53 protein-coding genes (2 of these 53 cut by a window edge) are annotated in these 57,671 nt (G+C 60.5%); 13 read left to right on the forward strand and 40 right to left on the reverse strand.

The genetic code is table 11. The features are described from left to right. The 4 genes from L4923_RS13545 to L4923_RS13560 all read right to left on the reverse strand — a co-directional run. A protein-coding gene (locus tag L4923_RS13545) for a cation-translocating P-type ATPase (RefSeq protein WP_239365847.1) crosses the window boundary here: on the reverse strand, positions 1-1,170 show its start. Its footprint begins 1,419 nt before the window's first position; the window shows 1,170 of its 2,589 coding nt (coding positions 1-1,170); the start codon lies at positions 1,168-1,170; the stop codon falls past the left edge of the window. 36 nt (positions 1,171-1,206) lie between these two features. Beyond that, positions 1,207-2,043, reverse strand: coding sequence for a universal stress protein (locus L4923_RS13550; RefSeq protein ID WP_239365849.1), 837 nt, complete (start codon positions 2,041-2,043; stop codon positions 1,207-1,209). A gap of 304 nt (positions 2,044-2,347) precedes the next feature. After that, positions 2,348-2,752 (reverse strand): host attachment family protein, encoded by a 405-nt coding sequence (locus L4923_RS13555; RefSeq protein ID WP_239365852.1) that lies wholly within the window; start codon positions 2,750-2,752, stop codon positions 2,348-2,350. Between the two features lie 145 nt (positions 2,753-2,897). Continuing rightward, a complete protein-coding gene (locus L4923_RS13560; protein WP_239365855.1) occupies positions 2,898-3,734 on the reverse strand; it encodes a universal stress protein in 837 nt (278 codons plus the stop codon). A 277-nt stretch (positions 3,735-4,011) separates the two neighbouring features. On the opposite strand from L4923_RS13560, the gene L4923_RS13565 reads away from it, so the two are divergent. Beyond that, a complete protein-coding gene (locus tag L4923_RS13565; protein ID WP_239365858.1) occupies positions 4,012-5,553 on the forward strand; it encodes a bifunctional aminoglycoside phosphotransferase/ATP-binding protein in 1,542 nt (513 codons plus the stop codon). On the opposite strand, the gene L4923_RS13570 is transcribed toward L4923_RS13565, so the two are convergent. Then, positions 5,528-8,254 (reverse strand): bifunctional acetate--CoA ligase family protein/GNAT family N-acetyltransferase, encoded by a 2,727-nt coding sequence (locus L4923_RS13570; protein WP_239365861.1) that lies wholly within the window; start codon positions 8,252-8,254, stop codon positions 5,528-5,530. The two genes, L4923_RS13565 and L4923_RS13570, sit on opposite strands and share 26 nt — an antisense overlap. A gap of 144 nt (positions 8,255-8,398) precedes the next feature. Between L4923_RS13570 and L4923_RS13575 the strand changes: the two genes are divergently transcribed. Then, complete coding sequence (locus tag L4923_RS13575) at positions 8,399-8,785, forward strand: DUF302 domain-containing protein (RefSeq protein ID WP_239365863.1); 387 nt, start codon at positions 8,399-8,401, stop codon at positions 8,783-8,785. Positions 8,786-8,797: 12 nt separating this feature from the next. After that, positions 8,798-10,693 (forward strand): heavy metal translocating P-type ATPase, encoded by a 1,896-nt coding sequence (locus L4923_RS13580; RefSeq protein ID WP_239365866.1) that lies wholly within the window; start codon positions 8,798-8,800, stop codon positions 10,691-10,693. On the opposite strand, the gene L4923_RS13585 is transcribed toward L4923_RS13580, so the two are convergent. Both L4923_RS13585 and L4923_RS13590 read right to left on the reverse strand, forming a co-directional pair. Continuing rightward, on the reverse strand, positions 10,665-11,645 hold the full coding sequence (locus L4923_RS13585) for a zinc-dependent alcohol dehydrogenase family protein (protein ID WP_239365869.1): 981 nt from the start codon (positions 11,643-11,645) through the stop codon (positions 10,665-10,667). The genes L4923_RS13580 and L4923_RS13585 overlap by 29 nt on opposite strands. 4 nt (positions 11,646-11,649) lie before the next feature. Further along, a complete protein-coding gene (locus tag L4923_RS13590) occupies positions 11,650-11,811 on the reverse strand; it encodes a hypothetical protein (protein ID WP_239365871.1) in 162 nt (53 codons plus the stop codon). A gap of 210 nt (positions 11,812-12,021) precedes the next feature. Here L4923_RS13590 and L4923_RS13595 point away from each other — a divergent pair, with 210 nt between their 5' ends. Next, positions 12,022-12,669, forward strand: a complete 648-nt coding sequence (locus L4923_RS13595; protein ID WP_239365872.1) for a helix-turn-helix domain-containing protein — start codon at positions 12,022-12,024, stop codon at positions 12,667-12,669. Between the two features lie 43 nt (positions 12,670-12,712). Further along, positions 12,713-13,231, forward strand: coding sequence for a GNAT family N-acetyltransferase (locus tag L4923_RS13600; RefSeq protein WP_239365873.1), 519 nt, complete (start codon positions 12,713-12,715; stop codon positions 13,229-13,231). A 215-nt stretch (positions 13,232-13,446) separates the two neighbouring features. On the opposite strand, the gene L4923_RS13605 is transcribed toward L4923_RS13600, so the two are convergent. From L4923_RS13605 to L4923_RS13615, 3 genes are all read right to left on the reverse strand, one after another. Then, a complete protein-coding gene (locus L4923_RS13605) occupies positions 13,447-14,547 on the reverse strand; it encodes an Acg family FMN-binding oxidoreductase (protein WP_239365874.1) in 1,101 nt (366 codons plus the stop codon). 157 nt (positions 14,548-14,704) lie between these two features. Beyond that, positions 14,705-17,335: a magnesium-translocating P-type ATPase gene (gene mgtA / locus L4923_RS13610; protein WP_239365875.1), complete on the reverse strand. Its 2,631-nt coding sequence runs from the start codon at positions 17,333-17,335 to the stop codon at positions 14,705-14,707. 44 nt (positions 17,336-17,379) lie between these two features. Then, positions 17,380-18,192 carry a universal stress protein gene (locus tag L4923_RS13615; protein ID WP_239365876.1) on the reverse strand — a complete coding sequence of 271 codons (813 nt, stop codon included), beginning with the start codon at positions 18,190-18,192 and terminating at the stop codon, positions 17,380-17,382. A 269-nt stretch (positions 18,193-18,461) separates the two neighbouring features. Here L4923_RS13615 and fixJ point away from each other — a divergent pair, with 269 nt between their 5' ends. After that, the gene (gene fixJ / locus L4923_RS13620) at positions 18,462-19,073 is read left to right on the forward strand and encodes a response regulator FixJ (protein ID WP_239365877.1); all 612 of its coding nucleotides are present in this window, start codon (positions 18,462-18,464) and stop codon (positions 19,071-19,073) included. 692 nt (positions 19,074-19,765) lie between these two features. Here fixJ and L4923_RS13630 read toward each other — a convergent pair. The 3 genes from L4923_RS13630 to L4923_RS13640 form a co-directional block, all read right to left on the reverse strand. Beyond that, entirely contained in the window at positions 19,766-20,152 is a 387-nt protein-coding gene (locus L4923_RS13630) for a hypothetical protein (RefSeq protein WP_239365881.1), read from the reverse strand. Between the two features lie 61 nt (positions 20,153-20,213). After that, positions 20,214-21,476 (reverse strand): MgtC/SapB family protein, encoded by a 1,263-nt coding sequence (locus tag L4923_RS13635; RefSeq protein WP_239365884.1) that lies wholly within the window; start codon positions 21,474-21,476, stop codon positions 20,214-20,216. 88 nt (positions 21,477-21,564) lie between these two features. After that, the gene (locus L4923_RS13640; protein ID WP_239365887.1) at positions 21,565-22,017 is read right to left on the reverse strand and encodes a pyridoxamine 5'-phosphate oxidase family protein; all 453 of its coding nucleotides are present in this window, start codon (positions 22,015-22,017) and stop codon (positions 21,565-21,567) included. Between the two features lie 303 nt (positions 22,018-22,320). On the opposite strand from L4923_RS13640, the gene L4923_RS13645 reads away from it, so the two are divergent. Beyond that, positions 22,321-22,971 (forward strand): BON domain-containing protein, encoded by a 651-nt coding sequence (locus L4923_RS13645; RefSeq protein WP_239365889.1) that lies wholly within the window; start codon positions 22,321-22,323, stop codon positions 22,969-22,971. 84 nt (positions 22,972-23,055) lie between these two features. Here the strand turns inward: L4923_RS13645 and L4923_RS13650 are convergent, their stop codons facing one another. From L4923_RS13650 to L4923_RS13660, 3 genes are all read right to left on the reverse strand, one after another. After that, positions 23,056-23,649, reverse strand: a complete 594-nt coding sequence (locus tag L4923_RS13650; protein ID WP_239365892.1) for an NAD(P)H-dependent oxidoreductase — start codon at positions 23,647-23,649, stop codon at positions 23,056-23,058. Between the two features lie 41 nt (positions 23,650-23,690). After that, positions 23,691-24,512 (reverse strand): universal stress protein, encoded by an 822-nt coding sequence (locus L4923_RS13655; RefSeq protein ID WP_239365895.1) that lies wholly within the window; start codon positions 24,510-24,512, stop codon positions 23,691-23,693. A 192-nt stretch (positions 24,513-24,704) separates the two neighbouring features. Further along, positions 24,705-27,092, reverse strand: a complete 2,388-nt coding sequence (locus L4923_RS13660) for a phosphoketolase family protein (RefSeq protein WP_239365897.1) — start codon at positions 27,090-27,092, stop codon at positions 24,705-24,707. A gap of 156 nt (positions 27,093-27,248) precedes the next feature. On the opposite strand from L4923_RS13660, the gene L4923_RS13665 reads away from it, so the two are divergent. Beyond that, the gene (locus L4923_RS13665) at positions 27,249-28,448 is read left to right on the forward strand and encodes an acetate/propionate family kinase (protein ID WP_239365899.1); all 1,200 of its coding nucleotides are present in this window, start codon (positions 27,249-27,251) and stop codon (positions 28,446-28,448) included. A gap of 1 nt (position 28,449) precedes the next feature. Here L4923_RS13665 and L4923_RS13670 read toward each other — a convergent pair whose 3' ends face one another. Next, positions 28,450-28,881, reverse strand: coding sequence for a potassium channel family protein (locus tag L4923_RS13670; RefSeq protein WP_239365901.1), 432 nt, complete (start codon positions 28,879-28,881; stop codon positions 28,450-28,452). Positions 28,882-29,581: 700 nt separating this feature from the next. Between L4923_RS13670 and L4923_RS13675 the strand changes: the two genes are divergently transcribed. After that, a complete protein-coding gene (locus tag L4923_RS13675; protein ID WP_239366011.1) occupies positions 29,582-30,325 on the forward strand; it encodes an alpha/beta fold hydrolase in 744 nt (247 codons plus the stop codon). Between the two features lie 72 nt (positions 30,326-30,397). Here L4923_RS13675 and L4923_RS13680 read toward each other — a convergent pair whose 3' ends face one another. The 10 genes from L4923_RS13680 to L4923_RS13725 form a co-directional block, all read right to left on the reverse strand. Beyond that, the gene (locus L4923_RS13680) at positions 30,398-31,540 is read right to left on the reverse strand and encodes a M24 family metallopeptidase (RefSeq protein ID WP_239365903.1); all 1,143 of its coding nucleotides are present in this window, start codon (positions 31,538-31,540) and stop codon (positions 30,398-30,400) included. 76 nt (positions 31,541-31,616) lie between these two features. Then, positions 31,617-32,648 carry a trans-3-hydroxy-L-proline dehydratase gene (locus tag L4923_RS13685; RefSeq protein ID WP_239365905.1) on the reverse strand — a complete coding sequence of 344 codons (1,032 nt, stop codon included), beginning with the start codon at positions 32,646-32,648 and terminating at the stop codon, positions 31,617-31,619. A 10-nt stretch (positions 32,649-32,658) separates the two neighbouring features. Then, positions 32,659-34,350: a cis-3-hydroxy-L-proline dehydratase gene (lhpI, locus tag L4923_RS13690; RefSeq protein ID WP_239365908.1), complete on the reverse strand. Its 1,692-nt coding sequence runs from the start codon at positions 34,348-34,350 to the stop codon at positions 32,659-32,661. Continuing rightward, the gene (locus L4923_RS13695; protein WP_239365910.1) at positions 34,347-35,348 is read right to left on the reverse strand and encodes a 4-hydroxyproline epimerase; all 1,002 of its coding nucleotides are present in this window, start codon (positions 35,346-35,348) and stop codon (positions 34,347-34,349) included. The genes lhpI and L4923_RS13695 overlap by 4 nt, the downstream gene beginning before the upstream one ends. A 14-nt stretch (positions 35,349-35,362) precedes the next feature. Beyond that, on the reverse strand, positions 35,363-36,610 hold the full coding sequence (locus tag L4923_RS13700; protein WP_425530943.1) for an NAD(P)/FAD-dependent oxidoreductase: 1,248 nt from the start codon (positions 36,608-36,610) through the stop codon (positions 35,363-35,365). Positions 36,611-36,614: 4 nt separating this feature from the next. Further along, the gene (locus L4923_RS13705) at positions 36,615-37,337 is read right to left on the reverse strand and encodes an amino acid ABC transporter ATP-binding protein (RefSeq protein ID WP_239365912.1); all 723 of its coding nucleotides are present in this window, start codon (positions 37,335-37,337) and stop codon (positions 36,615-36,617) included. Then, on the reverse strand, positions 37,330-37,983 hold the full coding sequence (locus L4923_RS13710; protein WP_239365913.1) for an amino acid ABC transporter permease: 654 nt from the start codon (positions 37,981-37,983) through the stop codon (positions 37,330-37,332). Before L4923_RS13710 ends, L4923_RS13705 begins: the two co-directional genes overlap by 8 nt. Positions 37,984-37,993: 10 nt before the next feature. Then, positions 37,994-38,659: an amino acid ABC transporter permease gene (locus L4923_RS13715; RefSeq protein ID WP_239365914.1), complete on the reverse strand. Its 666-nt coding sequence runs from the start codon at positions 38,657-38,659 to the stop codon at positions 37,994-37,996. A 68-nt stretch (positions 38,660-38,727) separates the two neighbouring features. Next, positions 38,728-39,534, reverse strand: a complete 807-nt coding sequence (locus L4923_RS13720) for an ABC transporter substrate-binding protein (protein ID WP_239365915.1) — start codon at positions 39,532-39,534, stop codon at positions 38,728-38,730. A 147-nt stretch (positions 39,535-39,681) separates the two neighbouring features. Further along, a complete protein-coding gene (locus tag L4923_RS13725; RefSeq protein ID WP_239365916.1) occupies positions 39,682-41,199 on the reverse strand; it encodes an aldehyde dehydrogenase (NADP(+)) in 1,518 nt (505 codons plus the stop codon). A 121-nt stretch (positions 41,200-41,320) separates the two neighbouring features. On the opposite strand from L4923_RS13725, the gene L4923_RS13730 reads away from it, so the two are divergent. Continuing rightward, on the forward strand, positions 41,321-42,358 hold the full coding sequence (locus L4923_RS13730; RefSeq protein WP_239365917.1) for an Ldh family oxidoreductase: 1,038 nt from the start codon (positions 41,321-41,323) through the stop codon (positions 42,356-42,358). A gap of 84 nt (positions 42,359-42,442) precedes the next feature. Here the strand turns inward: L4923_RS13730 and L4923_RS13735 are convergent, their stop codons facing one another. From L4923_RS13735 to uxaC, 11 genes are all read right to left on the reverse strand, one after another. Further along, positions 42,443-43,405, reverse strand: coding sequence for a dihydrodipicolinate synthase family protein (locus L4923_RS13735; protein WP_239365920.1), 963 nt, complete (start codon positions 43,403-43,405; stop codon positions 42,443-42,445). A 127-nt stretch (positions 43,406-43,532) separates the two neighbouring features. Next, positions 43,533-44,237 (reverse strand): GntR family transcriptional regulator, encoded by a 705-nt coding sequence (locus L4923_RS13740; protein ID WP_239366014.1) that lies wholly within the window; start codon positions 44,235-44,237, stop codon positions 43,533-43,535. A 147-nt stretch (positions 44,238-44,384) separates the two neighbouring features. Then, entirely contained in the window at positions 44,385-45,347 is a 963-nt protein-coding gene (locus L4923_RS13745; RefSeq protein WP_239365921.1) for a DUF808 domain-containing protein, read from the reverse strand. Between the two features lie 144 nt (positions 45,348-45,491). After that, positions 45,492-45,827 carry a cupin domain-containing protein gene (locus L4923_RS13750; RefSeq protein ID WP_239365922.1) on the reverse strand — a complete coding sequence of 112 codons (336 nt, stop codon included), beginning with the start codon at positions 45,825-45,827 and terminating at the stop codon, positions 45,492-45,494. Between the two features lie 19 nt (positions 45,828-45,846). Further along, the gene (gene kduD, locus L4923_RS13755; protein WP_239365923.1) at positions 45,847-46,611 is read right to left on the reverse strand and encodes a 2-dehydro-3-deoxy-D-gluconate 5-dehydrogenase KduD; all 765 of its coding nucleotides are present in this window, start codon (positions 46,609-46,611) and stop codon (positions 45,847-45,849) included. Then, complete coding sequence (kduI, locus tag L4923_RS13760; protein WP_239365924.1) at positions 46,608-47,453, reverse strand: 5-dehydro-4-deoxy-D-glucuronate isomerase; 846 nt, start codon at positions 47,451-47,453, stop codon at positions 46,608-46,610. The genes kduD and kduI overlap by 4 nt, the downstream gene beginning before the upstream one ends. 26 nt (positions 47,454-47,479) lie before the next feature. Continuing rightward, positions 47,480-48,253, reverse strand: a complete 774-nt coding sequence (locus L4923_RS13765) for a FadR/GntR family transcriptional regulator (protein ID WP_239365925.1) — start codon at positions 48,251-48,253, stop codon at positions 47,480-47,482. Between the two features lie 9 nt (positions 48,254-48,262). After that, on the reverse strand, positions 48,263-49,543 hold the full coding sequence (locus L4923_RS13770) for a TRAP transporter large permease (protein ID WP_239365926.1): 1,281 nt from the start codon (positions 49,541-49,543) through the stop codon (positions 48,263-48,265). A 4-nt stretch (positions 49,544-49,547) separates the two neighbouring features. Continuing rightward, entirely contained in the window at positions 49,548-50,108 is a 561-nt protein-coding gene (locus tag L4923_RS13775; RefSeq protein ID WP_239365927.1) for a TRAP transporter small permease, read from the reverse strand. Positions 50,109-50,221: 113 nt separating this feature from the next. After that, on the reverse strand, positions 50,222-51,199 hold the full coding sequence (locus L4923_RS13780; protein WP_239365928.1) for a TRAP transporter substrate-binding protein: 978 nt from the start codon (positions 51,197-51,199) through the stop codon (positions 50,222-50,224). Positions 51,200-51,263: 64 nt separating this feature from the next. Then, complete coding sequence (gene uxaC / locus L4923_RS13785; protein ID WP_239365930.1) at positions 51,264-52,673, reverse strand: glucuronate isomerase; 1,410 nt, start codon at positions 52,671-52,673, stop codon at positions 51,264-51,266. Between the two features lie 212 nt (positions 52,674-52,885). Between uxaC and L4923_RS13790 the strand changes: the two genes are divergently transcribed. From L4923_RS13790 to L4923_RS13800, 3 genes are read left to right on the forward strand one after another with little or no spacing between them, the layout of a single operon-like run. Continuing rightward, positions 52,886-54,355 (forward strand): mannitol dehydrogenase family protein, encoded by a 1,470-nt coding sequence (locus L4923_RS13790; RefSeq protein ID WP_239365933.1) that lies wholly within the window; start codon positions 52,886-52,888, stop codon positions 54,353-54,355. Next, complete coding sequence (gene uxuA, locus L4923_RS13795) at positions 54,356-55,552, forward strand: mannonate dehydratase (RefSeq protein WP_239365936.1); 1,197 nt, start codon at positions 54,356-54,358, stop codon at positions 55,550-55,552. Next, the gene (locus L4923_RS13800; protein ID WP_239365940.1) at positions 55,549-56,580 is read left to right on the forward strand and encodes a Gfo/Idh/MocA family protein; all 1,032 of its coding nucleotides are present in this window, start codon (positions 55,549-55,551) and stop codon (positions 56,578-56,580) included. Before uxuA ends, L4923_RS13800 begins: the two co-directional genes overlap by 4 nt. Here L4923_RS13800 and L4923_RS13805 read toward each other — a convergent pair. Together L4923_RS13805 and L4923_RS13810 are read right to left on the reverse strand one after the other, a co-directional pair. Continuing rightward, a complete protein-coding gene (locus tag L4923_RS13805) occupies positions 56,577-57,185 on the reverse strand; it encodes a dual specificity protein phosphatase family protein (protein ID WP_239365943.1) in 609 nt (202 codons plus the stop codon). The genes L4923_RS13800 and L4923_RS13805 overlap by 4 nt on opposite strands. Before the next feature lie 10 nt (positions 57,186-57,195). Then, a protein-coding gene (locus L4923_RS13810) for an MBL fold metallo-hydrolase (RefSeq protein ID WP_239365946.1) crosses the window boundary here: on the reverse strand, positions 57,196-57,671 show its end. The gene runs 640 nt beyond the window's last position; only the last 476 of its 1,116 coding nucleotides appear in the window; the start codon falls outside the window, past its right edge; it ends in the stop codon at positions 57,196-57,198.

Consider the following 57,671-nt stretch of genomic DNA (forward strand, 5'->3'; position numbering starts at 1 on the left):
CGCCTTCTCCATGGGATCGAAAGGCACTTCGGCACAAGCGAGAGCACCCAGTTCGACAAGGTTGCAAAAGGCCGGCGGAACCTCGCCGATGGTATCGATCGGCCGAAAGACATCGCCGCCTGGCGTCCTCAATTCCGCGACCGTCATCTGGTTTCGCGTCAGCGTCCCCGTCTTGTCGGTGCAAAGGACGGTCGCTGATCCAAGCGTCTCGATGGCCGTGGTCTTGCGGGTGAGCACTCGCACCTGCGACAGGCGCCAGGCGCCCATGGCCATGAAGATGGTCAGCACCATGGGAAATTCCTCGGGCAGCATCGACATGCCCAACGCAATCCCCGCCAAAGTGGCGTCGAGCCATTGTCCGCGGAACCAGCCGTGCAGCAGAACCGCGAAAAGACTGACAACGACGCCAATCACTGCAAACAGCCTGACGATCTTTCGTGTCTGTTTTTGCAGTCGAGGCGCCTCGCTTTCCAAGGCGCTCAGAGACTGCCCGATCGCTCCGATTTCGGTGTGGATTCCAGTTGCCAGGGCTTCACCTAGACCGGAACCGCGAACGACAAGGGTCCCGGAAAAGACGACGGGCAGGTCATCCCCGCCCGGTCGTGGTTTTGCAGCGCGGTCGATGAGCGCTGCCGCATTCTTGCGCACCGGTACGAATTCGCCTGTAAGAAGCGACTCGTCCGCCTGAAGATCATCAGCTTCGAGCAGCACCATATCCGCCGGCGCCCGGTCGCCCTCCGCAAGCACCACGATATCGCCACGGACGACTTCGCGCCCGGCAATCCGCCGACGCTGGCCTTCGCGCACGACCAGTGCGCGGGGGCTGGCAAGATCGCGAAGCGCCTCCAGGATACGCTCCGTGCGTGCCTCCTGCACGATGGTGATGACGATCGACAAGCTCGCGAAGCACAGCAGAATCAGCGCCTCCTGCAGATCGCCAAGCAGCAGGTAGACGCCGCCTGCCCCCAACAGCAGCGCGAGCATCGGTTCGCGGATGACCTCGGCGGCAATTTTCAGCGGTGTCCGTCGTCCTGATTTGGGCAGTTCATTGGGTCCCTCGGCGACAAGCCTGGACCTGGCTTCCGCTTCACTGAGGCCGGAGAGCTTCCGGCCGCTTTTCGGGACGACACGACAGCCGTTCGACTGCTGCTTGAACGCAACCTCGGACATAGGCTTGGGTCCTGAGACAGAGCGATTTCGCGTCGTCTAGTGAGACATCAAGACCGGCATGCGCAGGTCCGAGAAGACCCCCTCGGTCGCTCCGCCAAGAACGATATCCCGCAGACGGGAGTGGCCATAGGCGCCCATGACGAGGAGTTGGCCGCCTATCTTCTTGGCATGTCGCTGAAGCACAACACCGATCGGATCCTGACCGGCAAGGATGGACTCCGCCTTCGCGTGGAACCCTCGTGCCTTCAGGCCAAGTGCCAGGCGCTCGGCACTGTCCTGACGCGGCAGAACCTTCTCGTCGACGACGCTAACGATCGATATCTGCTTGGCCCGTTCCAGGAAAGGAGTGGCATCGGCCACTGCTCTTGCAGCCACCCGGCTTCCATCCCAGGCCACCACAACGTGTTCAAGATCGCCGACCTTTTCTGAATCCGGAAGAAGCAATGTGGGGCGCCCCGAGCTGAAGACGACCTCTTCGGCAACCGACTGCAAAGCCTCGCTGTCGCGTGCCCATCCGGCCATGCAGAGATCGAAATAGCGTCCCTCCGTGGCGGCCAATTCTCCCATCAATCCGGGCGCCGCCTTCAGCTCCTGTGTGGTCAAAGTGACCTTGTGCTGCACGGCTTCCGTCGCGACCGCGTCGAGCAAGGCCTTGCCACGGCTCCTGCTGGCAGTCTCGGCCTCGCGGATCTTGGCTGGAAGGTCGAGCAGCAGGGTGGATAGCGCGTTCGAGACATCCGGGATGTTGACATCGATAACTGCCGCATCGAGCACGGCGCCCAACTGGCTGGCCACTGCCACCGCATTGGCCGCGATCTTGGGGTCCGGCGTGTCCGGATAAGTCGGCAAGAACAGGCAGGTCAAGGTCTGCATTGGTTTCATCTCCTTTGCGTCACATCAACATGGGCGGCAGTCTTTCGCCTTGACGCACATCAAGTTCGATCAACCGGCAAGCCGGTTTAAGGGTTGGAATTCATCTTGAATGATTGCCAAAGAGAGCCGGCGCGAAGCCCGCAGGCATTTTGTCTCTCGAAGCAGTCGCCGCCTGAGAACGACGCCAACGCCAACGTTTTGGCGCGGCGCGTTTGCGCGACAACTTGCATATGACGGCAAAGAATTGGCGCCAAAGGTTGAGCCTGCGACGGCTTAGAGCCGAGCAACCAGCGCGATGAGCGGGCTAGGCCATCGCAATCGTGTTCTTGATCGATTCCACCGAGTGTTTGACAAGATCCTTGTCGACTTCACCCACCAGCTTCGCCTCGAGCGCGGGCTTATAGTGCTTGCGCATTTCTCCCAGGGTGCGCGGATCGGCCACGACGAATAGATGCTGGTAGCTCGTTTCTAGCGCCTGATCGTTTAGATAGGCAGCCACCGATCCGGCGAAATCATCTTCATGCAACCGCGCCTCGTCCGGATTGGCAGTCGAACTGCGATGCCGGCCGCCTGACCCGGTATGGGTTCTCTCCAAGGCAGGATCATCGATTTCGATCAGGTCAAGGTGAGGTTCATGGCCTTTGCTGTGAAACAGTCGCAACCGCTCACCGTCCGTGACCGCGACAAGGGTATCATTGTTCAGGATCATCTATCTCTCCATGGCAACCGACCGGAGCAATCGGCTGAAGACAGAGAATTGCCTTTCGTCCGGCAACGCCTTGATTTTGATCAAAAGGAAGCAGGTTGTGTGTGGGCCGGCACGTTTCCATGATGCCGGCTTCAAATCAGGGCCGTCAGCGCGCCAAGAATATCGGCAACGGCGGATTGTCGATTGCTGAACGGGTCGCACCGCCGAAGATGCGTTCGCGCAGCCGGGAATGACCATAAGCACCCATGACCATGAGGTCGGCTGCGGTGTCGATCGCGTGCCGGAACAGAACAGCAGCCGTAGACTGGTTTGAACTTGGCAGACGGTCCACCGTGACCTTCACGTCATGGCGCACCAGATACGCCGCGATATCGGCTCCAGGTTCCTGGCCGTGGTGGCGCTCATCTTCGATCGGATCAACCATGACAATGCGTACCTCGTCAGCGCCGACAAGCATGCCGAGCGCCTCACGCACTGCCCGCGATGCCTCCAGGCTGGCGTCCCAGGCGACAAGGATGCGCTTTGGCTTCAGGGTCGCTCGCGCGCCCTCCGGGACCAGCAGGAGCGGTTTGCCCGACCAGAACAGTGCGCCTTCGATGACCCGCTTCTTCAAGGTGTGGGTCGCCAGCAACTCCGGCCCGATCACCGTCAAGTCGGTGTAGCGTGCCCGCCGCCCGATGATGTCATCGGCCCAGGCTTCCTCCGGATAGTCGCTGCTCAAGTCAGCCGACACAGCCGTTTGCGACAGCATTTTGGAGACGACCGAAGTTCGCCTTTCCAGTTGTTGCATCTCGGCCTCACGCTCTTTCAACCAGGCTGTGGACACAACCGCGGCGTATTCGCCTCCGGCGGGTGGAGAGGCGAGCACCACAACAAGAACCGAAAGATGCGCGTTGATCTCCTCACACAGTTTCGCGGCAAGCTTCAGATCGTCTTCGCCCTGACGGGCTCCTGTAACCGTCAGCACTGATTTGAACGGCATGGCAAAATTCCTTTTCCGCTAAGTTTCACGAAGAAGCCTAGCCGTAGCTGATCGACCGAAATCTTCATTGCGCTGCGTCAAAAATAAAAAGCGGCGCGGCTTGATGTTGATCAACGTGGGCTCGCGGCTGCGACGCTAACTTTTTCAACGTTTCGGAGAACTGTCGCGAGAGAACGTCCATGAACAGGGCCGTCAGCAATCCAGCGCAAATGCCGTCTTCAGCAGGAATGCAATCGGGTGCATCGGATCCTAACAATGCAAGACACGGAGACCCTGGATGATCACCGAAAACCAGCAGCCGGTGATTGAGATGATGTCAAATCCGGCCAGCTACGGTAAGCTGGGTCCCGTTGAGAAGATTGAAACCCACATTTCCCAGATATTCCTGGTCGGGCAACGAGCCTTCAAACTGAAGCGGGCGGTCAAACTGCCCTATGTCGATTTTTCGACGCCTGCCCTCCGGCTTGCGGCATGTGAGAAAGAGGTAGAACTCAATTCCGAGACCGCACCTGGTCTCTATGTGGGCGTGCGGCGCATCACGCGCGATGGCGACCGGATTGCCCTGAATGGAACCGGCGAATTGATCGATGCCGTCATCGAGATGGTTCGCTTCGACCAGTCCGGACTTCTCGATCGCATGGCCATTGCCGGCAAGCTGACGCCTGGCTTGATGACACAGGTCGCGCGGATGGTGGTGCGTTATCACCGCGGTGTTCCAGCCGTCCATTCCGGCAGCGGAACATCGAACATCGGTGGCGTGCTGGATATCAACGCGGCTGGTTTTGCAAGCAGCCATGTCTTCGATACGGTGGAAATCAGGACACTCACGGAAGCTTTTCGAACCGCACTCGCGCGTCATTCCCGCCTGCTTGATGAACGCGAGGCCGCTGGGCGTGTCCGGCGTTGCCATGGCGACCTGCACCTGCGCAACGTCTGCCTTTTGAACGGCGAACCCCATCTGTTCGACTGTATCGAGTTCAACGATCAGATCGCCACGATCGACATCCTATACGACCTTGCGTTCCTGCTGATGGATCTCTGGCATCGCGGTTTCCCCCAGTTCGCCAACCTGGTGATGAACCGCTATCTCGATGAGGCCGACGAAGAAGACGGCTTTATCCTGCTGCCGTTCTTCATGGCCGTGCGCGCAGCGGTTCGCGCGCATGTGACGGCAACTCAGGTGGAGGAAGGCAGCGCGGACGGCGCAAGACTGGCCGCCGAGGCAAGATCTTATTTCGAGCTTGCCCGCTCATTGCTCGCTGAAAAGCCGCCGCGCCTGATTGCAATCGGCGGATTGAGCGGCTCCGGCAAGACGACAGTGGCCGAGGCAATTGCCCATGCGATCGGCGCACCACCCGGTGCGCGGATCATCGAGAGCGATCGCATCCGCAAGGCCCTGCATGGCGTGCCGGCTGAGACAAAACTCCCCGACAAGGCTTATCGCCCGGAGGTTTCCGAACGGGTCTACCGCCAGATTGCATGGCGCAGCGACCTGATCCTCGCCCAGGGTGGTTGCGTCCTGGCCGATGCCGTCTTCGACAAGCCAGGCAACCGTGACAGCATCGAGCGGGTCGCTCGCGACAGGTCCGTGCCCTTTACAGGCTTTTGGCTGACGGCTGACCCAGCGATACTTTGGTCCCGCATCCGCGAGCGCAAGAACAATCCTTCCGATGCCACGGTCGACATCCTGTCCAGGCAATTGCAGCGGGATGTCGGGCAGGTCAGTTGGCGTGCAATCAAAACCGATCGGCGTATAGAAGAGATCGGATTGGAAATACTAAAATCCCCAACCTCTAAACACCGACCTCAACCTCATTGAGATTGCTGGCGAAAGCTGGCGTATTGACCTCCAACGTGGCCACGGACAGCCCGGGCTCGCTGGGATGGTGCGACAGCGAGAAGCCGAACTCCCGGCACATGGCCAACATCTTGTGGTTCTCGTTGAGAACGATACCCTCGATCCTGTCGAGATGCTCGGCCTTGGCATAGGCGATGATTTGCTTCAGCAATTCCCATCCGAGCCCGTGACCTTGCAGGTCGGTCCGCACGAGAAGGGCATATTCGCCTGTCGTATGATCGGGGTCGCAGCAGAGCCGGCCGATTCCGGCCAGCTTGCCAGTGCCTTCTTCCAGCGCGGCGAAAGCGATATCGCGGTCATAGTCGAGTTGTGTGAGCCGCTTCAGCATCTGGTCGGGGAAATTCTTGCGTGGCGCGAGAAAGCGTAGCCGAAGATCCCCTGGCGAGACTTTAGCCAGAAACTCAGGATAAAGCGTCACGTCTGCCGGCATGACAGGCCGCATTTGGAAGGACATGCCTGCCGTTACGAAGTCGCGGCTCCATCCCGCTGGATAGGGCCTTATGGCAAGGGCCGGGTTCGGTCCGACTTCATCCACACGCTCTGGGTTAATTTCGATACGGGCGTCCAGTGCAATCGCGCCGTTGGCATCAACAAGCAGCGGATTGACGTCGAGAGAAACCAGGCAGGGAAAATCGACGACCATTTGTGACAGGCCGGTCAACGCGGCCATGATCGCCGCCCGGTTGGCCGGAGCGCGGTCGCGATAGCCGGCAAGCAAGCGGCCTATGCGGGTCGCATCGATCAAATCGGCGGCCAGCACGTCATCAAGCGGCGGCAATGCGATGGCCGTATCGTTCACCACCTCGACCGCGACGCCGCCAGCGCCAAACAGCATGACGGGGCCGAACATCGGATCCAGATGCATGCCCAGGATGAGTTCCTGGCCATCCTTCCGCACGATCATTTCTTGAACGGCGAAGCCATCCACCTGTATTTGCGGTGACCGTCCAGCGAGGCGTTTCTCGATCGCTTTCGCCGTCCGTTCGGCTTCGTCGGCACTGGCGATATCGAGAGCCACGCCGCCAAGGTCGGATTTGTGGGAGACCATTTTCGAAAGCAGTTTGACGGCTACGCGTTCCGTGCCCTTGAGCAGGTCATCGGCCGCTTGCGCCACCTCTGCAGTCGAATTGGCAACGATGGTTTTCGGGATTTCGATGCCGTAGAACGCGATCACCGCTTTCGCTTCCGGCTCTGTCAGCATGCTGCGTCCTTCAGCTGCGGCCTGCCGCAAGATCGGATAGACCGCTGCCCTGCGTTCGAGGGGGCTCTCGCTCTGGCTCGCGGGAACACGCAGCAAAGCTCGCTGGGCGCGTGACCATTCACTGAGATAGGTCGCCGCGGTCACCGCATCCTCCGGCGTTTCGAAATTCGCGATGCCGGCTTCGGTCAGGATACGCCTGCCTTCGCGTGCGCTATGCTCGCCGAGCCAGCAGGCAAGCAGCGGCTTGCCAGCGATCCTGCCGCCTGTTCCAAGGTCCGCCACCGCCTTGGCCGCATCAGCCGAAGAACCAAGGCCGGTTGGGCAGTTCATGACCAGGATTACGTCCGTTTCCGGATCAGCCGACAAGGCCTCAAGCGCTGCCTCGTAGCGTGTTGGTGCTGCGTCACCGACGATGTCGATCGGGTTTGCGTGCGACCAGGTCGATGGCAGGACGCGGTTGAGCTCATCGATCGTGGAAGGTGCCAATGCAGTCAGTTCACCGCCACGATCAATGAGCTTATCGACGGCGAGCACGCCGGCGCCGCCGCCATTGGTGACTATGGAGAGCCGGGCCTGTTCAAGCGGCGAGTGGTGGGCGAGCATTTCGGCTGCGTCGAACAACTCTGCAAGATCCTGTACGCGCAGAACCCCGGCTCGTCGCAACGCGGCATCGACCACCTTGTCGGCCGCCGACAAAGCCCCGGTGTGGGTCGCCGCGGCCTTGGCCGCCTGTTCGTGCCGACCAGGCTTGATGGCAATGACGGGCTTGAGGCGAGCAGCAGCGCGTGCCGCCGACAGGAACTTGCGCGGACTGGTGATCGTTTCGAGATACATCACTATCGCGCGTGTGTGGATGTCCCCTGCCAGCATGTCGAGGCAGTCACCAACATCGACGTCGGCCATGTCGCCAAGTGACAGGATTCGCGAAAAGCCGATATTGTTGTCGGCCGCCCAGTCGACCAGCGACGTCGCGATCGCACCGGACTGCGAGAGCAAGGCGATGTTGCCGGCCCCGGCCGGCGTGTGGGCAAAACTCGCATTGAGCTTTGCAGGAGGAACCATCAGGCCGACCGTGTTCGGACCGATGATGCGCAGGAGCGAGGGTTTGGCCGCATCGAGCATCGCTTGGCGCAGGCCGTTCTCGCGCGTGAGCCCCGCTGTGATGACGACGGCTGCCCGTGTGCCTTTCTCTCCCAACTCGCGAATGAGGCCAGGAACGGTATCGGGTGGGGTCACGATAACAGCCAGGTCCGGGATATCCGGTAGATCGGCTACTCTTGCGTAGCAGCGACGATCGCCGATCTGCTTATATTTCGGATTGAGCGGCCATATCTTCCCCTCAAAACCACCACCGACAATATTGTCGAACACCACGCGCCCGACCGACCCCACGCGGATGGACGCTCCGATCACAGCGACCGATCTCGGCGAGATGGCGCAGTCGAGATTTCGAATTGTCATCGGGCGGTCTCCTTGTCGCCAGTTTCACCGGGCGCGACGAACATTCCTTGAGTTGGATCAAAGCATCGTCGGCTTCTTCCGGTTAGCTGGCGATGCGACACTCACCCGTCGGTCCGTCGCAGGCGATCGTCGAAGGAGCATTCGATGAGCTACTATTTCAGCAAAAATCTCGCCATGCCGTTCGCAGAGGCGGTCGACCTCGTCACCCGGAAGCTGGCAGGCAAAGGCTTTGCCGTGCTGACCAGAATCGACGTCCAGGAGACCATGAGGGCCAAACTCGGCGAGGAATTCCGGCCCTATGTGGTCCTCGGCGCTTGCAATGCGCATTTCGCATGGCGCGCGCTGCAAGCGGAAGACAAGATCGGTGCGCTGCTGCCCTGCAACGTGATTGTGACCGAGCTGGCAGCGGGCCAGGTTGAGATAGCAGTGGCGGATCCCGTAATCGCAATGGGCGTCATAGCCAATCCAAAGCTTGCTGCCGTCGCGCAAGGTGTTCGGGAGTTGCTGCAGGAAGCAATCCGTGAGCTCTGAGGGCTGCTTCCAATGAACGAGTCGACAGTGCGGCTCGCACTTTTGATCATGGCGGTTCTTGGGCTCGTGGTCGGACTTGCCATCTGGTCGGCCGGGCAAGGCCCGGTTCAGCCAACGACAATCTGGGCAATAGCTACCCTGCCCGTCGTTATCATGCTGGTTGTATCGATCCTGCGTGATTTCTTGATTGGGCGCATGGGCGTCGATGCGATAGCGCTCGTGTCGATGTCGGCGGGACTGCTTCTTGGGCAGCCGCTGGCAGCCATAGTCGTTGCCATCATGTATGCCGGTGGTACCGTACTGGAGGATTTTGCGCGCGGCCGCGCAGAACGAAGCCTGCAGGCCTTGGTCGACCGCGCTCCACGCATAGCGCATAAAAAATCGACCACCGGCACAGAAACGATTTCCGCCGATCAAGTCGCCATCGGTGACGAGCTGTTGGTACGCGCCGGCGAATTGCTTCCGGTCGACGGAATACTGATCGACCCCTCAGCCTTACTCGATGAATCCGCTGTCACCGGAGAACCGCTGCCGGTACGGCGCATTGCCTCGGATCCTCTGCACAGCGGCACCGTCAATGCCGGAGAGACCTTTTCGATGCGCGCCTCGGCGACGGTCGGGGAAAGCACCTATGCGGCGATCATGCGTATGGTGACGGCTGCGCAGACCGCCAAGGCTCCCTTCATTCGCATCGCGGACCGACTCGCCCTGCTGCTGCTTCCACTCACTTTGCTGGTGGCCGCGCTTGCCTGGTATCTTTCCAATGATCCGATCCGGGCCTTGGCGGTCCTGGTGGTGGCAACGCCCTGCCCGCTGATCCTGGCAGCCCCAGTTGCATTTATCGGTGGCGTGTCCCGTGCCGCACATGTTGGTATTTTGATGAAGGGCAGCACCGCTCTGGAGGCGCTTGCCAGGATAAGGACCGCCATCTTCGACAAGACAGGCACATTGACGACTGGTGGCGCAGAGCTCATCGAGATCGACCTTGCCCCTCATCAGCGAGCTGACGAGCTTCTGCGGCTGTTGGCTTCACTTGAGCAAGCCTCGCATCATGTGCTGGCGAGCTCTATCGTCCAGCTCGCCCGCAGGAAAGGCCTTGTGCTTTGCCAACCGCATCAGGTTCGCGAACATCGTGGGGAAGGTCTTGAAGGGCAAGTCGACGGCACGACAGTGTCCGCGGGTTCACGGCCGCTTGTCTTGGCAGACAAACCGCTGCCGTATTGGGCCCAGGACGGCGAAGAGCGGCATCGGGACGCGGCGGTACTCAGGGTCTTCTTGGCCTTGAATGGCGAACTTGTCGGTATCTTCACGTTCGCAGACACGCTCCGGGCTGATGTTCCCGACACGCTCGTTGCGTTGCGGACCTGTGGTGTGAACAGGATCATGCTGCTTACTGGAGATGACGACACAGCCGCCAACAAGGTCGCAGCCTCGCTCGGTCTCGATGCCACAATCTCCAAGGCCACGCCTGCAGACAAGGTCAGAACGGTTGAGGTAGAAAAGCGCGCGGCGCCGACAATGATGATCGGCGACGGCATTAACGATGCCCCCGCCCTCGCCGCTGCCGATGTCGGCATCGCCCTGGCGTCTCGGGGTGGAACCATTTCATCCGAGGCGGCCGATGTCGTCATTCTCACCGACAGGGTGCAGCCAGTGGCAGAAGCACTGCTGATTGCCAAGCATACGCGGACGATCGCGCTTCAGAGCATCACCGTGGGGCTGGCCCTATCCGGCGCAGCAATGATCTTTGCTGCCTTGGGCATGATCACACCAGTCGCCGGCGCATTGCTCCAGGAGGGTATTGATGTTGCTGTGATACTCAATGCATTGCGCACGCTGGGTGGGACAGATGTAAGTGCATCTCGGCAAAAGCGTGCAATCAAGGCTGCAGAACCGCAGCCCCGTTGAGCCTGCCCATGCGCAGGTCATCAAGTGCCTGGTTCGCGTCTTCAAGTCGATAGGTTGTGGTGTAGGTGTTTACTCCCGCCTGTTGCGCAATTGGGAAGAACTCCCTCGCATCGCTACGCGTCAGATTCGCCACCGAAAGCACCTCTCTTTCCTGCCAAAGCAGTTCGTAAGGCATTGATGGGATATCGCTCATATGAATGCCACCGCAAACCACGCGCCCGCCTTTGCGCACTGCCCGCAACGCCGCAGGTACCAATTCGCCGACAGGGGCGAAGATAATCGCGGTATCGAGCTCAACTGGCGGCAACTCCTCGGATGTGCCTGCCCATTCCGCGCCCAATGAACGTGCAAATTCTTGCGCTTGGTGGTCGCCAGCACGTGTAAAGGCGAAAATCCTGCGCCGCTGCCAAAGCGCCACCTGCGTGATGATGTGCGCAGCCGCCCCGAAGCCGTAGAGCCCGAGGCGCTGCCCGTCGCCTGCCTTCTTCAGGCAGCGCCAACCGATCAGACCTGCGCATAGCAGCGGCGCCAGCGCCACAGGATCTGGGGCATCGAGATCGAAGGCGAAGGCTGCGTCGGCTACGACGTGACTGGCAAAACCGCCATCGCGCGTGTAGCCGGTGAACAGCGGTTGGTCACAAAGATTCTCCGCCTCGTGTGTGCAGTAGCTGCAACGCCCGCATGTGTGCCCAAGCCAAGGGATGCCGACACGCCGACCGAGACGGCCCGTGCTTACCCCCTGGCCGACGAGGTCTACAATTCCGACGATTTCGTGCCCAGGAACCAAGGGCACCGTCGGATTGGGAAGGTCGCCGTCGACGACATGCAGATCGGTCCGGCAGATCGCGCATGCTTCAACCCTCACCCTGATTTCGCCTGGCCCTGGGACCGGATCAGGGCGATTGACGAGAACCAGCGGCGTACGAGGCCTGTCCAATACCATCGCCTTCATGGATCTAGCGCCGGCGCTGGGCTTTCACGCGTTGAGGCACAGCTCGACGTCCAGATGCCGGACGATGTCGCCTATCCCCATCTTTCGTTTCGAAATAGATCGCCGCGCCGGCGAGATAGGCAAGACCCAGCAGTGCAGCGTAGACGGAGATGAGGCCAGCGGACATGATCAGGCTCCTTTGTCAGACCTGGCTCATGATTGCAGCGCCGGGTGGCACACGCCTTGATCATCGTCAATCCCTGGATTCGGCACAGTTTGCCGCCGCAGGCGCGCTGAGGTGCTCCCTCTACGTAGTTTCCCCTACGGATAGAACCGAATTTCGCCGAACCGCGATTCGCGCGATTGCTGTTGTCACGAACTCTCTGGGACGACAGCCATGTACGCACAAACTTCCATTCAGATTGAACTGCCGTCAGTGTTTCCCCGGCAAGCGCCAACGGCATCCCCCGAGGGATCAGTGGCTCACCCGGTGAGTTTCTTTTCCCCAGGCTCGGAAATCTATGCCCAGGGCGAAAAAGCCAAGGCTGTTTATCAAGTCGAGTTCGGTGCTGTCCGTATTTACAGGCTCCTCGCTGATGGACGCAGGCAAATCAGCGCTTTTCATTTTGCAGGCGAAACCTTCGGCTTTGAAGGCGACATTACACATCATTTCTTCGCCGAGGCGATCAACTCGACCGGGGTGCGCGTTTTCCGTGTCGGTTCGGGGACAGACCTGTCCCACCACCTACTGCCTCTCGCGCTCAAGGGACTGACTAGGGCGCAAGAACATCTGCTCGTGCTGGGTCGTCAAAATGCAATCGAACGCGTTGCGGCCTTCCTGCTCGACATGGCGGAACGCCAGGGAGATTTGCGCCAGATAGACTTGCCGATGTCCCGCATCGACATCGGGGACTATCTTGGCCTTACCATCGAAACCGTTTCGCGCGTCTTCAGCCGCCTGAAGGAAAAGGGCGTCATCCGCCTCCATAGCCTCCGCCGCATCGAGGTGCTCAAGCGGGATGCATTGCGCGCCATGGGCGAATGAAATCGCCCGTAAAACGCATCCGATTCAACCGTGGAGAAAGACAATGAAGACCACGCTGACCACTCACACCGGATTTCGCTTTGAGGTCCGCCGCGCACGTCCGGCTGATGAACCGATCGTGGCCGAGTTCTTCAAGCATGTTACCCCCGAGGATCTCCGTTTCCGCTTCCTGGGCACGATGAAGGAAGTATCTCATGAGCGGTTGGTGGCGATGACCCGCTCCGATGATCCGAGTATTCACAACTTCCTCGCATTCTCCGCCGACGGCATGCTGATCGCAGTGGCCACGCTCGCCAGCGATGAGACAGGGAAGCGTGGTGAGGTCGCGATCTGCATTCGCCAGGACCGCAAGCATCTCGGCGTCGGCTGGGAGTTCCTGCGCCATATCGCACGCTTTGCCCAGGAGCACGGCCTCGAAGCGCTACAGTCGATTGAAGACCGTGAGAACCACGCCGCAATCGAACTTGAGCGTGACATGGGCTTTACCGTTTCGACCGCTCCCGACGATCCGACGCTCGTCGTGGTCGAACGCAAATTGGGCACGACTGCCTTGCCAACTTAAGATCATCCTTCCGGGACGACTGTCAGCAAGCCGTGCCAGCTTGGCGCGGCTTGTTTCTTTTTCTGCCGAGAGATTGATGAAACGTCGATGAATTGCTGCGCATGAAGTATTATCGACCTAAGCGTTCTGCAGCCAAGTGGAATCACTTTGCCACAAAAATGCTGCGAAAACAGTAATTTAGATCGTTTCGCGTTTTGGTAAAAAACGGAAACGCTCTAGGCATCGGTTGGGATCAGAACCGCTTCCACTTGCCTGCGCGGTGAATAGGGAAGCACTGGGCCGTAGCCGAAACGCATCACGATATCTGGGCGGCGGCCGGACATTCCGACTAGGCTTGCTAGCTGCGCTCTGAGGGCCGGGACTTCGATCGGTTGGTTGACAAAGGCGTGTTTCAGGCCGAGGGCGGTCGCCTGCAGGGCGAAGCGCTGGCAGGCGCGACCGGCACGCACCCAATGCTCCTTGTCGTCGTGCTCTGACACGAAGATCGCGATCCCAGCGGACGAGCGAAGCTGCCGAGCGTATTTGTCGTTTTCCTTCGCGGCATCGAAGAAGAAATCAAACAGGAGGCCGCCGAGCCAAGGCGGCGCGGAGGGGTTGCCGCTCGCCGCGCTGAACAGACCATCACCAGTTTCAAGCGCCTGGCGCGGATTGAAGCGCAGCCAATGTTTCAGCTCGCGCTCGAACGCCGGATCCGCCATCTGCATTGTGTTTCCCGAAACGACAAAATCAAGGACTCGTTCGATCTCCTGACCATCGGTTATAAGGTGCAGGTCGACGCCAGGAATGCAGCTTGCGGCGGCTAGAAGTACCAGATCGGCGGCAGTGACGGATCGTCCGTCATATTCGGCGCGGGTTGACTGACGCTCGGGGATCGCCGCGAACAGAACCGAGCGTTCGGCTGGCCCGGCGCCGAACTCGAGAACCACAGAGCCGTCACCACTTGCATCGAACCGCGGTTCGCCGCGCCAGCCCTGCTCTGCCGCAGCAATGGCCAGGTTCTCGGCAGCGCAGCCTAAGCTGGCGAACAGGTGGTGATCATCGGGATCGACCACAGGCGTACGGCGGGTGAAATCCGGAAGGATTGTGATGCGGCCTTGCCCGGTACGGAAGCGCCAAGGCTGGGTATTGTGGCCATTTGCCGCCAGCGTTGCGTAGCGAATGAGGTCTATGAGGGCCGGAGGTTGAGCGAGCTTTGCCCGCGTGGCCGCCACAGCAGTTGCGTAGCCCTCCATCGAGCCTATACGCGAGAAGCTAAAGGCTGCGGCGCTCGCCAGCGCCAGCGCACTCCCGCCAACAATCACCCGCCGCCTGTTCACAGCCCGCGCCCTCACTTGATAAGCAACAAGGTACCGCATCGCTAAGTGGAGACCTTGATTTCGCGCAAGGCGCCTGGATACGGTCGGCAGGGCGGCATCGGTCGACCTTGTTTCTGTGGTCTTCGTCCCTTTCGTCCCATTCTGGCTGAGCGGAGCTCTAGCGCGCGGCGCCCGTCCATCTGCGTTTTAAAATACGCGGATCAAGCAGGCTTTTCGCTTTGTGCCTGTTGTCGACCTCGTGGTCGAAAAGCCAATGTTTGGTCCATTCCGAAACCAAGACGTAGAATCCGGCTATTCCCAGCAAGCCCAGCAACACGTGCAAAGGCAAAGGGACCAGACCAAACCAGGTCGACACGGGCGAATAGGGAATGAAAACAGCAACAGCAGCCACCGCCGTAACCAGTATGGCGAGCAGTCGACTGGGACGGCTCGCCCAGAATGCCTTGCGCGTGCGTATGACAAGCAAGATCACAAGTTCGGTCATAACCGACTCGATGAACCAGCCAGTCTGAAACATGGAGGCGCTTGCTTTCACGTAATAGAGCAGGAAAGCAAAGGTCGCGAAATCGAATACCGAACTGACGAGCCCGAAGCTCACCATGAAGCGCCTGACGAAATGAATGTTCCAGTGGCGCGGCTGCCGCAACTGATCGGCGTCGACATTGTCGCTTGCAATGGCCAGCGAAGGGATGTCGGACAGAAAGTTATTGAGCAGGATCTGCTTGGCCAGCAGCGGCAGAAACGGCAGGTAGAGCGACGCGGCGGCCATACTGATCATATTGCCGAAATTGGCGCTCGTCGTGATGGAAATATACTTCATCGTGTTGGCAAACGTCTTGCGCCCATCGTCCACGCCCCGCACAAGCACGCCGAGATCGCGCTTGAGCAGGATGACATCAGCGGCCTCTCGAGCGACATCGACAGCGCTATCGACAGAGATGCCTATGTCCGCCTCGTGAAGCGCCGGCGCATCGTTGATGCCGTCACCGAGATAGCCGACGACATGGCCGCGTCTGCGTAGCGCTTCCACGATGCGCTCTTTTTGGTTGGGATCGATCTCCACGAAGAGCTCGGTGTCTCGGACCTTGGCGAAAAGGGCATTTTTCGTCAGCTTCCCAAGATCTTCGCCCGTCAGGATTCGATCCGAACGCAGGCCGATCGCCTGGGCCAGGTGCGCCGCCACATAGCGGTTGTCCCCGGAGATCATTTTCACGCAAATACCGCGATCGGCTAAAGCCTGCAGCGTTTCCCGCACACCTTGCTTTGGCGGGTCGAGAAAAAGCAGGAATCCGGCGAAAGTCAGCGAGCTTTCATCGTCGCGACTGAATTTCTCCTGCCCACGAAAACGCCGGATCGCCACCCCCAGAACGCGATAGCCCTGGCTGCTCCATATCCGAAACTTTTCCTCGATCGCTTGACGTTGAGCCAAATCAAGAGGTCTTCTATCGCGGCAATCGCGCACGAACGCGCACACCTCAAGCACGTTTTGGACGGCGCCCTTGGTAACCAGCAATTGTCCGCCAGACCTCTGCTGCACAACAACGGACAGTCGCTTGCGAACAAAGTCATATGGGATCTCGTCGACCTTGGACCACGCTGACACCCCTGGAGCAGGTTGCGTATTGGCGATCGCTTCATCGAGCGGATTTTTCAGCCCGGTCTGCAATGTCGCATTGAGCTGGGCCCAAAGCAGGATCTCATCTGAAGGGTTTCCCTCCCGGTCGAACCAACCATCGAGATGGATGACACCTTCTGTCAGTGTCCCTGTTTTGTCCGTGCAAAGCAGGTCCATGCTGCCCAGGTTCTCGATTGCATCCAGACGGCGTACGATGACACCACTGGCAGCCATCACGCGTGCCCCTTTCGCGAGGGTGACACTGATGATGGCCGGGAGAAGTTCCGGTGTCAGGCCGACGGCCAGGGCAAGCGAGAAAAGAAGGGATTCAATCAATGGCCGGTGGAGCATCAGATTGGCCATGAAAACTATTAAGACGATGACCAGCATGATCTCGGTCATCAGATGGCCGAACTGCCTGATCCCACGCGCAAATTCAGTCTCGGGCTCGGCTCGCTCAAGTGCTTCGGCGATCGATGCGAATTCCGACTGAGAACCCGTCGCCACGACGAGCGCCTTGGCAGTTCCGCTTCGCACCGACGTACCTGCGAACACCACATTTGTACGCTGAGCCAAGCGCGCATCGGGGGAGCTAGGGCCGACTGACTTGATCACCGGAAAGGTTTCGCCGGTCAAGGCCGCTTCGCTGACGTTGAAATCCCGCGCTTCAAGTATGACGCCGTCCGCCGGAATAAGGTCTCCAGCCGACAGGCTGATCACGTCACCGGGAACGAGGTCTTCAACTTTGACCGTGGCCTCCATCCCATCCCGTAACGCCAGCGCTTGGCGCGACATGCGCTGCCGAAGTGCCTCCATCACTTGCGAGGCACCGTATTCTTGCGTGAAACTCAGAATGCAGCTGGCCAGGACGATCGCACCGATAATTATGGCTTCATGTCCCTCGCCGACAAATGCCGACACAAGCGCGGCAAAGACGAGAATGAGGACGAGCGGACTACGGAATTGGCGAGCGAGCGTCGCAAGGGCCGTGGTGCCGGGACGAACGCTCAGCAGATTGCGACCATATGTTGCGAGCCGTGCCTTCGCATCGGCGCACGAGAGACCAGCCGGTGAACTTCCCAGATCGTTCAACAACACGTCTTGACCCAGCGCCCAGTAAGCGCTGCCGTCGAAGATCGCCGGATGGCTGACGGTTCGTTTCTCGCTTGTCATTGTTGTCCGCCGTCTTGCCTCAGTAATGGACTGCGGCCGGACCCTCAGTTCGACAAGAGGCGATTGATGCCACGTTCGGCCATCAACGTGCGGGTGATCCCCCCAAAGGCCCATTCCCTCAGCCGACTGTGGCCGTAAGCTCCAGAGACGATCAAATCGGCGCCGATCATGTGCGCGAATTCCACCAACTGATGGCCGCCAGGCTCGCCGAACAGCACCTCCGTTCGAGCCGGAACCCCTTGGCTCTTAAGCCACAGCAATATTTCGGCAAGGCTGCTGCGCACATCGGGGCCGGCCTCGCCTGCCATGGTCGCAACGACAACCTCCTTGGCCCTGATTAGAAATGGCAGCGCGTCGCTCACAGCACGTCTGGCTTCGCGGCTGTCTTTCCAGGCGACAAGGACAGTCTTGCCGACGAGGTGTTCGGCATTGTTTGCTGCCAACAGGACCGGCCGACCGGCTCCCAGCACCAAGCTGCCAATATCAAGTGCCCGAAAGGCATCATCCCCTCGATCGTGACCTGTCACAAGAAGGTCCGCCGCCCGGGCTACGGTAATGAGGGCGCTTGTCGGGGTGTGGATATGTTGCATCCATCGACCTCCGATCGAGGCGGGAACAAGCTCTTCGAAGGCATCGCGCAACTCGGCCAAGTGCTTCTCAAGCTCCCTGCGCCGAGTCTCCATGATATCGCCTTCGTAGACGAGGCCCTTTTCGGTTACCACCAAGGGAGGGACATCTGCGGCGGCAAAGCCGATCAGTTGCGCCCCGAAATGCACTGCCAGTGCTGACGCGAGCTTCACGATCGGTATGGGATCCACGTCAACGGCCAAATTGACGATGACTGTTTTGTAGGACACACCGACACCTCGCTGGGGATGATGGAATGCTTCCAATCACACGCTTCAAGCATGCTGCGCATTGACGTCCGTCAAAATCCATGACGGCATTTCGTACCGGGACAGCGGGTGCTACATCAGTTACATCCCAGCCGAAAACGGCCTTCGACGGGCGACGGCCTGAGTAAAAAGCTTGCCTGGACATGGCATCCCCGCTCGGTGTCCGAGCAATCATCGAGGAACCGCTTTGTGGCTCACCTTGCGTATTGTTGAGAAGGACGAAACTTCCAGTGCCGGATAAAGTCGTTCATGTGGTCGATGATGACGTTGATGTTCGAAAATCCTTGGGGTTCCTCCTCGCGACGGCCGACTTTGCCGTGCGCCTGCATGACTCCGCCACGGCATTCCTCGCCGCGGCTTCGAGCGAGATCCATGGCTGCATTGTTTCCGATGTGCGCATGCCCGGCATCGACGGCATCGAATTCCTGCGTCTGCTGAGAGAGCGCGGATACATGGTGCCCGTCATCATCATTACAGGGCATGCCGACGTTGCGCTTGCGGTTCAGGCAATGAAGCAGGGGGCGGTCGATTTCATCGAGAAGCCGTTCGAGGACCAAGTGCTGATCGATGCCATCCATTCAGCGCTCGAAAATCGCGATCCGTCAGCCACTGCGCGCGCGCAAGCCACTGACGTCCGCAACCACCTGTCCATGCTTTCGCAGCGCGAGCGGCAGGTTCTGGACGGTCTTGTCGCAGGCCAGCCAAACAAGAGCATCGCTTATGATTTGGGCATCAGCCCGCGCACCGTCGAAATTCACCGCGCAAACGTCATGAACAAGATGGGGGCTGGCAGTCTCTCGCACCTGGTACGCATGGCCCTGGCCGTCGACTTAAAAGGCTAGCGTGGCGCGGGAAGAACCACATTCTCGGTGATTTCGGAATCCCACAGCCGCCAGTGCGTTGGGCGAATATCGACGGGAGCACCGGTGACGACGTTGCGCCAACCGCCTCGCTCTCTTTGGCAGGGAAATATGAGGGCGTGTACGCCATCCTGATCTATGACGGCAAGTTGGAGATCTTGGCCAAGGGGCGCATTTGCGACGGGATTCCACATTGCGCCAGTCTGCTGAAAGCTTGAGCCTCGCGCTTTGATTTTGATCATTTTTGCGCATGGCCACCGACAGATTTTATCCTCTCGCAGAGAGTAAGCACGTCCGGCCCTGCCGGTTACAAAAGCCAAACTGCCTCACGCGGGTCCATAATCCCGTTTGGTTCGGATCAAAAGATACTGATGGGCTCGATGCTTGAATGCAGATCGACAAGAAGAGGCAAATTCGTTCATGCGCCTGCGACATTGGGCATCGTTGCACGAACCTTGCTGGTTAGCTCCAATCGCCCCCTAAGCTCTTGCGCATCCGAGGGCTGGGCGCGAAAGCCGGAGGGGACGGTCTTGAGCGGGCACAAGACAATCTTCGCTGACGAGTGGGCAAGACGCCTCGTGCGGCGAGCCGCGCTGTCACGTTGAGCGCAGTATAGCCGCAAACCCGCGCATATATCCCCGGTAATCCGCCAGCCTTCCGGCTGCGCTCGCCGCCTAGGGCTTTTCCACGCGCGCCACCTGGTAGGTGTGCAGCGCATTCTTGCGGCCGATCGAGACATACTCGCCGGTGACGAACCGTTCCTCACCCAGCCGAAACCCAATTTCGTCGTCCTGGTCGCCTGCTTCATAGTCGAAGTACCACTGACCGCCTGGCTTGCGGCGAAGGTGTCCGACGCGCGTTTCACCATCGCCGTTGAAACGCCGGACCCGGCACAGAGCCTGATGCGTCTTCCATTCATGAGGATCAAGCTGACCTTCCTCATCCAACGGCACCAAAAGATCGTAACCTGCATTTTGATCGCCGCCGGGGTGCCCCTTTTCGCGGGCGAGCAAAAGCCGCACATGACGGAATCTCGGTGTCAGGTCGGTCACTAGGGTCATGGTCGTTTCCTTTCTTCTCACCAAGGATGCGCAGCCGGCAGGAAACGCGCTTTGATCCGTGTCAAAAGGCTGGCTCGGAAATCGTCATCAAGAAAGGCGTGGCCGCCAGTCCTGCGGCCAGCAACGTTGCCATTGACAAAGGAAACCAGAAACGCAGCGGAGCCGTGATCATCGCCAGCACCAGCCTCAGCAGCGCGTTAAGAGCCATTGCCAACAAAACCGCCTTGCCGGCAGCTTCCGGCGTTATTGCAGTCCCGACGAGGCGAAGCGCGCTCAACACTGCAACGTCGACATCAACTGCGCCCGACAGCGCCGACGTCAGGAGCAATCCTGGCGTGCCGACATGAGCCGCAATCGCGCTGCTCGCAACCGCCACCGCTGCCAGCATAAGCGCAAAGGCCAGCAGCGGACCTAGATCGAAGGGGCTGCGTTGAGGCGGTTCCAGTGTGGTCGTATCGGCGCGCTTGAGGAGAAAAATCGCTCCAGCGAATGCGAATGTCGCTGCCGCTGCCAAGGCGGGCAAGGCGATTGCCGCAAGGACCGCCGGCCCGATGACAGCCACAAGCAAACACACGCGCATGATCGAAACCATAGCCGCCAGCGATGCCGCGCCAGCCAACGGTATCGGCGCGTCACCGGCCTTGGCGCTACGCCCAAGGGCGAGCGTAACCGCCGTCGAGGATACCAGCGCGCCGCTGACTGCGCTGACAATGAGGCCTCGCGTCGAGCCGAAAACCCGCACGGCGATATAGCCAAGATAGGAGATGGCGGCGGTCAAGACGGTGAAAAGCCAGATTTGTCGCGGGTTCACCGCGGCCCATGGATCGATAGTCCGATCAGGAAGTAGCGGCAGGATGACAGCGGTCATGACCGTAAGGATCAATGCTGATCGCAGCTCGACCCAAGTCAGACGCTTGAGCATGCCATGCAGGTACTCCCGGCTGGCAAGCACAGCTGCGAGCGCAGCCCCCACACCTGCTGCCACTTGCATGTCCCCGACGACTGCCAGGGCGCCAAGTGCAAAAACGCCAAGCCCGGCGATCACCCCCGTCGCACTGAAATCGTCATCCTTGGTAGATTCTCGCATCTTGTAGAGCGTAAAGATCGCCGCAAAACTGACGAAACCAGTAACGAATATCGCGACCGATCCCATCGTCTGGGCAAGTGCCGCAAAGATGCCTCCCAAGAGCCCCACGATTCCGAAAGTGCGTATGCCAGCGACGCGGCTGTGATCGGGTTCGTCGCGCTCGCGCCACCCGCGTTCAAAGCCAACAAGCAAACCGATTGCGAGGGCAAGCCCCAGTCGGAAGGGCAACGTTTCCATCTTCTCGATCCAATTGGTCGCCGTCGGACGCCATCTCCGACCTTCGGCCGAAAATGTCACAGTCGGCTGCATGTGACCTGATCAATCCTCAGACCGTTTCCTTGGCCTCACGCCCAGACAGCTGATCGACAAGAATGCGAAAGAAAACATGGTCGGAGTGATCCGAAAGAGGCGGCGTGGTTAGCTTGAGCGCGCCGGGCTCCCACCAGTCCAAATGCTTGCTCAGCAAAGACCAGGCGTGATCGCGTTGTTGCTTGTGGCCAATGCGATCCTGAAGCTCTTCATAGGAGCCGTCTGCAACCACACTTTTCCACTCCCGGCCACTGCCGCGCTCTTCAATAGCGACCGAGACTCTTGGATTGGCGCGCATGAAGTCGATCTTCTTGCCTGGCATAGAAAAGGCGTAGAGGTAATTGTGCTCATAGGCGAAATAGAGGGGAACCACATAAGGCGTGCTCTCCTTCGCGCAGGCCAAGTGGCCAAATCGGGAAGAACCCAACAGATGGGTGCACTCCAAAGTGCTCAGTGAACGTATCAGCATCTGGATCTCCCGGCCGCCTCCCACGAGTTGCACACAACGACAACGCCATAGGTTGGTCACGAACAAGCTAGAGTCAGGATGGGACGACCATCAGACGTCGCCTCCGTTTTCACCTTACGTCCCCAGTTTCGCCCGGCATTGAGCGAGATCAAAATTCGCACTTATCGAACGCCTCACTTGCCGGACGGCGATTGTCCCTCCGTGAGGAACCAACTTGACTGCGATCAAGGCCGTCCTTCGCCATCAAGAACAATATCGACAGCCGTGAGGCGGATGGTCCGCCAAATCTTGAAGGTGAGCGAGATGAGCGACATCGCATTGAGACAAGACATCATTGACGAACTCGAATTCGAGCCGAGTATCGATGCAGCCGACATCGGGGTGGCGGTCGAAAACGGCATTGTGACGCTGAGCGGCCACGTTGCGACCTATGCCGAAAAAATCACCGCCGAAGGCGTCGTACGTCGGGTCAAGGGTGTCAGGGGCATTGCAGAAGAGATCGAAGTCAGGCCGACCGGCGCACACCGAACCGCGGACGATGAGATCGCCAAGCGAGCCATCGAGTCGATCAAATGGTCGACCTCGGTGCCGGAAGGAGCGGTCCAGGTCATGGTGCAGAAAGGGTGGATAACGCTCAGCGGCGAGGTCGGCTGGTGGTATCAGAAGACGGCAGCTGCCGATGCGGTAAAAGGTCTAGCCGGCGTGACTGGGGTTTCGAACCACATCGAACTCAAGCCGCGGGCCTCCGCCGGCGACGTCAGAAAACGCATTGAAGATGCTTTCAGACGCAACGCAGAGGTTGAAGCGCAGGCGATCAAGGTTGATGTGCTTGCAGACGGCAAAGTGCGACTTGAAGGCAAGGTCCAGCTCTGGTCGGAACGCAGTGCTGCGGAACGTGCCGCCTGGTCGGCACCTGGTGTCAAGTCCGTTGAAGATCGCATCACGGTGGGATAAGCCCCTGCTACGATCAGCGATGAAAAAGGTGCGATCTGACGGTCGCACCTTTTTTCTGGCCGCCCCTTCCCCAACGCGTCGGGTCTAGTGCGCACGCGCACCAAATGAGCGCATCCGATCGATCCATTTGTGCCGACGACTGTCGGTGACGGTTTCCACCGAGCCGAGAAATGTTTGGCGGACCGGACGAATGCCGACGAAATTGAGGATGCTGTGGCGCATGCCGGCGATCCCGTGCCCAAGAAACCAGAACCGATACAAGACAGCGGGCATCCCCATGGTAACGACAACATGCGCCGAGCATTTGGTGAACAGGCTCTTGGTGAAACCTGCCTTTCCGGGCTTCGGATATGCGAAAGCGATACCTGGACGCATGACCTGCTCCAGGAACGCCTTCAGCAAGGCCGGCATTGTTCCCAACCAGAGCGGGAAGACAAACACCAAATGATCGGCATGTTTTATGGCTTCGATCGCCGCCTTCAAGTCAGGGGCGATCATACCGTTCCGGAATTCCTCCATGGTTCGCAGGAGCGGGAAATCCAGTCTGGCGATGTCGATCTCACGCACATCATGGCCGGCTGCACGGGCGCCTTCGGCATAGTTCGAAGCCAGCGCACGGCAAAGCCGCTTTGGATCAGGATCGGGATGACCGACAATAACGACGATGCGACGTTGCATAACGATCTCCAGGTCTCCAGAACGACAAAGCCGGATATTCTCTAATTGGAGAAGAACCGGTTGAGGTCGGTCTGGTCGATGAGGGAACGTGTCACGCCGCCGAAAACCCATTCCCGTAGGCGACTGTGACCATAGGCTCCGGAAACGACGAGATCGGTTCTGTGCTCCTTCAAGAAGGAGATGAGATCGTTGCTGTCTCGAGTGCCCTCGATGGCGTGAGTCCGCGCCTTGATGCCATGCCCGGCGAGAAATGACGCGACATCCGAAAGGCTTTCGCGCAGCCAGATGTCTATTTCGCCGGCAATCGCGACAATGTCGACTTCCTCCGCGGCCGCAAGCAAGGGAACCGCATCGGCAACCGCGCGGCGCGCTTCGCGCGTATCCTTCCAAGCAACTGTCACCCTCTTCGTCAGCATTCGGTCGGCGTCCTTCGCAGCGATCAGGATCGGTCGTCCCGCTTGCAGGACGACGCTGCCCGGATTGCACGTGCGGAAAGCGTCTCCGGTGGCGGCACCTTCCGAAGCACTCACGACGATGAGGTCGGCAAATCTGGCCGCCCGTGCCAATCCCTGACTTGGGCCTTCGAGGCTATCGCGCCAGTGCGCCTCGATCTTGCCGCCGACAATTTTCTCGAATTCACCACGCACCCTTTCGAAGTCGCGGGCTATGTCCTTGCGGATCATCTGCCAGGCTTCGGTAGCCAACTCGCCCCCTTCGACACCAGTCACCAACAAAGGAGCATCAGCGGCACAGAAACCAATCAGTTTGGCTTGGAAGCGCTCTGCAAGATCAGCCGCTGCGGTGATGATCGGAACGACAGGACCGTCAATATCCAGATTGACGAGGATGGTTTTGTAGTCCATGGCCGAATACTCTCCTTGCTGCGACCTGCGTCGATGCGATCAAGGATAGTCCGCCCAGAAAGCCATGCGCCTTGACCACAATCAAAGCGCATGACGGAACTTGGTTCCGGTACTTCGCGTCTGTTGCAACCTGATCTGGCCGGGCCGCTTGAAACTCCTGCAACAGTGGCAAGGCGACGCTCATGCGTGGCCTTATTTAGCGCTCGACCAACGCCAATTGCGCACCTCCGGCATGTCGATGCCGTGCTGGCGGATATAGAGCCGGTGCTCGATCAACCTGTCACGGATGCTCTGTTTGACATGCGCCGCTGATACACTCAGTCGAGGGACGCGATCGAAGACATCGGCCGCCAGGTGAAACCGGTCGAGATCGTTGCGCACCACCATATCGAAAGGCGTGGTCGTCGAGCCCTCCTCCTTGAAGCCGCGCACATGCATGTTGTCATGGTTGGTGCGCTTGTACGCGAGGCGATGAATAAGCCACGGATAGCCGTGATAGGCGAAGATAACGGGCTTGTCCTTCGTGAACAGTTCATCGAACTCAATATCCGAAAGGCCGTGAGGATGTTCGGTCTTCGGCTGCAAAGTCATCAAGTCGACAATGTTGATCACGCGGACTTTCAAATCAGGGGCATACTCCCGCAAGAGGTCCACAGCCGCCAGGGTCTCCAGTGTCGGGATGTCTCCGCAGCAGGCCATCACGACGTCCGGCTCGCCGTCCTGATCGCTGCTTGCCCACTCCCATATCCCGATACCTTTCGAACAGTGTTTGATCGCCTGATCCATCGTCAGCCATTGCGGCTGCGGCTGCTTGCCGGCAACGATGACGTTGACGCGGTTCCAACTGCGCAGACAGTGGTCGGTGACGTGAAGCAAAGTGTTGGCGTCCGGCGGAAAATACACCCGCACGATGTCCGCTTTCTTGTTGACGACATGATCAACGAAACCCGGATCTTGGTGGCTGAAGCCATTGTGATCCTGCCGCCACACATGGGATGTCAGCAGATAGTTCATCGACGCAATCGGTCGCCGCCAGGCGACCTCTTTCGAAGTCTTCAGCCACTTGGCGTGCTGGTTGAACATGGAATCCACGATGTGGATGAAGGCCTCATAGCAAGAGAAGAAGCCGTGCCGACCCGTCAGGAGATAGCCTTCAAGCCAGCCCTGACAGGTGTGTTCCGACAATATCTCCATGACGCGACCGTCTGGCGACAGATGGTCGTCGTAAGCGAAGGTCTCGGCATTCCAGGTGCGACCGGTCACCTCAAAAACATCCTGCAGACGGTTCGAGGCGGTTTCGTCGGGGCCGAACAAGCGAAAGTTCCGTGGTTCGGCATTGGCACTGAGCACGTCGCGCAGAAAGCGGCCGACGAGACGCGTGGATTCCGCGTCCGCCTTTCCTGGCCCTTCAACCGCAACTGCGTAGTCCTTGAAATCCGGCAGTCTGAGAGGGCGCATCAATGCCCCGCCATTGGCGTGTGGATTGGCACTCATCCGTCGGTCGCCCTTGGGCGACATTGCCGCGATTTCGGGCTTCAATTGGCCAGCCTCGTTGAACAGCTCGTCCGGTCTGTAGCTTCGCAGCCATTCCTCGAGCAGCCCGAGATGCTCCGGCTTTTCCATCGTGAAAGGCACTTGGTGCGAGCGCCAGTAGCCTTCCGCCTTGAGCCCATCGACAGTCTTGGGGCCAGTCCAGCCCTTGGGCGTTTTCAGAATGATCATCGGCCATACAGGCCGCTTCGTCACCCGCTCGCCTCGAGCCTTGTCCTGAACGTTGCGGATGGTCGAGAAGGCATCATCGAGCGCACGAGCCATTGCCTGGTGCATAGCCCCCGGCTCCTCGCCTTCGACGAGAATCGGCGCATAGCCGTAACCTTCAAACAACGCCTTCAATTCTTCCGTCGGAATGCGGGCGAGCACGGTTGGGTTGGCAATCTTGTAACCGTTGAGATGCAGGATGGGTAAGACAGCGCCATCACAGACTGGATTGAGAAACTTGTTGCCGTGCCAGGACGTCGCGAGCGGTCCTGTCTCCGCCTCACCGTCTCCGACGACGCAGGCTGCGATGAGATCGGGATTGTCGAACACGGCCCCAAAAGCGTGGCTCAACGAATAACCGAGTTCGCCGCCCTCATGGATCGAGCCCGGTGTTTCGGGTGCGGCATGGCTCGGTATTCCCCCAGGAAAGGAGAACTGGCGGAACAAGCGGCGCATGCCGTCCGCATCCTGCGACACCTCCGGGTAAAGCTCGCTGTAGGTACCCTCCAGCCAGGTCGAGGCAACCACGCCAGGAGCGCCATGCCCAGGCCCCGCGATAAACAGCACCTGTTCGTCTGTGTGCCGGATGACACGATTGAGGTGCGCATAGATGAAATTCAAACCTGGTGTTGTCCCCCAATGGCCTAGCAGCCGCGGCTTGACGTGTTCCTTGGCCAAAGCTTCACGCAGGAGCGGATTATCGAGCAGATAAATCTGCCCGACAGACAGGTAGTTGGCGGCACGCCACCATTTGTCGATGAGATCAAGCTCATCTTGGGACAATATCGCTGTGCTCGGAACGGGACTCTTCTGATTAGCCATTGCGGATTCTCCGGCTTGTACGGCGAGCGCTGAGGTTGCGGCGCCCTATCGAAACGGACAAAGATAGCCTCAACGTGACAAGTCGCCCGATTTTGTCCTTGATATCCATCAAGGCAATTGTTCACCCAAGCGCCAAGAAGAGTTCTGGAGGCCAGTTTGACGGATACCATCCTGGCGCTGAACGTCGGCTCTTCCAGCCTTAAGTTCGCGCTGTTCTCGACCGACAGCGGTGAATGGCCTGAGCTCCTGTTGCGGGGAGCTATCGAGGAACTGGCCACAGCACCCCGTCTGAAGATGCAGGCAGCCGACGGTACGCTGCTGCAAGAGGTGGTTTGGAAAGACAGCGGCGATATCGACGCCGTTCTTCCTTCATTGCTTGATCTGATTTCAGCCAAACGAGAACGGGAAAAATTGGTGGCTGTTGGTCACCGCGTGGTTCACGGCGGGCGCGATCTCTCGGCACCTCAACTGGTGACAACCGATCTTCTTACCGCGCTCGATGACCTGGTGCCTCTTGCGCCGCTGCACGAAGCGCAGAATATCGCACCAATCCGAACGCTGATCCGGTTGCGGCCTGAACTGGCTCAAGTCGCTTGTTTCGACACCGCATTCCACCGCACGATGCCGGACGTTGCCGCACGCATTGCACTGCCGCGCGACTATGAGGCCGCAGGCATTCGACGCTATGGCTTTCATGGATTGTCCTATGAATATGTCTCCAGGCGCTTGAGGGAGATTGCGCCGCACCTTTCGAAAGGACGCGTCATCGCCGCGCACTTGGGTAACGGTGCGAGCCTTTGCGCACTGCAGGACGGCCGCAGCATCGATACGACCATGGGGTTTAGCGCGCTGGACGGGCTGATGATGGGAACACGCCCCGGAGCTCTGGACCCGGGGGTCCTGCTTCATCTTCTTCAGCAGAGAGGCATGAGCGTCGCGCAGGTCGAAGATCTGCTCTATCGGCGCTCAGGCCTCCTCGGTGTGTCTGGCAACATAGCAAGCGATATGCGGGTACTGATCGCCAGCTCGGAGCCTTCCGCGCGCGAGGCGATTGACCTCTTCATTTATCGGTGCGCCGGCCAGATCGGCGCCCTCGCATCTGCCTTGAACGGCCTGGATGGGTTCGTATTCACGGCAGGAATTGGCGAACACTCGCCCATCATCCGGAAGGCGATCTGCGATCGTCTGCAGTGGCTGGGCGTTGAGATCGATGAGGATGCCAACAGCAACAACGCGCCCGTCATCAGCACCGAAGCCAGCACGGTGGAAGTGCGCATCGTCCCGACGAACGAGGAAGCCATGATCGCCCACCATACGCTGTCGAGAGTGAGCGGATTGCGGACACCCGACGCCTAAACTAGAAATGTTCACCCGCCCGGAAAGGACCAATTCTGGTTCCTGCCGCGATCAGATAGGCGGTTGACCAGCCGATGAGCAAGAACCCGTTGATTCCTTCCAGCGCAGCAAACATGCGCCAGCCGGGATCAGGAACAATGTCGCCATAGCCGATGGTCGAGAACGTGACCGTCGAAAAATAGAGCGCGGTCGCGAAATCTGGCAGAAGACCCAACAGCCAATAGCATCCTGCCCACACCCAGATTTCGACGGTCAGCACGCCAAAGAGCCCGATTACGACGCTGATCATGGCCACCACGCGACTGTGCTGGCCATGCATGCGAAAAGCCGCCACAAGTCTTGCCATCACATGAGTAACGGTGATCAGTCCAAACGTATGGATCAGTACCGTGAGCCCGATTATCACGGTGCCACCAGCAAGTGAGCCAGCCATGGTCGCCTCAGCACATTATAGAAGCTTGCTGTTATCCCAATCTTGGATAAGCGGCTTTGCGCTTGCGCAAATGGACGACATTAATCTGGCCTTGAACGTCCCGACTTAGGTACCAAGTCCTGAACAGGCTAACAGCGGTTGCGATCAACCGCCATCAGCGCCAGACAGGCCATAACCAGAGTTGAAAGACACTCTCTCCGGAATGCTGTAGGTCGCACCGACCCATTACACCGATCCATTGCATAGTGTGAACCCGCTCGAATTGGAGAACAAACACGGGCTCTTCCGGTCGGGGATGTCAATGGCAACGAACCTCCGCGACCACTTCCCCCTTGTACAGATTCCGATAGCGTTGAGGGGCGACTGCATTCGAGATGGCGAAAGGTGCCGCGCAATTCGCGAAAGCGGGCACACCAGCGGCCCAATTTTTCGACAGGCACGCATCACGCCCCGAGATGAGCCGGTGTACCTCGCCGTTGCAGCATCGACTGGGGCGGCATGTATTTGCGATGCCGTCGGCCAAAGCGACGGGCGTGTATCGCATTGTGTCGGCTGCCAATCATATACGTTATCTTACAAATTCGGAGAGCGTCGAAATTTTTGAGACACAAAGCCCCGGCTTTCCTGGCGCGTGTTCGTCAACAAAGAAAGCACCGTGTCTATCCAACATTACCTGATTGCAGCCCTGGCCACCGGAGTGATGATGCTCTCCGGTCCGGCCTCGGCGGACCAAAAACCAACCATCGTTCTCGTGCACGGCGCCTTCGCGGATTCGTCAAGCTGGAATGGGGTTATCAAGGACCTCCAGGCCGATGGCTATTCTGTGGTAGCGGCTGCCAACCCGTTGCGGAGCGTTCAGGCTGATGCGCGGTCTGTCGCATCCGTCATCGCCAGCATTAAGGGGCCTGTGGTGTTGGTCGGCCACTCCTATGGGGGAAGTGTCATTTCCGCTGCCGCGACTGGCCACGTCAACGTGAAGGCGCTTGTCTATGTTTCCGGTTTCGCACCCGACAAAGGTGAGAGCGCGATCCAACTGACGGGGAAATTTCCTGGAAGCACACTTGGCGCCGCGCTTGCCGCGCCTGTCGCTCTCCCGGACGGCGGAACCGATCTCTACATCGACCAGGGCAAATTTCACGATCAGTTCGCGGCGGACGTGCCAGAGGCCGAAGCCAGGCTGATGGCGGCCGGCCAACGCCCAGTGGCGGAGGCGGCCTTGAAAGAGCCGGCTGGCGTCCCCGCTTGGAAAGAGAAGCCATCATGGTTTGTCTATGGCGACGCCGACAAGAACATTCCACCTGAAGGAATGAAGTGGATGGCAAAGCGCGCAGGCTCGAAGGAAACGGTCGTCGTCACGGGCGCTTCGCATGTCGTGATGGTTTCCCACGCCGAGACCGTTGCCGACGTCATCGAAAAAGCCGCGAAAGGAACGACCGACAAGTGACGAGAAGGAGGCGCCTTCACAGGCGCCTCCTAATCGCCCTGTCGGCGGCCGGTCGCGGTCGAGTAGGCTTTCTCAGCCGAACGGTTCCGTCGGGCTGTTGCCGGGCTTGGTGAACCATTGCGCCCCTTCGTCGGTCATGTGGATATGGTCTTCCAACCGAATGCCGAATTGCCCGGGCACCACGATCATCGGTTCATTAGAAAAACACATGCCTGGACGAAGCGGTGTTTTGTTGCCGCGGACGATGTAAGGCTCCTCGTGAATTTCCAATCCCAGCCCATGCCCTGCTCTGTGCGGGAGTCCCGGCAGCCGATAGTCAGGACCTAGGCGATGGCGTGAAAGCACGGATCGCGCGGCATCATCGAGGCTTTGGCACTCTGCGCCGATCTGCGCTGCATCGAATACCGCCTGTTGGGCTTCGCGTTCAGCCCGCCAGATACGCGCGTACTCCGCATTCGGTTCTTCCATCACATAGCTGCGCGTCAGATCGGAATGGTAGCCGTCGATGCGTGTGCCGGTGTCGACCAGGATGGCCTGGCCCTTTTCCAGGATCTGGTCACCGTCGGCGCCATGCGGGAGTGATGTGGCGACGCCGAAGGACACGATGCAGAAGGTTGAGCCTCGCACCGCGCCCAATGCACGGTGTTGTTCATCGATGTAGCGCACCACTTCCGAGGCTCGGATCCCCGGCTTCATAATAGCATGTGCGCGTTTGTGCACCTCGAGCGTCAGTTCCATCGCGTAGCGGATCAGCGCGATTTCCGAAGGCGACTTGCAGAGCCGAAGGTCACGGATCAGCCGAGTGCCGTCGACCAGCCGTTCAGCACCCAGGTGCCGGACAAGCGCATGGTATATGAAGAGCGGCAAGGCGTCGTCGAGCGCGATGCTGCCCCTGAGGCCTGCGAGCGTTGCGACAAGCGCCGCCGGGCTTTCCTCCTCCTCCCAGGTCGCGATATCGGCGGCCAGGTGCGGCAGTGTCTCCACCCGGCTGCGCTCAAAGGCTGGAACGATGTAGGTAAGCGCAGTCGGCGTCACCAGCGCGCCAAGCATGCGCTCGCTCTGATGCCAGACCAGACCGGTGAAATAGCGAAGGCTCTCGGTGGAGCCGAGCAGGACCGCAGCGATGCCATCTGCCTCCATTTTTTCCCGCAGCCTTTGAAGTCGGTCACGTCTTTCGGCATCGGTGATCGCCGCTGGACGGTCTGAAAGAGACATGTTTGCTCCGGTATTTGGTAACGGCAGGAGCAGCAACTTACCTCGCGATCCCAGCCGCAGTCGTAGTGGCAGCGCGTTAGGCTTTCTTCGGCCAGGTATCCGCAAGCCGGTACCCTTCCGGCCAGGGATCGTCGGGATCGAGCATGTGCTGGTGCGTGCCGGTGATCCAGGCACGGCCCGAGATTTCCGGCAGCACTGCCGGGCGGCCGCCCACGGTCGTGGTGCCAACGATACGGCCCGTGAAAGTCGAGCCGATCACCGAAACCGCCGTCAAACGATCTTCCAGCCCCATTTGACCGCGCGCATGCAGGACAGCCATGCGCGCCGACGAGGCAGTTCCCGTCGGCGAGCGGTCGACCTTGCCGGGCTGGATCGCCACGGCGGCACCGGCCCGCAAGCCCTCAGGAGTACGCTCGACAGGGCCCGCGAACAGGCAGAACGAGAAATGTCTCCAGTCCGGGTTTTCCGGATGGTTGAACCCGAGAGCGGCATTGGCCGCATTGGTGATGCGCACGCCGAGCCGCGCAATATCGAGCGTTTCATCGGGCTTGAGGGCAAAGCCCATCGCCGCCGCATCGACGATGACGAACGAGTCGCCGCCATAGGCAGTGTCGACGGTGAGTGTGCCGAGCCCTTCAACCTCGAGCTTGGCATCGAGACGGTCGGCAAAGCTTGGCAGGTTGCGCACGAAGATGCGCTCGGCCTTGCCGTTGCGGCATTCCGCCCGCACGCGTACCAGCCCGCCCGGCGCTTCCAGCGTGATCTCCGTCACCGGCTCCTGCATCGGCAGGATGCCGCTGTCCAACAGCACGGTCGAAACGCAGATCGAGTTCGAACCGGACATGGGCGGCGTGTCTTCCGGCTCCATGATGATGAAGGCTGCATCCGCCTCCGGATGCTTCGGCGGTACCAGCAGATTGACGTGCCGGAACACGCCACCGCGCGGCTCGTTGAGCACGAAATTGCGCAAGGTGTTGTCACGGGCGATCCAGCGGCTCTGTTCCCAGATGGTGTCGCCCGGCGGCGGCGTGACCCCACCGACGATGACATCGCCCACCTCGCCTTCGGCATGTGCCGAAATCACATGGATGGTTTTCGAACTGCGCATCGCAAACTCCTCAGGAAAGCCAGGCAGGCAGGCGCACCGGCACACGCCCGGTGAGTGCAGCGGTCACGCAATCGGCAAGGCTGCCGAGGCGCACGGCACGGCCGGACAGACCTGGCCCGTAATGTGCGTATTTGCCGGAATTGGTCATCACGGCGCGTGTACGCGTCGGGAACACCGGCTCCGAGATCGAGCACCAGCACAGGTCCGGCACCACCTGCACGCCGCTTTGTTCCAACCGCGCTAGCGTGCCGTCGGCGCGAGCATCAGCGATGACTGCGTTGCCGGCGGTGACGATTATCGCCGCGTTAGGATGACGCTTGCGTCCGTCCAGCACAGCCGCCAGCGCGCGGCATTCCTGCAGCGAGGCATGTGGGCTGCCTATGGCTATGAGTTCGACCTCTTCCGGTCCCGAATTGAGGTTTTTCCACCCAGCGGCAAGGTCATCGTGCGTGATGACGGCATGGTCGGCATCGGCCGCATCCGCACCATCGGCTTCGGGCGTCACCCCTTCGACATGAAGCATCGGCGCGGCTGAGGTGGTTCCAAACGCTGCGCACAGTGCCTTGAGATCGTCGCGCGACGGCTGGGCTTCAGCAAGGCCGCGCAGCAGCGGAATGCGGTCCGGCGCCGCATGGCCGGCGAGATAGCCGAGCAGCGGCCAGAACGCATCGTCGACGCCAGCCGGAACCTCTACCTCGATGATGCGCCGGGCCTTGCGGTGTTCGTCGAGATAGACTCCTGAAAACGGGGCACGCCCCGTCAGGGCAATGCACAAATCGAGGAAATCGGGGTGCTTTGCTGTGCGGGCACCAAGCACGGAATTGGCGAAGATCACCGCATTGGACTCCGCCCAGGCGATGGGCTCGCCGCTTTTCGGCGCACTGTCGAGCAGATAGGGAGAGCAAGTGAAAGTCGGCCGGCACCCCATGCGCACATAAGCATCCGCAAGGCGCGCGGCAGGATCGCCGAAACCGTGCGCGACACCTTGTGTCTGCCAGTTGGCGCGATCCACCGAAATGGCGTTCATCGTCGTCGGAACCCGGACCTGGGCACCAAGCTCCGCCATCTTTTCGGCGAAGGTCAGATTTGCGGGACTGGCATAGATACAGCCATCGATATGCGCTTGTGTCACATCCACCAGACTGCGCGCGCCTTGCTGCACGGCCATGGCGCAGATGATGCGCATGGCCTGCTGCACCGCGATGCCATCGCGCCCATCCATCATGGCACGATCGGCCTCTGTCAGGTCGAGCGCACTGCTGGCCGGCGGGCTGACCGATAGCCTCAGGCCATCGGCCTCGATTGCCTTCTCGCTTATCTGCACGGTCGTGGCCTTGGCCAGCGCGGCAAAGGCACCCGGCTCAAGACGCAGAACAGGCAACGGTTTACCGAAGAGTTCCGAGGCGATCAGTGCCCCGAGGGTCAGCACGTCCTCGGCTTCCGAAAAGATCAGCGCCGCCGGCGCGCGCCCGTTCAGTACGAGGTCCAGCAGCACACCGGATCCGGTGCAGGAACCGCGGCTCGACGGCATCATCAGGACAGCGCCGGTCAGGCAGCTCCCATGCAGCGGATGGTGCACGTCGATCACACGAGCGGTAGCGGGATCAACCCCACCCCAAAAACTCAACGCTTCCTGTGTTGCGATAACAGTGCCTTGCGCCGTGCCGGCGAGAATCGACCGGGCGGGAGAAGTCTCGCTCACTTGACGACAAAACCGTGCGCGAAGGGATCGCGATCGTCGATAAAGATGGTGTTGATACCGGTCATTCGCGCCCAGCCCGCGATCGAGGGAATGATCGCGTCGCGATCCGCTACCTGTGTCGCAGCCTCGACGCGGCCGTTGAACAGCGAACCGATGATCGATTCATGCACGAATTCATCGCCGACTTTCAGCTTGCCCTTGGCAGCAAGCTGCGCCATGCGCGCCGAGGTGCCAGTTCCACAAGGCGAACGATCGATAGCCTTCTCGCCATAGAACACTGCATTGCGGGCATGAGCGCCATCCTGCGTCGGCTTGCCGGTCCATTGGATGTGGCTGAGGCCCTTGATCTCGGGATGCAACGGGTGGACGAACTCGTATTTCGCATTGAGGGCTGCGCGCAGCTTCGGCGACCAGCCGACAAGTTCGCCGGCCGTATGGTCGGCCATGTCGCGGAAATTCTTTTGCGGCTCGACGATGGCGTAGAAATTGCCGCCATAGGCAACGTCGACGACGATCTCGCCGAGGCCTTCGACCTCAGCGGTCAGACCCTCGGCGTAGAGAAACCCCGGGACGTTGGTGAGGCGCACCTCCTCCACGAAACGGCCTTCCTGGCGATAGGTGATGTCGACCTTGCCGGCAGGAGCGTCGATGGAAAGCTTGCCCGGTTCGCGCGGTGTGATCAGGCCGTTCTCGATACCCATGGTGATGGTACCGATGGTGCCGTGGCCGCACATCGGCAGGCAGCCGGAGGTCTCGATGAACAGCACCGCGACATCGCAGTCGGGGCGTGTCGGCGGATAGAGGATCGAACCCGACATCATGTCGTGCCCGCGCGGCTCAAACATCAGTCCGGTGCGGATCCAGTCGAAGTCGCGCAGGAAATGCGCCCGCTTTTCCAGCATGTTCGCGCCTTCGAGTCGCGGCCCGCCGCCAGAGACGAGGCGAACCGGGTTTCCGCAGGTGTGTCCGTCGATGCAAGAGAAAGTGTGGGTTGCCATGGGCCGGGACCTAGTCAAAAGCGTTGCGGCGAGAAGGATGTAATGTCGATGGCGGACGGTTGTCCGGTCAAGAGATCGGCAACGATACGTGCTGTACCAGCCGACTGGGTCAAGCCAAGATGGCCATGACCGAAGGCGTGGACGATATGCGGCGTTGCCTGCGCACTACCGATAGCCGGCAGGCTGTCCGGCAGCGAGGGCCGGAAACCCATCCACTGCACGCCGCCGTGAGGCTTCAGGCCGGGCAGAAACGCTTGCGCCTTCTTCAGCATCGCTTCCGAACGACGGAAATTCGGCGGCAGTTTCAAGCCTCCAAGCTCCACCGCGCCGCCGACGCGGATGCCGGTGGACAGGCGGGTGACGACGAAACCATGTCCGCCGAAAGTCACCTGCGTGCGCAGGTCGAAAGCGTCCTGAGGCAGAGTGGTGTTGTAGCCACGCTCGGTTTCCAGCGGAATGGTCTCACCGATGGTCCTGGCGATCCTGTGTGAAAAGGCGCCGGCCGCAAGCACAACCTTGCGTGCTCGCCGCACGGCGCCATCGGCAGCAATGATCTCCACACCACCCTCAACGGAACGCAGCGCAGTGATTTCGGCACGCTCGACCGTGCCGCCCCGGGTGATGAAATGTTCGGCCAGCGCAAGCGTGTAAAGCCGCGGGTCGGCGATAGAGTACCAGCCCGGCGTGAAGGTGCCGTGGGTGAAACGCGATGCAAGACCAGGCTGGATTTCCTCGATCTCGGCCTTGTTGAGATGGTGGAACTCGATGCCGTGTTCCTCCCGTGCCGTCCAGCCGGGTAGCGAAGCCTTGAACTCCGCCTCGCCTTCATAGACCTGGAGGTTGCCTTCCTTGCGCAGCATCGGCAGTGTTCCGGTCTGCTGCAGGAAAGGTTCAAGCTCGGCCTTCGACAGGTCCATCAGCGCGGTCTGGGCGGCGGTGGAGTGAGCCACATGCTTGGGCGAACAGGCGCGCCAGAAGCGGAACATCCAGGGCGCGATCTGGACGGCATAGGCAGGCGGTACCGACAAAGGCCCGAGCGGATCGAGCAACCATTTTGGTGCTTTCTTCAGGATGCCCGGCGAGGCAAGCGGAAGAATATCAGTGAAAGCGAAAGCGCCCGCATTGCCGGCGGAGGCACCCGCGGCCGGGCCTTCGCGATCCAAAACCGTGACATTCAGCCCGCGCGCTTGCGTGGCGATCGCCGCCGAAAGCCCGACGACCCCTGCCCCGATGACGATGACGTCGAGCTGCTTTCCCATCATGCTCTCAATGCGTTGCCGCAAGGAACTTCTTCGTCTCGGTATGTTGCGGCGCGTCGAATAGCTGCTCCGGCGGCGCGATTTCGGCCATGATCCCCTGGTGGAAGAAGGCGACGCGGTCGGAAACCTCGCGAGCGAACTTCATTTCGTGGGTCACGCAGATCATCGTCATGCCTTCCGAAGCAAGCATCCTCAGCGTGTCCAGAACTTCGCCAACCAGCATCGGGTCAAGTGCCGAGGTTACTTCGTCAAACAGCATATAAGTCGGAGACATCGCGAGCGCACGCGCTATCGCCATGCGCTGCTGCTGGCCGCCCGACATGCGGTTCGGGTAGACGCCGAGCTTCTCCGCGAGGCCGACATGGGTCAACTGCTTGACTGCGATTTCTTCGGCCTTCTCCTTGGACAGGCCAAGGACCTTGCGTGGCGCCAGCATCACGTTCTCCAGCACGGTCAGATGCGGGAATGCATTCCATTGCTGGAAGACGATGCCTACCTTCTGGCGTAGCTTGTTGAGGTCGGTGCCCTTGGCGTGAACATCGGTGCCGTCGATGACCACCCTGCCCGACGCAATCGTCTCGAGCCCGTTGATGCAGGTGAGCAGTGTCGACTTGCCCGAGCCCGAGCCGCCGATGATGGTGACGACCTCACCTTTCTTGACGGTCAGGTCGATGCCTTTCAGGACCTCCAGAGGTCCGAAGGATTTGTGGACGTTTTCGATCTCAATCATTAGGTGACCAGCGTTCTTCGAGATACCTGCCGAAGCGAGCGATGGGCAGGCTGATGACGAAATAAATGGCACCGCACAGAAGCAGGATGAACAAAGGCTCCTGCAGCCGGGTAACCAGGATCTGCGAAGCGCGCAGCAGTTCGATGAGGCCGAGCCACAGCACCAGCGCGGAATCCTTCATCACGCCAAGCGTCAGGCCGATCCACGACGGCAACGACACACGAATGGCGAGCGGTGCCACGATGTAGCGCATATCCTGCCACCAGCTCATGCCGAGTGAGCGAGCAGCGCGGCGTGTGTTGACCGGCACGGAGTCGATGCCGCCACGAACGATCTCGGTGCAGTAGGCTGCCGTATAGAGCGACAGCACCACGCAAGACGTCGTGAACGGAGGCCAGCCCATCTTGGCGATGGACTGCAAGGCGTTGCCCAGCACGAGCTGGATCAGCAACGGAACCGAACGGAAGATATCCAGAGCGAAGGTCAGCGGAGCCGACCAATAGGGTCCGAACTGGAAGCGGATGATACCGAACAGGATGCCGAGGACCGTGCCGGCGGCCACCGAAACCGCCGTGACGGCAAGCGTCATGCCGGCGCCTTGGGCCAGGAAGGCGAGATCACTCCAGGTAAGAGCTGTGCTGAACATCCTACACGCCTCAGTACCGGAACATGCGCGCGGCAAGCAGGCGCGCAGCCAGCGTGACCACCTTCGCGATGACGTAATAGATCACCGCCGCAAGCGCGAAGAACTCGAACGTGCGGAACGAGCGGGCGTTGAGTTCCTGCGTGACGCCTGCTAGATCGGAGTTCATGCTGACGGTTACGCCTAGCGACGTCATCAGGATCGCCCAGACCATCTGGTTGGTGGCCGGCAGGAAGGCGATGCGCAGCATCTGCGGCAAAACGATGTAGCGGAACGCCTGCAGCGAGCTCATGCCCAGCGAGCGGCCTGCGCGCGTCTGCGTATCGGGAATGGCCTTGAGCGCGCCGCGGAAATTTTCCGCCAGATAGCCGGCATTGTTGAAGGCAATGCCCGCGAGGAGCGCCGTGAAAGGACTGAGATGGATGCCGAAATTGCCTAGTCCAAAATGCGCCATGTAGATCTGGAAAAGCGCCGGCGTATTGCGCGCCACCTCCACCCAGGCGGTGGCGATGCCGGAAAGGGCACGGTTGCCTGAAAGCCTGAACAAGGTGAGCGCGATGGCCAGGGCTAGCCCTATCGCCATCGACAGAAGCGCAATTTCCAAGGTGACCAGAGCGCCGTCGAGCATCTGCGGCAATGCCCTGAACGCCTGGTTCCAGTGGAAGGTGTAGCTGAACATCGCCGCTTCGCCTTTTCGGAAGATCGGCGGCACGAGAGCTAGTCCGCGCCGCCCGGGAAACGGTCAGATCAACGGTAGACGCCGTTCACCGACAAAGACGGCAGATCGCCCCCAACCCACTTCTTGTAGAGTTCGGCATAGCGGCCAGTGCGAACCTGCTGGTTGATGAACAGGTTCAGGTAATTGATCAGGCCGTATTCTTCGCGGTTGGTGAAAAGCGAGACATAATCGATGTCATACGGCGCCTTGCCGACCACCGAAATGCCTGGGAACTTGCCCGTCTTCACATTGGCCTGCGCAACCGTGGAGGTGGAGACCGTGGCGTCGATCTGACCCTGGCTCAGCGCCAGGAAGACGTCGGCCTGGGTCTGGTAGGGACGGAATTCGCCGGCACCCCATTCCTTGACCGACTTTTCGAGCGCGATGGCTTCGAACGTGCCGGCGGTGGCGCCTACCGTCTTGCCCTTCATATCTTCGAAGGACTTGACGCCCGACTTGTCGTTGGCGGTTACCGCCATTTCAAAGGCAAAATAAGGAACGGTCATGCCCACGGTCTTGGCACGCTCCAGCGTGTCGGAAGTCGAAGCCACACCGACATCGACGCGACCGGACATCAAAGCTGGAATGCGCTCGGGGAAAGGTGTTTCCACGATCTCGGCCGTAACCCCGAGTGCCTTGGCGAGATCGTTGCAATAATCGACGTCGAAGCCGATCGGGTTGTTGCTCGCGTCACGCGCGCCCATGGGCGGAAAATCCAGCACCACGGCGCAGCGCAGGGTGCCGGAAGCGATGATGTCGTCGAGCTTGTCGGCGAGGGCCTGACTGCTCAGCGCGGTTGCGGTCATGAGCCCGAAGGCGAGGACCGAGATCTTCATGTTTTGCTCTCTCCCTGAGTGTTGCCGGTCGGTTGACCGCGCGCACTATTTCGTGTCGCCGCGAACAAATCAATCAGAAAATACAATTTGTATTCAGAAAGTATACGGATTGAATATTCCCGGCCACTCAGGAGCGTCGCCCGCTCCTCACGCTGAGGAAATCTCGGGCAACAGGGCCTCCGGAACGTTCTGGTATGCGACCGGGCGCAGGAAACGACGAATGGACATGGTGCCGACGCTGGTCGCGCCGAAATTGGTCGAAGCCGGATAAGGCCCGCCATGGACCTGTGCATCGACCACTTCGACGCCGGTCGGGAAGCCATTGACCAGCACCCGTCCGGCCTTGCGTTCCAGGATAGGCATCAAGCGGCGCGCGGCCTCAAGATCTGCGTCCTCCATGTGGAGAGTCGTGGTCAGTTGCCCCTCGAAACCGCGGGCGATCTCTTCCATCTCGTCCAGAGACCCAACCTTCACCACCAGGCCGAGCGGACCGAAAACCTCCTCACCCAGTGCATGATCGGACAGAAATTGCGCCCCTGTCGTCTCGAACAGATTGGGAGTCGCAGCGCGGCCGGAGGGCTGGGTCACCAGCAAAGGCTTGACCGAATTGCGCTCGGCAAAGCGAGCCTGCCCGTCGCGATAGGCCTTAGCGATACCATCCGTCAGCATCGTCTGTGCGCCGACCTTGCCGAGCGCCTCGACCGTCGCACCGATGAAACGATCGGCATCTGGACCGTCGATTGTGACCGCTATGCCGGGATTGGTGCAGAATTGCCCGGCGCCCAGCGTAAGCGACCCTGCCCAGCCCTGCCCCAGAGCCTCGGCACGCGCCTTCAAAGCTTCAGGCAACAACAGCATGGGATTGACCGAGCCGAGTTCGCCGAAGAAGGGGATCGGTTCCGGACGGGCAGCGCAGAGGTTAAAGAGAGCACGACCACCGGCAAGCGAGCCGGTAAAGCCTACAGCCTTGATCAGCGGATGCTGCACCAACGCCTCGCCGACCTGACGATTGCCCCCCTGTATCAACGAAAAGACGCCGGGATGCATGCCGCTCTTTTTGATTGCCGCCTCGATGGCCTGGGCGATGATCTCACCGGTACCGGGATGCGCCGAATGCCCCTTGACCACGACAGGGCATCCCGCTGCCAGCGCGGCTGCGGTATCGCCCCCTGCCGTCGAAAAAGCCAGTGGAAAGTTGGAAGCGCCGAAAACCGCAACCGGTCCGATCGGACGTTGGATCAGCCTGATTTCCGGGCGCGGCGCCGGCTGACGATCTGGCATCGCCGCATCGAAGCGCAGATCAAGGTAATCGCCCTTCTCGATATGATCGGCAAAGAGCCTGAGCTGTCCCGTCGTCCGGCCGCGTTCGCCTTGCAGCCGCGCCTGCGGCAAACCGGTTTCCTGGCTGCCGATTTCGGTGATCGCTTCCGCGCGCTCCTCGATCTCGTCGGCAATGGCGCGCAGGAACTGCGCCCGTACAGCGCGCGTCGAATAGGCGTAACTCCAGAACGCTTCTTCGGCCGCCTCGCAAGCCTGGTTCACCAGATCCACAGTTCCGACGGCAAAGGAATGCGCAGGGCCATGTGCGGGTGCGCTTTCGAAAGTGCTCGGGCCATCAAGCCATTCGCCGGCGATGAGATGTTTCCCCTTGGGCGTAAAGACCATGTGACGTTCCTGTCCTGAAAGATTGGATGCGCAAGCGCCTGGATTGCAGCTGTCGATTATTTGTATACTCTATGTATGCATAATATCAACCGGCTACACCATGCCCTGCCATGAGGAAGAAATGGACGCAACCATCATCATGCCGATCGGTACGCTTCACGAGCATGTCGAGGCGATCTTCCGGAAAGCGGGACTCAACGACATTCAGTCAGCAGCCCTTGCCCGAGTGATCGTGGCCGGAGAACGCGATGCCTGCAAATCGCATGGCATCTACCGGATCGAAGGGGCATTGCGTACCGTCAAGGCCGGCAAGGTGAAACCGGATGCCGTGCCTGAGCTCATGCCTCGGGAGCACGGCGCGATCGTGCGGGTAAATGCCCGACACGGTTTTGCCAATCCAGCTTTCGAGCTCGGCTTGCCTGTGCTGGCGGAACGCGCTCGCGTTTCGGGCATTGCAGCCCTTGTCATCAACGACTGCACCCACTTCTCAGCACTATGGCCGGAGGTCGAAGCCATAACCGTGCATGGTCTTGCCGGTCTGGCCATGTGCCCGAGCTATTCGACTGTAGCGCCGGCCGGCGGCAACAAGCCGTTGCTCGGGACCAATCCTTTTGCTTTCGGCTGGCCGCGAGCCGGCAAGGATCCCTATGTCTTCGATTTCGCGACCTCGGTTGCCGCGCGCGGTGAGATCGAGTTGCATCGACGCGCCGGCAAGGCTCTGCCTGAAGGCTGGGCGATCGACGCGCAAGGCAACCTCACCACCGACCCGGAGGCCGCGCTTGCCGGCGCCATGCTGCCGTTCGGGGGACACAAGGGTTCAGCCATCAGCACGATGATCGAACTCCTTGCAGGCGTCATGATCGGTGACCTCACCAGTCCAGAAGTGCTCGACTACCTCGGCACCACGACACTGGCTCCGCCGCACGGAGAGCTCATCATCGCGTTTTCCCCGGAGGCCTTTGCCGCGGGTCGTCCGGGAAATCCTTTCGAACGGGCAGAAGTGCTGTTCGATGCCATCGTCGACCAAGGCGCTCGCCTGCCCTCGCTGCGCCGCTACGTCGCCCGTGCCAAATCCCAGGCCGAGGGGATCACGCTGACGGCTTCCGAAACGGAACAGCTCGAGCGTCTCCTCGCCCTCGGACTGGACGCCGTTTCTTAAGGCATTCGCAAACGACCGATGCGCCGAAAAAAGAAAAGGCCCTTCCAGATGGAAAGGCCTTTTTCGTCAGGAACGCTAGGCAGGTCAGCCCTTATGCGCCTGCACCGCGCCAGGCAGCTTGCTCCACTCGGCATACCAGCTGTTGAACAGTTTGAACTGTGCCTCGCAATAGCCGCGTTGGCTGTCGGTCAGGGCGTCCGTCTCGTTGAAGTGAAGCGTATATTCCTTGTCGCCCTTCAGTACCATCATGTGCTTGAAGTAGAGGACAAGGTCCGGGCCTTCGTCGAAGGAGGACAGAACGGCCAGCGCCTGCTCCAGCTCCTGGGCACGCTGGCGCGCATCGACGTCACCCGTCGCAGCGGCTTGGGACAGATTGCAGAGGTGGATCACTTCCTTCGGCAGGACATTGCCTATGCCCGTGATGGCACCTGTCGCGCCACAATTCACGAAACCGTGGAAGACAGCGGTATCCACACCGATCATCAGCGAAACGCCATCATCGCGGCTGGTAATGTTTTCTGCCGCATAACGCATATCGGCATTGCCACCGAATTCCTTGAAGCCGACGAGGTTCGAATGCTCTGCGCGCAACGCGAAGAAGAGATCGGCACGCGTGGCAAAGCCGTAGTACGGGCTGTTGTAGATCACCGCAGGAAGATCGGGCGCGGCCGAGAGGATAGCCTTGAAATGCGCCTTCTGAGCGGTCAGCGAGGGGCCTCGTGACAGAACGCGGGGGATGACCATCAGACCCTGCGCGCCCACCTTTTGAGCATGAGCGGCATGCGCCACGGCGGATGCGCTGTTGATGGCGCCGGTGCCGACGATCACCGGCACGCCCGCCTTCACCAGGCGTTCGACGCCCTCCATGCGCTGCGCATCTGTCAAAAGCGGCCAATCGCCCATCGAGCCGCAATAAACCACCGCGGACATCCCCTCGGCGATCAGCTGCTTACCCTTGCGCACGAGCGCATCGAAGTCCGGGCTCCGATCCTCCTTGCAGGGTGTCATCAATGCGGGAATTACGCCGGAGAAGATCCTCGCCTTCATCTCAAAAGCTCCTGTTGGCCTGTCGCACCGGCAGAAGATCTGTGCACGGCAGCCGTGCGCAATCCCTGCCCTCGACAGAGATTATACTATTTGAATTTTATTTGTCGACAAGAAATCGACAGCGAATTCACAGCGCGATGCTAAGATGCCCGCCGCGCTTAAAAAGCTTCTGGATCTGATCCACGATCTGCTCGGCATGCTCCTTGGCAAGACGATCGGCCGCCTCGACATCTCTCGCCGCAATGACCTTGATCATGTCCTCGTGTTCATCGACGAAGCGTTGCGGCAAACGGTCATCGTAGGATTGATAATAGAGCCGCAGAAGCCGGCGCCCTTCGTTGAGGAGACGGTTGAACAGGCCGGTGAAATAAGGATTGCGGCCGGCCTCGGCGATTGCCGAATGCAAGGCGGCGTTTGTGGCGATCATCGCGAGAGCATCCTGCGCCTCGACGGCTTTGGCAAAATCCGCCTGATGCGCGTGGATCACCTGCAAATCCTCTAGGCGGTGATGCTCGGCGGCCAGCCGCGTGGTGACACGGTACATCAACACCAGCGCATCGAAATAGGTATGCATGTTGAGGAAATCGATGTTCGACACCATGGTCGAGCGATTGGGCAATGTATCGATCAGTCCCTCGCCGGCCAATCGTACCAAGGCTTCGCGAATAGGCGTGCGCGACATCTTGAAACGCTCGGCCAACTGCACCTCGTCGATCGGGCTGCCGGGCGGCAGCACGAGATCGAGGATTTCGTCGCGCAGAAGGTCGTAAACCATCTTCACGCCCGAACCGCGCTTGCGCTCGGGAACTGAATTGGTGTCGGCAGTGCTCATCATGCATCCCTCTTGTCGACAAAAGGAATACGTTCGACGGTCGATCGGATCAATATTCGATGAACGTAATGACCAGCTAGATCAACCGGCAATATCTTCAGTCGCGCGTCTTCCCCCTCAAGCCACATCAAGCGCCACCGCCACTATTCATAGAAACCTGCCGAACACCTTCTGGACGACAGGGATAGCAAGCAAGCCGACGGCGAGGCCGATGATGCCCGCCGCCGCCGCTGATATCAGGAACGTTACGAGGCCACTTGCCGCGGGAGCCGAATGGCCGGCTTTTTCCGCCGCTGCCTCGATAAGATGCGCCGGGGCGCCATATCCAAATGTTTCGAGGCCATGCACGAGAATACCACCGCCCACCCAGATCATCGCGGCGGTACCAACTGCGGCAAGCACCTTGAGGAAGTATGGCATACCCGTCACGATCCCCCTTCCGAATGCGCGGGACGCAGAACCAAGGCCAAGAAGCCCCCTGTCGTTACTTGCCAGGGTCAGCCCGAAATCGTCGGCCTTCACGATGATCGCAACAACACCGTAAACTCCAAGCGTGATCCCGATACCGACCACTGCAAGGATGAGGGCCTGTGTCGGCACGTTGGTGGATGGAATTGCCGCCAATGTGATGGCCATGATTTCGGCCGATAGAATGAAGTCTGTTCGGATAGCCCCCTGAACCTTCTCATTCTCCAGCCTGGAGGGGTCGATAACCTCGGTCGCATCCGCGCCGCCGTGCTTCTCCTCTGAATGGGGAAAGAAAGCTTCCAGCACCTTTTCCGTGCCCTCGAAGCAGAGATAGATGCCCCCAATCATCAGAAGTGGCGTGATCGCCCAAGGAGCGAGCCAGCTTAACAGCAGAGCAGCCGGCAGAAGGAAGATAAGTTTGTTCCTCAGAGAGCCTATCGTGATCTTCGCGATGATCGGCAGTTCCCGCTTCGCTGTGAAACCAACGACATAGCGGGGTGTCACCGCTGCATCGTCGATGACGACACCTGCAGCCTTGGCGCCCGCCTTCGTCGCTTGGGCGGCGACATCATCGATCGACGCCGCGGCGACCTTTGCAATGGAAGCAACATCGTCCAGCAAGGCAAGCAGTCCAGAGCTCATTCGGAATCCTCAATGTGGATAAGGAAGACACTTTGGCTCAAGAAGTGTGACCCTGTCATGAGGCCATAGGAAATTGCCCACCGTCTTGGGTGCAATTGCTCGTCCGCGAGCCATCGACATATTCGAATAGCTCGTCACGTCGCCCTAGATAAAGTCGGCACGGTGCGGCGTGAAGCTGTCGACGAGACGGCCGGCTTCGAGCGCCCTCACCCCATGGACGAGGTTCGATGGCACGATGAAGGAATCGCCCATGGCAAGTGTCTCCGTCCTGCCGTCGATGGTCACTTCGAAACGGCCTTCGGCGATATAGCTTGCCTGGACATGCGGATGCGAATGCAGGGCGCCGACGCCCCCCTTCTCGAAGCCGAACTCGACCACCATCAGTTCATCGGTATGAACCAGCACGCGGCGGCGGTTGCCATCCGGAGTGGCGGTCCATTCACGATCGGCCGCGCGGGAAAAGACCTCGGTCTGTGTCACAAACTCAACTCCCTTTTGATCAACGGGCGAGCCAGCCGCCGTCCACCGGTACCACGGCGCCGTGCATATATTTCGAAGCCGGCGCCAAGAGGAACACGGCGGCGTCCCCGATGTCGTCGGCCTCGCCCCAGCGGCCAGCCGGAATGCGGCCGAGGATCGCGGCATTTCGGTCGGGATCGTTGCGCAACACCTCGGTGTTGTTGCTGACGATATATCCCGGAGCGATTGCATTGACGTTGATGCCTCTGGCCGCCCACTCGCAGGCAAGCAACCGGGTAATGCCGAGCACGCCGTGTTTCGAGGCGGTGTAGGAAGCGACCCGGATGCCGCCCTGGAATGACAGCATCGAGGCAATGTTGACGACGCGTCCTGTTCGGCCGCCCGCCATCACCTTGCGGGCAAAGGCCTGGGTGAGAAAGAACAGGGATTTCAAATTGACGTCCATGACGTCGTCCCAGTCCTCTTTGCTGAAGTCGATCGCATCGCCGCGACGAATGATGCCCGCATTGTTGACGATGCCGTCGATCGGTCCGTGTCCGGTCCAGGCGGCATCCAGCATCGCAGTCGCGGCCTGGTGATCGGAAAGATCGCAGGTGATGGGCGCGAAGGATGCGCCGACCGCTGCGAGTTGAGCGGCAGTCTCGTCCATGGCCGAGCGGCCGACACCCAGCACGGCGCCGCCTGCCTTGCCGATCGAGATGGCGATGCCCTGGCCGATGCCGGTGTTGGCGCCGGTCACCAGGATGCGCCGGCCTTCCAGGCTGAAAGCGGAAAGATCGCTCATCGCAGTTCACCGATATCGACCGGATCGACATCGGTGTAGTCGACATTGTCGCCCGCCATCGCCCAGATGAAGGCATAGTTGGACGTGCCAGCGCCGGAATGGATCGACCAGCCCGGCGACAGCACCGCCTCTTCGTTCTTCATGACGATGTGACGGGTCTCGTCCGGCTCGCCCATGAAATGGAACACGCGCGCACCCTCGGTGAGGTCGAAATAGAGATAGGCTTCCATGCGGCGGTCATGCACATGGCATGGCATGGTGTTCCACACCGAGCCCGGCGCCAGCTGCGTCATGCCAACAACCAACTGGCAGGTCTTCGCGCCTTCCGGATGGATGAACTGGAAGATCGAGCGCTCGTTCGAGGTCTCCTGGCTGCCGAGGTCGAGCCGCCTGGCATCGGCGATGCGGATCAGCTTTGCCGGCAGTTCCTGATGTGCAGGCGCACTCAGCAGATAGAACTTCGCCGGCGCCTCCGGATCGGTCGAAGCGAAGGAAACCGTTTCGGTGCCCTTGCCGACATAGACCATGTCGCGCGTGCCGACTTCGAAGCTCTCACTGTCCGCCCGAACGGTTCCGGCGCCGCCGATGTTGACGGCGATCAGTTCGCGCCGATCGAGGAAGTTCTTGGTCCCGGTCGGCTTGATCGCTTCCAGCACGAGCGGAGTTGCCAACGGAACCGCGCCGCCGACGACCATGCGGTCATAGTGGGTATAAGTGAGATGGACCGCACCGGCATGGAAGAGATCGGCGATGTGGAAGTTGTGGCGCAGTTCGTCCGTGCCCATCGCCGCTGCGGCATTGGGGTCGATGGCATAACGGGACGAATAGCTGGTGGCTGTCATTTCGGATGCTTCTTTCTGGATTGCAGTCAGGGCTTCTTTGGTGATTTCTCGGCCGCCAGATATTCCGCCTGCTGGGTGGTGAGGCGCTGGCGATAACGATCCTGCGCGGCAATCAGATGCGCGCGCATGGCGGTGCGGGCAGCGTCCGGATCGCCGGCTGATATCGCCTGCAGGATCGAGAGATGCTCGCGCTGCAGGCCGGTCAGATATTCGTTCGACAACACCTCGACGGAATACCAGGGCGAGGCGCGGTCGCAGGGAATGGTGCGATCGCCGAGCGCGTCGAGGATCTCGACATAGAAAGGGTTGTTGGTGGCCGACGCTATTTCGCGATGGAAAGCGAAATCGGCCTTGCCGGTCGGCTCGCCGAGATGCAGCAAGCGGTCGAACTCGAAGAAGGCTTCCTGGATCAGCGCTTCCTGCGCCGCGTTGCGGCGCATTGCGGCCAAACCCGCACTCTCGATCTCGATGCCCATGCGCACTTCCAGCACGTTGATCGCCTGGCTGACCTTCTTGATCTCCAGGCTGAAGGAGGAAAAGGTCAGCGCGGGGTGCTCGAGCACAAAAACGCCGGCACCCTGCCGTGATTCCACAAGGCCGTCGGCCGCCAGGCTCGCCATCGCCTCGCGGATCACGGTGCGCGAAACGCCGAAGGTTTCCGTCATCTGCCCTTCCGTCGGCAGTTTCTGGCCCGGCATGATCTGGCCGCCGACGATCTGGGCACGCAAGGTCGCCACCACACGCTCGGCGAGCTTGGGTTTGCGTTCGATGCGCAGGTCTTCGGCGGTTTCTGATGCCATGATCGATGCCTATTTGAAAACGCTCGGCAGCCAGAGCGAGAGCGCAGGTATGTAGGTGACGAGGCCTAATACCACGAGGCCGGCGGCATAGAAGGGCCAGATCGATCGCATTGCCTCCCAGACCGAGATCTTGCCGACGGCACAGGCGACGAACTGCACCGCCCCCACCGGTGGCGTGTTCAGCCCGATGCCGAAATTCAGGATCATAATGACGCCGAAATGCACCGGGTCGATGCCGTAGGCCACCGCTACCGGCAGGAAGATCGGCGTGCAGATGATGATGGTCGGCCCCATGTCCATGAAGGTGCCCAGCACCAGCATCAGCACATTGATCAGCAACAGGATGATGATCGGGTTGTCGGAAATCGTGTTCATCCAGGCAATCAGCGATGCCGGCACGCGCAGGAATGCCATGAGCCAGGAAAACGCCGCCGCCATGCCGATGATCAGGAGCACCATCGCGGTCGTGCGCACCGCGCCGAAGGTGGCATGCACGAAGTCGTTCCAGGTCATGCGGCGGTAGACGAAGGCAGTGACCGCAAGGGCATAGAGCACGGCAATGCAGGAACTTTCCGTCGCCGTGAACACGCCGGAGCGGACGCCGCCGAAGATGATGCCGATTAGAAGCAGGCCAGGAATCGAGATCAGGAAATATTGGCCGACCTTGGCAAATCCTGGAAACGGTTCGGTCGGATAGCCGCGCGAGCGCGCCACGAAATAAGCCGTCACCATCAAGGCTGCGGCATAGAGCAAGCCAGGGATGACACCGGCGGTGAACAGGTCGGCAATCGAAATCTTTCCGCCGGCCGAGATCGAATAGATGATCATGTTGTGCGAGGGCGGCAGCATCAGCGCGATCAATGCCGCCATCGAGGTTATGTTGACGGCATAATCGGCGCCATAGCCGCGCTGTTTCATCTGCGGGATCATCACGCCACCGACGGCCGCCGCTTCAGCAACGGCGGAGCCGGAGATACCGCCGAACAGCGTGGCGGTGACGATGTTGACCTGACCGAGGCCGCCTCGGATATGGCCGACCAGTGAAGCTGCGAAGGCGATGATCTTCTGCGCTATGCCGCCGCGCACCATCAGGTCCCCGGCGTAGATGAAGAAGGGGATGGCCAGCAGCGAAAAGACGCTCATGCCGGAGTTGAGGCGCTGGAAGATCACCAGCGGCGGCAGGCCCATGTAGAGCACTGTGGCGAAGGAGGCGACACCGAGGCAGAAGGCGATCGGCGTGCCGATCAGCATCAGCAGCGTGAAGACACCGAACAGGATCAGGATTTCCATCGCGTCAGGCCTTCACTTTGGCGGTGTCGAGTTCGGCGGCGACTTCCGCCGGCGGCAGTTCGTCGAGGATGTCGTCGATCGGCTGGCCGGCGAGCCGCAGCACCATGCGCTCCAGCGAAAACAGGCAGATCAGTGTGCCGCCAGCGACCAGCGGCACGTAGTCCCAGCCGCCCGAGATTCGCAGCGACGGCAGCGTGGTGTTCCAGGTCAGCATGACGAGTTGGGAGCCATACCAGACCATGCCTATGCCGAAGGCGAAGGCGACGATGTCGGAGATCATGCGTAGCCATGCCTTGCCGCCCTTGGGCATGACATAGAGCAGGACATCGAAGCCCATGTGATAGTTCTCGCGCACGCCGACGGCCGCGCCCAGAAAGATAAACCAGCTCATCAGCATGACGGCGCCAGGTTCAGTCCAGCTCGGCGAGTCGTTCAGCACGTAGCGGCAGAACACCTGCCAGGCGACGATTGCCGTCATAACCACAAGGCCTGCGCCTGCCAGCCACAGTGACAGCGTACTTAGCCAGGAAAGCGCCTTGGCCGATCTTTCCAGTTTTGCAGGCATGCTCTTGTCTCCCGGAGGGGACGGGCAGGCAACTGGGCCCGCCCACTGGAGTGTTTCTGCGCATCGCGCTTTCCGAAAATCGATTCCGATTTTCGGGCCGATGCGCGGCTGCGTCACTGAACGGCCTGGACGTCTTCGACCAGCTTCTTCAGCACCGGGTCGGTGATGTGCTTGTCGTAGACGGGGTTCATGGCATCGATGAAGCCCTGCTTGTCCGGCGTGGTTATCTTGGCGCCGGCCGCTTCAACCTTGGAACGGGACTCGGCGGTCTTGGCGGCCCACAATTCGCGCTGCTTGGCGACACTGTCCTTGGCTGCCTGTTTGAAGATCGCCTGGTCTTCCGGCGTCAGCTTGTCGAAGGCGGCCTTGTTCATCACGAACACCTCCGGAAGGATCGTGTGCTCGTCGAGCGAGAAATTCTTCGCCACCTCGAAATGCTTGGCCGTGTCGTAGCTCGGGAAATTATTTTCCGCGCCGTCGATAACCCCGGTTTCGATGGCTGAATAGACTTCACCATAAGGCATGGGCGTGGCGTTGGCGCCAAGCGCCGCGACCATATCGACGAAGATGTCCGACTGGATGACGCGGAACTTCAGGCCCTTCATGTCGGCCACCGAATTGATCGGTTTCTGCTTGTTGTAGAAGGAGCGCGCACCGGCATCGTAGAAGGCAAGCGCCACCAGCCCCGCCGGCTCGAACGCCGCCTTGATCTGGTCGCCAATGGCGCCGTCCATCACCTTGTGCATATGCTCTTCCGAGCGGAAGATGTAAGGCAATGCTGGGACGATGGTTTCCTTCACCGTGCCGTTGAAGGGCGCCATGGAAACGCGGTTGAGCTCGATGACGCCCGAGCGCACCTGTTCGATCGTGTCCTTCTCCTCGCCGAGCTGGGCCGAGTGATAGACCTCGACGGCGTAACGTCCGGCCGTGCGTTCCTTGACCAGTTCACCGAAGTATTTGACCCCCTCGACGGTCGGATAGCCGTCGGGATGCGTATCAGACGATTTCAGCACCGTCTGGGCAAGTGCGGTGCCGGTCGTCAGCGATGCGGCGAGCAGCGCCAGACCGGCCAGTTTCGAAAAATGCAGCATCGGTTCCTCCCATTTATATCGGTAAAAACAAAAAGTTAGAGCGTTCCGCGGAAACGGAAACGCGCTAGAGTCGGTATGCTTTCTTTGCCAGCGTGTAGGCCAGTTCCGGCGCCAGCTCGCACGCCTCGTCCTCCCTCAGGCGATGCTCTGAAACGAGGCGGGCGAGAAAGGCACAGTCGACCCGGCGCGCCACGTCGTGGCGTGCCGGTATGGATGGAAAGGCACGGGTGTCGTCATTGAAGCCGACGGTGTTGTAGAAGCCGGCGGTTTCGGTGGTCATCTCGCGAAAGCGGCGCATGCCTTCCGGGCTGTCGTGAAACCACCAGGCAGGCCCGAGCTTCAGCGCCGGATAGACACCGGCCAGCGGCGCCAGTTCGCGCGCATAGCTGGACTCGTCCAGCGTGAAGACGATGACCGTGAGGTCGCGCTCAAGACCGACTGCGTCGAGCAATGGCTTCAGCGCGGCGACATAGTCGGTGGAGGTCGGAATATCGAATCCCTTGTCGCGGCCGAACCGCTTGAGCATCGACGGCGAGTGGTTGCGCCAGGACCCAGGATGGACCTGCAGCACCAGCCCATCGTCCAGGCTCATCTTCGCCATCTCGGTAAGCATCTGGGCGCGGAACAGTCGGCGCTCACGTTCGTCGGTAGAACCGGCGCGGATACGGTTGAACAGTTCCTGCGCAGCCGCCCGCGAGAGATTGGCCGTCTCCGCCGTGGCATGGCCGTGGTCAGTCGACGTGGCGCCGCAGCTCTTGAAGTAGGCCCGGCGCTGGCGATGCGCGTCGAGATAGCCGGCCCAGCTGCCTGTATCGCAGCCGGTGATTTCGCCGAGGCGGTCGAGATTGCCTGCAAAGCCGTCGAAATCGGGATCAACCACTGCGTCCGGCCGGTAGGCCGTGATGACGCGACCCTGCCAGCCGCTCTCACGGATCTGGCGGTGCCAGGCAAGGTCATCCAGCGCGCCGTCGGTGGTAGCGATGACCTCGATGTTGAAACGCTCGAACAGCGCGCGCGGCCGGAACTCCTCGCGCTGCAGGCATTCGGCGATCGCGTCGTAGTGTCGGTCCGCGTTCGCCGCGGTCAGCGGTTCGGTGACTCCGAAGAGATCAGACAAGACATAGTCGAACCAAAGCCGGGTCGGCGTACCCCGGAACAGAAAATAATTCTCAGCAAACAGACGCCAGATCTTGCGACCGTCTGTCTCGACCGGCGCGCCATCGAGCACAGGGACGCCGAGATCTTCCAGCCTGACGCCTTGGCTGAAGAGCATGCGGAAAACATAGTGATCCGGCACGATCAGAAGCTGCGCCGGGTCCGGGAACGGCTCATTGAGCGCATACCAGCGCGGCTCGGTGTGGCCATGCGGGCTGACGATCGGCAGGGATTTAACGAGACCGTAGAGCTCGCGCGCTATCCGGCGGACCGAAGGTTCGGCCGGAAACAGCAAGTCTGGATCGACAAGCGAACTCATGATGACCGTGCCGCTCCTCCTTCGGCGCTTTAATGGCTAGGAGCGGCACGAGGTAATGTCAACATACAAAAACTGTAATGTTGTATGATAAGTTTGTTGCGCCCCACCAGAACGCGGTGTAGGCAGCGAAGGAAAGGTTGCTAAAACAGAAGAGCGTTCGGCCTGTCCTGCAGCGACCTCGGGAGGAACAACATGACAAAGCGAGCCGTCGCGTGACGGACCTGTCCAATGCATCACTCGCTGCTTTGCCGGCAGATATCGCGCGTCCGGGCTACGATCGCTCGGCTGTAACGCCAGGCATCGTACATCTCGGCGTCGGCGCCTTCCATCGCGCACACCAGGCCATTTATGTCGACGACTGTCTGGCCGCTGGCGAAACCGGCTGGGGTATCGTCGGGGCATCGCTGCGCAGTCCGGATACACGCGACGCGCTGGCGCCGCAGGACTGCCTCTACTCGCTTGCGGTGCGCGATGGCCAAGGCGAGAGTTTGCGGGTTGTCGGCTCGATCCTGTCGCTTCTCGTTGCGCCGGAAAATCCGGAGAGATTGCTGGAAGCACTCTGCCTGCCGTCGGTGCACATCGTCACGCTGACCGTCACGGAAAAAGCATATTTGCGCAACGCGGCCGGAGATCTCGACTTGGCCCATGCCGACGTCATGTGGGACCTGGCCCATCACGACCGCTCGAAAACTGTTTACGGCTTCATCGTTGAGGCTGTGGCTCGCCGACAGGCCGCCGGTATTGGGCCATTCACCGTGCTTTCCTGCGACAACCTGCCGGCCAATGGCAAAACGCTGCGCCGCCTGCTGCTGCAATTCGCCGAAGCCCGCGACGCGAAGCTTGCCGCCCAGGTCGAACAATCGATCGCCTTCCCGTCGAGCATGGTCGACCGCATCGTGCCAGCGACAACCGACGCCGACCGCACGCGCGTAGCCGCTGCGCTTGGCGTTGCGGATGCCTGGCCGGTGCGGACCGAGCCGTTCAGTCAATGGGTGGTCGAGGACCGTTTTCCTGCGGGCCGCCCGGCCTGGGAGCGCTTCGGCGTCACTATGGTGGACGATGTCGGCCCCTTCGAAGACATGAAGCTTCGCCTGCTCAACGGCTCGCACTCGGCGATCGCCTATCTCGGCTTGCTCTCCGGCCATGAGACGGTAGCCGATGCCTTCTCTGACCCAATGATACGGCGTTTCGTACAAGGCCTCTGGAACGAGGCCATCCCCACTCTGCCCGACAATGCCGGCCTTGACCCAAAGGCCTATATCGGAAAACTGACCGATCGCTACGACAATCCAGCCTTGCAACACCGCACCGCGCAGATCGCTAATGACGGAAGCCAGAAACTGCCGCAGCGCATCGTGGCAACGGCTGTCGAACAACTTCGGCGCGGCGGCGCGATCGATCACCTGGCACTGGTTGTTGCTGCTTGGATCGCGGCTTGTGAGGCTCGTGGAGGTGCACTCGACGCGGATCTGTTCACCGATCCGCTCGACGCACAGCTTGCAGGCGTGTTCGCCGGCTTATCGTCCGCCGCCGCCGACACAGTCTCGCAGGTGTTCGACCGTACCGGCTTTGCCACGGGACAAGCGGAGCGACCGGACCTGCAAAGGGCGGTGAGCGCTCATCTCGATGTCATTCGCAACGCCGGTATCGGTGCCGCGATCGCAACTCTCGCGGAGGGCTAGATGAAACAGACCTGGCGCTGGTTCGGGCCCGACGATCCGGTTAAGCTCGCGCATGTCAGGCAGGCCGGCGCCACCGGCATCGTCAGCGCGCTGCATCACATAAATGATGGCCGTGCCTGGCCGGGCGACGAGATCGCCAAACGCAAGGCTGAGATCGAGCAGGCTGGGCTCACCTGGTCTGTGGTCGAAAGCATCATCGTGCACGAAGAGATCAAGACCCGCACCGGCCGCTACCGTGACTGGATCGAGAACTACAAGCAATCGATCCGCGCCGTCGCCAGGGCCGGCATCCGCACGGTCTGCTACAATTTCATGGCCATTACCGACTGGACGCGCACGGATCTCGATTTCGCCATGCCGCATGGCGGCACGGCGCTTCGCTTCGATGCTGTCGACTTCTGCGCTTATGACGTACTGGTGCTGAAACGCGCCGGCGCCGAGGCAGATCACCCGCCCGAGCGTGTCGAGGCCGCCCGGTGGCGGCTGGCCAAGAAGAGCGAAAGCGCGCTCGCGACACTGGAACAGAACCTCATCGGCTGGGTGCCTGCACGGGAATTCATCTTCGACCGCGACAGCTTCCGGCGCGCGCTCGACGTCTATCGTGACATCTCGCTGGAGGATTTCCGCGACAACCTCTTTGCTTTCCTGCGCGAGATCGTCCCGGTGGCTGAGGAGGTCGGCGTGCGCATGGCGATCCATCCCGACGATCCGCCCTTCCCGATCTTCGGCCTGCCACGGGTGGTCTCGACGGCGGCCGACGCTCGCAAGCTGCTCGATGCCTGTCGCTCGCCATCGAACGGGCTGACGCTATGTGCCGGCTCCTATGGCGCCAACGCTGCCAACGATCTCGTTGCCATGGCCAAGGAATTCGCGCCCGACATCCATTTCGCGCATCTGCGCAATGTCACCAAGGAGCCCGATGGATCGTTCCACGAAGCCGAGCACCTGGAAGGCGACACCAATATGGTGAGGCTGGTGGCGGCCTTGATGCGGGAGGAAGCACGACGAAAGGCCGAAGGCCGCACCGACTGGCAGATCCCGATGCGGCCCGACCACGGCCACGCCATTGTCGACGACATCGGCAAGAAGGTGAACCCGGGCTACTCCTGCATCGGCCGCCTGAAGGGCCTGGCGGAGCTGCGCGGCATCATGCGCAGCTTCGAGACATTTGGCATTCCGGGCGAGGCAAGCCGGTGAGCAGGCTGCGCCTCGGGGTGATCGGTCTCGGCATGGCTGCGGCGCCGCATGCGCAAAGCCTGCTCGACCTCGCCAGCCGCGTCGAAGTGGTTGCTGCCTACAGCCCGACGCAAACCCGGCGCGAGGTCTTCGCCAAAAATTACCGCCTGCCTACCTGCGAAGACTCAGCCACGATCTTCGATGACAGCAGCATCGATGCCGTTCTGATCCTGACGCCGCCCAACACGCATCTCGATCTGGTGCAGCGTGCAGCGGCAGCCGGCAAACACGTCTTGCTGGAAAAGCCACTAGAGACCAGTCTCGAACGTGCCGAGACGCTTGTCGCAGCGGCAGACGCTGCTGATGTCAAGCTGGGCGTGGTGCTGCAGCATCGTTTCCGGCCGACCGGCGTTGCACTGGGCGAATTGGTGAGCAGCGGTCGGCTCGGCACGCTTGTCAGCGCCTCCGCCCGCCTGACCAACTGGCGGCCGCAAAGTTATTACGACCAGCCCGGGCGCGGCACCAAAGCGCGTGATGGCGGCGGCGTGCTGCTGACCCAGGCGATCCACACGCTCGACCTGCTGATCTCGGCAGCCGGCCTGCCGGATGAAGTGACCGCCTATGCTGTGACGAGCCCGGTGCACCGCATGGAGACCGAGGATCTGGTGGCGGGCGCGATGCGCTTCGGCAACGGTGCCATCGGCTCGATCACCGCCACCACTTCCGCCTATCCCGGCTATCCGGACGCTATCGACATCATAGGCACGAAGGGCATGGCGAGGCTCGATGGCATCAAGCTGTCAGCCGCGTTCCATGACGGCAGTGACTACCACTTCGAAGACGAAGGCGTCGGTGGAGGTACGGGTGCCGATCCGATGGCGTTTTCCCATCAGCATCACCGCGCGGTCCTCGCCGATTTCCTCGACGCAGTCGAAATGGGACGTCAACCCAAGGTCAGCGGCCATGAGGCGCTGAAGGTGCACAAGCTGATCAATGCGCTGCTGCACTCTGCGGACACTGGGAGCCCACAACCGGTTTTGCGTCGCTAGCGCAACGCGCACGTCGACTTGCCATCTCCAGCTGACGGCTTCCATGCCGCCAATGCCTGGCGGCAAAGATCGAGCATGGCAGGCTGCGGCTGGGTGTCATCGAGCCCACGGCATGATCGAACGTGGAGCAGCGCATCCTCGAAAGCCGGGAAGCGCTCAGGTCGCGCAAGGTGCAGATAAAGCGCAATGGTGCCGGCGGAACGGCTGCGCCCGCCCCGGCAATGCACCAGCACATTGCCAGCCCGGTGCGGCGGATAATGTGCCTTGCCCGGACTTTTCTGGTTGACGATCCCGTACAGGACCAACACGGCCCCGAGCAGATGGTGGGCGATGTTGCCCGGTCCGTCGATCAGGCCGATATGCGTGCGCCTGACGATAGTGCCGTCGCCGAGCGCCAGCGGCGGCATCTCGACGTTCACCGCCAGGTTCATCGTCGAGGTGATGCCGTTGCGCAAAAGCAGTTCGGCATCGTTCGCGGCAACCGCGTTGCCAATGAACAGCGTCTTTCCTTCGTCGTCGATATCCGCGAGCACGGGCAGCAGAACCGGGAGACGATCTTCCTCTTCCTCGGTTATCGGCCGGTTGTCACTGTGGTTGATGTTCATGCTCGCAGTCCTATTCCGCCGCTTTCAGTAACTGGTCTCGATCGAGAGGCAAGGAAACAACCTTCGTTCGGCATAGGCGGCCGCGAAGCCATTGCCCAAGCCGCGGCATCTCTTCCGGCCGCACGAAAGCCGCCACGACTTTCTGCGCGCCGGTGCGGGTGACGAGGTCCATCGTGTCCTGCAGCCGGGGATGGACATTCCAGCGCAGCCATCGCGCTTCGTCGCACTGGAGCATATCCCAGGCCGGCGTCTTTTCCGGGACATGACCTGAAAACAGAAAGCGGAATCCCTCATCCCGACGCTGTAGCAGTTGCGCCGCCAATCCGGTCTCCGCATTGGCCTCCGTCGCCACGATCACCTGATCCGGCGACCATTCGTTATCGAGGGCCATCGAGCCCAGCAGCGTTGCGATAGCTGCACGTTTGTCATCGCCGGTCATGCCCGTTTCGTCATCCGCAAGGCGTTCCATTTCCCGACGCACGACCG

Source organism: Terribium retamae (assembly GCF_022347545.1).
Classification (GTDB): Bacteria; Pseudomonadota; Alphaproteobacteria; order Rhizobiales; family Rhizobiaceae; genus Mesorhizobium; species Mesorhizobium retamae.

Excerpts from the sequence above, each read along its gene's own strand:
- L4923_RS13550 (WP_239365849.1), bottom strand. The coding sequence starts at position 2,043 with ATGCAGACCTTGACCTGCCTGTTCTTGCCGACTTATCCGGACACGCCG.
- uxuA (WP_239365936.1), top strand. The coding sequence starts at position 54,356 with ATGAAACAGACCTGGCGCTGGTTCGGGCCCGACGATCCGGTTAAGCTC.
- L4923_RS13560 (WP_239365855.1), bottom strand. The coding sequence starts at position 3,734 with ATGCCGTTCAAATCAGTGCTGACGGTTACAGGAGCCCGTCAGGGCGAA.
- L4923_RS13635 (WP_239365884.1), bottom strand. The coding sequence starts at position 21,476 with ATGGAAACGTTGCCCTTCCGACTGGGGCTTGCCCTCGCAATCGGTTTG.
- L4923_RS13645 (WP_239365889.1), top strand. The coding sequence starts at position 22,321 with ATGAGCGACATCGCATTGAGACAAGACATCATTGACGAACTCGAATTC.
- L4923_RS13770 (WP_239365926.1), bottom strand. The coding sequence starts at position 49,543 with ATGGAAATCCTGATCCTGTTCGGTGTCTTCACGCTGCTGATGCTGATC.
- L4923_RS13655 (WP_239365895.1), bottom strand. The coding sequence starts at position 24,512 with ATGGACTACAAAACCATCCTCGTCAATCTGGATATTGACGGTCCTGTC.
- L4923_RS13740 (WP_239366014.1), bottom strand. The coding sequence starts at position 44,237 with ATGAGCACTGCCGACACCAATTCAGTTCCCGAGCGCAAGCGCGGTTCG.
- L4923_RS13570 (WP_239365861.1), bottom strand. The coding sequence starts at position 8,254 with ATGACAATTCGAAATCTCGACTGCGCCATCTCGCCGAGATCGGTCGCT.
- L4923_RS13720 (WP_239365915.1), bottom strand. The coding sequence starts at position 39,534 with ATGAAGATCTCGGTCCTCGCCTTCGGGCTCATGACCGCAACCGCGCTG.
- L4923_RS13650 (WP_239365892.1), bottom strand. The coding sequence starts at position 23,649 with ATGCAACGTCGCATCGTCGTTATTGTCGGTCATCCCGATCCTGATCCA.
- kduD (WP_239365923.1), bottom strand. The coding sequence starts at position 46,611 with ATGAGCGATCTTTCCGCTTTCAGCCTGGAAGGCCGGCGCATCCTGGTG.
- L4923_RS13695 (WP_239365910.1), bottom strand. The coding sequence starts at position 35,348 with ATGGCAACCCACACTTTCTCTTGCATCGACGGACACACCTGCGGAAAC.
- L4923_RS13660 (WP_239365897.1), bottom strand. The coding sequence starts at position 27,092 with ATGGCTAATCAGAAGAGTCCCGTTCCGAGCACAGCGATATTGTCCCAA.
- mgtA (WP_239365875.1), bottom strand. The coding sequence starts at position 17,335 with ATGACAAGCGAGAAACGAACCGTCAGCCATCCGGCGATCTTCGACGGC.
- L4923_RS13730 (WP_239365917.1), top strand. The coding sequence starts at position 41,321 with ATGGACGCAACCATCATCATGCCGATCGGTACGCTTCACGAGCATGTC.
- L4923_RS13585 (WP_239365869.1), bottom strand. The coding sequence starts at position 11,645 with ATGAAGGCGATGGTATTGGACAGGCCTCGTACGCCGCTGGTTCTCGTC.
- L4923_RS13775 (WP_239365927.1), bottom strand. The coding sequence starts at position 50,108 with ATGCCTGCAAAACTGGAAAGATCGGCCAAGGCGCTTTCCTGGCTAAGT.
- L4923_RS13670 (WP_239365901.1), bottom strand. The coding sequence starts at position 28,881 with ATGGCTGGCTCACTTGCTGGTGGCACCGTGATAATCGGGCTCACGGTA.
- L4923_RS13590 (WP_239365871.1), bottom strand. The coding sequence starts at position 11,811 with ATGTCCGCTGGCCTCATCTCCGTCTACGCTGCACTGCTGGGTCTTGCC.
- L4923_RS13640 (WP_239365887.1), bottom strand. The coding sequence starts at position 22,017 with ATGCTGATACGTTCACTGAGCACTTTGGAGTGCACCCATCTGTTGGGT.
- L4923_RS13680 (WP_239365903.1), bottom strand. The coding sequence starts at position 31,540 with ATGTCTCTTTCAGACCGTCCAGCGGCGATCACCGATGCCGAAAGACGT.
- L4923_RS13630 (WP_239365881.1), bottom strand. The coding sequence starts at position 20,152 with ATGACCCTAGTGACCGACCTGACACCGAGATTCCGTCATGTGCGGCTT.
- L4923_RS13745 (WP_239365921.1), bottom strand. The coding sequence starts at position 45,347 with ATGAGCTCTGGACTGCTTGCCTTGCTGGACGATGTTGCTTCCATTGCA.
- L4923_RS13725 (WP_239365916.1), bottom strand. The coding sequence starts at position 41,199 with ATGGTCTTTACGCCCAAGGGGAAACATCTCATCGCCGGCGAATGGCTT.
- L4923_RS13715 (WP_239365914.1), bottom strand. The coding sequence starts at position 38,659 with ATGTTCAGCTACACCTTCCACTGGAACCAGGCGTTCAGGGCATTGCCG.
- L4923_RS13600 (WP_239365873.1), top strand. The coding sequence starts at position 12,713 with ATGAAGACCACGCTGACCACTCACACCGGATTTCGCTTTGAGGTCCGC.
- L4923_RS13565 (WP_239365858.1), top strand. The coding sequence starts at position 4,012 with ATGATCACCGAAAACCAGCAGCCGGTGATTGAGATGATGTCAAATCCG.
- L4923_RS13595 (WP_239365872.1), top strand. The coding sequence starts at position 12,022 with ATGTACGCACAAACTTCCATTCAGATTGAACTGCCGTCAGTGTTTCCC.
- L4923_RS13710 (WP_239365913.1), bottom strand. The coding sequence starts at position 37,983 with ATGTTCAGCACAGCTCTTACCTGGAGTGATCTCGCCTTCCTGGCCCAA.
- kduI (WP_239365924.1), bottom strand. The coding sequence starts at position 47,453 with ATGACAGCCACCAGCTATTCGTCCCGTTATGCCATCGACCCCAATGCC.
- L4923_RS13735 (WP_239365920.1), bottom strand. The coding sequence starts at position 43,405 with ATGAAGGCGAGGATCTTCTCCGGCGTAATTCCCGCATTGATGACACCC.
- L4923_RS13780 (WP_239365928.1), bottom strand. The coding sequence starts at position 51,199 with ATGCTGCATTTTTCGAAACTGGCCGGTCTGGCGCTGCTCGCCGCATCG.
- L4923_RS13555 (WP_239365852.1), bottom strand. The coding sequence starts at position 2,752 with ATGATCCTGAACAATGATACCCTTGTCGCGGTCACGGACGGTGAGCGG.
- L4923_RS13575 (WP_239365863.1), top strand. The coding sequence starts at position 8,399 with ATGAGCTACTATTTCAGCAAAAATCTCGCCATGCCGTTCGCAGAGGCG.
- L4923_RS13675 (WP_239366011.1), top strand. The coding sequence starts at position 29,582 with ATGATGCTCTCCGGTCCGGCCTCGGCGGACCAAAAACCAACCATCGTT.
- L4923_RS13705 (WP_239365912.1), bottom strand. The coding sequence starts at position 37,337 with ATGATTGAGATCGAAAACGTCCACAAATCCTTCGGACCTCTGGAGGTC.
- L4923_RS13685 (WP_239365905.1), bottom strand. The coding sequence starts at position 32,648 with ATGCGCAGTTCGAAAACCATCCATGTGATTTCGGCACATGCCGAAGGC.
- L4923_RS13765 (WP_239365925.1), bottom strand. The coding sequence starts at position 48,253 with ATGGCATCAGAAACCGCCGAAGACCTGCGCATCGAACGCAAACCCAAG.
- uxaC (WP_239365930.1), bottom strand. The coding sequence starts at position 52,673 with ATGAGTTCGCTTGTCGATCCAGACTTGCTGTTTCCGGCCGAACCTTCG.
- L4923_RS13580 (WP_239365866.1), top strand. The coding sequence starts at position 8,798 with ATGAACGAGTCGACAGTGCGGCTCGCACTTTTGATCATGGCGGTTCTT.
- L4923_RS13805 (WP_239365943.1), bottom strand. The coding sequence starts at position 57,185 with ATGAACATCAACCACAGTGACAACCGGCCGATAACCGAGGAAGAGGAA.
- L4923_RS13700 (WP_425530943.1), bottom strand. The coding sequence starts at position 36,610 with ATGATGGGAAAGCAGCTCGACGTCATCGTCATCGGGGCAGGGGTCGTC.